The following is a 56,632-nucleotide window of genomic DNA, read 5'->3' as shown; positions in this document are numbered from 1 at the left end:
CGTGCGCCCGCGCCCGGTGGGCGATCTGGCGGACCGCGGCCGGCGTCTTGTCGACGGCGTGCGCGATCTCGTCGTACTCCAGGTCGAACACCTCGCGCAGCACGAACACCGCCCGCTCGGTCGGCGCGAGCGTCTCCAGCACCAGCAGCATCGCCATCGAGACGCTCTCGGCCAACTCGACGTCCTCGGCCACGTCCGGCGCGGTCAGCAGCGGCTCGGGCAGCCAGGGGCCGACGTAGGACTCCTTGCGGCGTCCGAGGGTCCGCAGCCGGCTCAGCGCCTGGCGGGTGGTGATCCGGACCAGGTACGCACGCTGGTTGTGCACCGTGTCGAGATCGACGTCCGTCCACCGCAGCCAGGTCTCCTGCAGGACGTCCTCGGCGTCGGCCGCCGATCCGAGCATCTCGTAGGCGACGGTGAAGAGCAGGTTGCGATGGGCGACGAAGGCCTCGGTGGCGGAGTCCATGCGCTCGTTCACGGGTGGCTCCTGTCTGTTCCGTCTCGACTGCGGTCATCCATCAGACGCCCGAGCTCGCGGCCGTGTGACATCGAAGGGCTCGGACACATGCTGTGACGCAGGGCACGCGACCGTGCTGTCACAGGAGCCCAGCGGCCGGCATCTCGTGGTCGTCCGATGCAGCACCACGACACACCACGAGTGAGGACGACCTGATGGAACCCCGTATCAACCTGATGGCCAACGGGACCGGCGTCAAGATCGCCAAGCGGTTCGCGGGTCTCGGCCACGCGATCCAGGAGACGTCGCTGCCGAAGGCCACGCAGGAGCTGGTGTCGCTGCGCGCCAGCCAGATCAACGGCTGCGGCCCGTGCCTCGACATGCACACCAAGGAGGCCGCGGCCGCCGGGGAGACCGCGGTCCGGCTGCACCTGGTCGCCGCGTGGCGCGAGTCGACCGTGTACACCGAGGCCGAGCGGGCCGCACTGGCGCTCGCCGAGGAGGGCACCCGGCTCGCCGACGCCCACCCCGGCGTGTCCGACGAGACCTGGGCCGAGGTGCGCAAGCACTACGACGACGACCAGATCGCCGCGCTGGTCTGCCTGGTCGCCATGATCAACGCCGCCAACCGGCTCAACGTGATCGTGCGCAACCAGGGGGGTTCCTACGAGCCCGGCATGTTCGCCCACGCGATGAGCTGATCGGGAGGACTCGCCGGCCACGTTCCCGGCTGCGATACGCGGTTAAGGCCAGGCTAGCCTCAGGTTCCCGCGATCACCTGGAGGCCCCGTGTCCGCCGCAGATCCCGTCGGATCCCTCAGCCGGCGCCGGCTGCTCGTCGGCGCGGGTGCGCTGGGGCTGCTCTCGGCGTGCGGTGGCGGTGGCGGTGGGTCCACCACCGCACCGCCCCCCGCGCCCGGTGCCCCGGGTGCGTTCCCGCTCACGGTCGAGCACAGCAAGGGCGCCACCGAGATCGCGAGCGCCCCGCAGCGTGTGGTCACCGTGGGCTTCAGCGACCAGGACCCGGTGCTCGCGATGGGCGTCCGTCCGGTGGCCGTCACCGACTGGTACGGCGACCACCCCCACGCCACCTGGCCGTGGGCGCAGGACGAGCTCGGGGACGCGCAGCCGGCGGTGCTGAACCGGGGCGCGTTCACCGGCACCCCCGACTACCGGTACGAGGAGATCGCCGCCCTCGCCCCGGACCTGATCGTCGGGCTCTACACCTCTATGGACGACACCCAGTTCCAGACGCTGTCGCGGATCGCGCCGACGGTCGGCCCGCCGGCCGGCTACCCCGAGTGGGGTGCGCCGTGGCAGGAGTACACGCGCCTCGCCGGTCGCGCGCTGGGTGCACCGGAGCGGGCCGAGGAACTGATCGCCGGCATCGACGCGCAGCTGGCCGCGACGCGGGCGGCCCACCCGGAGTTCGCGGGCCGCACCGCCGTCGTCGCGGAGCGGTTCGAGCCGGGTTCGTCGTTCGTCCGCTCCCCGGGTGACCCGCGCTCGCAGCTGGTCACCGCGCTCGGGTTCACGATCCCGCCGGAGATCGTCGAGGTCGCAGGCGAGCTGGACGGCGGGACCCTCAGCGACGAGCGGATGGCCCTGCTGGACCGCGACGTGCTGATCTGGAACACCGGCTTCAGCCCCGAGGTGCGCGCCCAGGTCGAGGCCGCGCCGCTGTACTCCCAGCTGCAGGTGGTGCGCGACGGCCGAGCGGTCTTCGTGGACGACCCGCTGGTCTCCGCCGCGTGGACCTGGGGCACCGTGCTGAGCCTGCCGACGGTGATCGACGCGCTGGCGGGGCAGCTCGCCGGCGCGCTGGCGTGACCGCACGCTATTCCCGCTGCCTCCTGTGATCTGAACCGTTCGGGGGAGCGGTCGACCGGGGCAGCTCGCCGACCTACTGTCAGCTCCATGGCCGATGTGCTCCCCGAGCCCGCACCGAGCGATGCCGCGCTGCGCCGGGCGCTGCGACGGGCCCGCGACGGCGTCACGCTGGATGTCACCGAGGCGTCCGTGCTGCTCGCCGCCCGCGGTGACGCACTGGACGAGTTGCTCACCGTGGCGTCCCGGGTGCGTGACGCCGGGCTGGTCGCCGAAGGGCGCCCGGGCGTCGTCACGTACTCGAAGAACGTGTTCATCCCGCTCACCCGGCTGTGTCGCGACCGCTGCCACTACTGCACGTTCGCCACGGTGCCGCACCGGCTGCCCGCCGCGTTCCTCGAGCGCGACGAGGTGCTGGAGATCGCCCGCGCCGGTGCCGACGCCGGGTGCAAGGAGGCGCTGTTCACCCTCGGGGACCGTCCGGAGGAGCGCTGGCCCGCGGCCCGGGAGTGGCTGGAGGCGCGCGGGTACGACTCCACGCTGGACTACGTGCGCGCGTCGGCGATCGCGGTGCTGGAGGAGACCGGCCTGCTGCCGCACCTCAACCCCGGCGTGCTGTCGTGGGCCGAGCTCACGCGGCTCAAGCCGGTGGCCGCGAGCATGGGGATGATGCTGGAGACCACGGCCGAGCGGCTGTGGAGCGAGCCCGGCGGGCCGCACTACGGCAGCCCGGACAAGGACCCCGCGGTGCGGCTGCGGGCGATCACGGACGCCGGGCGCGTGGGCGTCCCGTACACGACCGGGATCCTGATCGGGATCGGCGAGAACCGCACCGAGCGCGCGGAGTCGCTGTTCGCGATCCGGTCCGCCGCGCGGGCGCACGGGCACGTCCAGGAAGCGATCATCCAGAACTTCCGGGCCAAGCCGGACACGGCGATGGCGAACGACCCGGATGCCGATGTGCACGACCTGGCGGCCACGATCGCGGTCGCGCGGCTCGTGCTCGGGCCCAAGATGCGCATCCAGGCCCCGCCGAACCTGATCGGCGAGGAGTTCTCGCTCATGCTCCGGGCCGGCATCGACGACTGGGGCGGCGTCTCACCCGTCACGGCCGACCACGTCAGTCCGGAGCTGCCGTGGCCGGCGATCGACGAGCTGGCCACGCGCTCGGCGGCCGCCGGGTTCCGCATCCGCGAGCGGCTCGCGGCCTACCCGAAGTACGTCCTGGCCGGGTCGCCGTGGATCGACTCCCGGCTGCACGCCCACGTCGCGGCGCTCGCCGACCCGGAGACCGGGCTCGCCGACGAGAGCGCCGAGGTGATCGGGCGGCCGTGGCAGGAGCCGGACGGCGGTTTCGCCTCGTCCGGGCGCACCGACCTGCACACCGCGATCGACACCGAGGGGCGCACGGACGACCGCCGCGGCGACTTCGCCTCCGTGTACGGCGACTGGGACGCGGTCGCCGAGGAGCTGGCCGGCACGCAGCGCTCGGCCCCGCAGCGGTTGGACTCCGACGTCCGCGCCGGGCTGGACCTGGCCGCGTCCGACCCGGCGGCGCTGCTCGACCCGGCGCACGAGGCGGCCGCCATGGCGGCGCTGACCTGCTCCGGTGACGCCCTCGAGGAGCTCGCCCGCCTCGCCGACGCGGTGCGTGCCGACGTCGTGGGCGACGAGGTCACCTACGTCGTCAACCGCAACATCAACTTCTCGAACGTCTGCTACGTGGGGTGCCGGTTCTGCGCCTTCGCGCAGCGCGAGCGCGACACCGACGCGTTCCGGCTCTCGCTCGACGAGGTCGCGGCCCGCGCCGTCGAGGCGGCCGAGGCCGGCGCCACCGAGGTGTGCATGCAGGGCGGGATCGACCCGCAGCTGCCGGTCACCTTCTACGCCGACCTCGTGCGCGCGGTGAAGGCCGCCGTGCCCGGCATGCACGTCCACGCGTTCTCGCCGATGGAGATCGTCTCCGCGGCCGCGAAGGCGGGCGTGTCGATCGAGGAATGGCTCACCGAGCTGCGCGACGCCGGGCTCGGCTCGATCCCGGGCACCGCCGCGGAGATCCTCGACGACGAGGTGCGCTGGGTCCTCACCAAGGGCAAGCTGCCCGCCGCGCAGTGGCTGGAGGTCGTGGGCACCGCGCACCGGCTCGGCGTCCCGTCGTCGTCCACGATGATGTACGGGCACGTCGACGAGCCGCGGCACTGGCTGGGCCACCTGCGCACCCTCGCCGCGCTGCAGGACGAGACCGGCGGGTTCACCGAGTTCGTCCCGCTGCCGTTCGTGCACCACAACGCGCCGATCTACCTCGCGGGCATCGCCCGCCCCGGCCCCACGGCGCGGGACAACCGGGCCGTGCACGCCTTCGCCCGGCTCGCCCTGCACGGCCGGATCGACCACGTCCAGTGCTCGTGGGTGAAGCTCGGCGACGACCTCGCCGCCGACATCCTGCGCGGCGGCGCCGACGACATGGGCGGCACGCTGATGGAGGAGACGATCAGCCGGATGGCCGGGTCGGAGAACGGCTCGGCCCGCACGGTCACGGAGCTGGCGTCGATCGCGACGGCGGCAGGCCGCCCGGTGCGCCAGCGCAGCACCACCTACCGCGAGCCGGTGGAACGCCTCGTGCCGGCACAGCGTCCGGGCCCGCGGCTGCTGCCGCTCGCCCCCGCGTGATCGCTGCGAGCCGTACGCCACCGCGGTCCGGGCCGCGATCCTGTGCGTCTCGCGGCGATCACGCCGGCGTCGTCCGGGGCGGGCCGCGGCGCCGGAACGACGACCGTGACGTGCGGGTCGCAGCGATCATCGCCGTTCGTGGGCCGAGGAGCCTCTCCTGCCCGGGCCTCGATCCGCGCGGGGTGTGCTGAGTGCGCGCCGTCGTCTTCGACACCGTCGGCGGGCCGCTCGCCGTCCGGCAGCTGCCGGAGCCGGAGTGCCCGCCGGACGCCGTGGTGGTCGACGTGCGCGCGACCGGCGTCTGCCGGTCCGACTGGCACGCGTGGCGCGGGCACGACCCCGTGGCGCTGCCGCACGTGCCGGGGCACGAGTTCGCCGGCGTCGTCGCCCGGATCGGTGCCGACGTGCGCGCGTTCCGGCCCGGCGAGCGCGTCACGGCGCCCTTCGTCTGCGGATGTGGGGTGTGCGCCGTCTGCCGCGCCGGGGATCCGCAGGTCTGCCCGGACCAGACCCAGCCCGGCTTCACCCACCACGGGTCGTTCGCCGAGCAGACGCTGGTCCGGGCCGCGGACGTCAACCTCGTCCGCCTGCCGGACGCGCTGTCGTTCGTCGCGGCGGCGGGGTTGGGGTGCCGCGTGGGCACCGCCTACCGGGCCCTCACCGCCCACGGACGGGTCGCTGCCGGGGAGTGGCTCGCCGTGCACGGCTGCGGTGGTGTCGGGCTCTCGGCCGTGCTGCTCGCGACGGCGCTGGGCGCCCGGGTGGTGGCGGTCGACGTCTCCACCGAGGCGCTCGCGCTGGCCCGCGCACGCGGCGCGGAGGCCGTCGTCGACGCCACGACCGCGGACGTCGCCGCCGCCGTTCACGGGATCACCGGTGGCGGCGCCCACGTCTCGATCGACGCGCTGGGCTCACCCGCCACCGCCGCGAGTTCGGTGCTCTCGCTGCGCCGCCGCGGCCGGCACGTCCAGGTGGGCCTGCTACTCGGCGCGGATGCCGCCCCGCCGTTGCCGATGGACCGCGTGCTCGCGTGGGAGCTGTCGTTGCACGGTTCGCACGGCATCGCCGCGCACGAGTACCCCGCGCTGCTGGACCTCCTCGCGACGGCCGGGCTCGACCCGGCGGCGCTGGTGGGCCGGGTCGTTCCGCTGGAGGAGGCCGGCGCCGCCCTCGCGGCGATGGACGGCCCGACACACCCGGGGATGACGGTGGTGGCGCTCGACCGCTGACCGGCCACACCCTGGTGGCATTCAGCCGGGCCGGCAGCCGTGCAGCTCGGGCGCCTCCACGCCGTGCACGACCTCCTCGGCGACGAGCCGCCCTGCGACGGGCGCGAGCGTGACGCCCGAGTGCATGACCGCCAGGTACGCGCCGGGGACCAGCGGTCCGATCAGCGGATGCCCGCCCACCGGCATCGGGCGCGCCCCGACCCGCACGCTGCGCAGCCGCACATCCTCGCCGCTGTGGAACATCGCGGCGATCCGGCCGCGCGCCCGTTCCGCGGAACGGGCGAGGGCGGTCGCGGTCGTCTCCCCCGTGTGCGCGAGGGGGGCGAGCAGCTCGCCGTCACGTCCGGCGCGGATCTCCACCTCGGGTGTCGCGATCACCGTCCGGACCAGGTCGGGCGGCCCGGTGAGCCGCAGCAGCAGGGCGGGGGAGGACGCCACCGGCACGGCGACACCGAGCGGCGCGCACAGCACGGCGACGTCGGCGCCGGCGGCCAGCACCACCGCGTCGGCACCGACAGCACCCGCCGTGGTCTCGACGCCCACCACCTGACCGCCCGCGCGTCGCAGCCCGGTCACCACGGTGGCGAACAGCGTCCGAGCCCCCTGCGCGACGGCGGCGGCGACCAGGGCGTCGGTGGTGGCCACCGGATCCACCACGCCGTCTCCGGCGAGGTGGACCGCACGCTCCGGCGGGTGCCGCAGGTGCGGCTCCAGGGCGGCGACGGCGTCGGCGTCGAGCAGCCGGGCGCCCGCCTCGCGCACGTTCTCCGGCTCGGCCCCGCCCCACGACAGGGATCCGGTCCACCGCACCCGCACGTCCGGCACCTCGTCCGCGAGCCGCCGGTACTCCCGCAGGGCCGCCGCGCGCAGCGGCCCGCCAGGCCCGGGCACCCGGTCCGAAGCCCCGATCCACGCGAACGAGTCGCCCGTGGCGCCCGCGCCGGGCAGTGTCTTGTCCACGAGCGTGACCTCGGCGCCGAGCCGGGCGCAGTGGTACGCCACGGACGATCCGATGATCCCGGCACCCACCACGACGACGGTCCCCATCGGACGCGACCGTAGAGGCGGGCCCGGCCCGCGTCGACCGGGTCGCGCCGGTCCCGGCGTGCGACACGACGCGGCGCGTACCGTGGCGGGCATGGGCGTTCTGGGCGAGATGTTCCCCGGGCGGAAGATCCGCGACGAGTCGACCGAGGCGGGCGACGGCCGGCAGGAGTGGCAGCTCGGGCCGATCGACCTCGACAACCGCACGGTCGAGGTGCGCGCGGTGGAACCCGACCCGGAGCCGGACAGCGAGAGCTAGTGGATCGACCGCAAGCTCTGGTCACCCGCGGCGCGAGTCGCACGCCAGGGCCCTCGCGGTCGCGCTGACGTACGTCTCGCACCGCGACTCGCTGCCATGATCGCCAGGAGTGGTGTGAGGGCGCCAGATCTGTCGCTCTCACACCACTCTCGCTGATCATGGCCTCCCCGCGCTCCGGGAACGGACGGCGCGCCCACCGCGAACCGGGCTACGAGGCACGGCCACGGTGAGGTGCAGCTGCAACGCCTTGCGACGCCGGGTCGGGGTCGCTCACGTGCCCCGTGTCTGGTCCCCCCCCGGATTCGTGCCGCGCACCCCGTCGACGGGGCGCGTGGGAGGAGAAGGGGGCGTCAGCGGAGAAAGGAGTGCGGCCGCGGACCGGGCCGCGTGCCCGGTGGAGGCTCGTCTCCAACAGGTCAGGGCAGGTGCGTCACCGTGCCGAGGGTGCCGTCCACACGCACCTGCTCCCCGGTGCGCAGGGCCGTGGTCGCGTCCCCGCACCCGACCACCGCCGGGATCCCGAGCTCGCGCGCCACGATCGCGGCGTGGGACAACTGTGCACCCACGTCGGTGACGATCGCGGCGGCGCGCGGGAACAGCGGCGTCCACCCGACGTTCGTGACCGCGGTGACCAGCACCTCGCCCGCCCGGAGGGCCTCGGCCTCGGCGACGTCGGAAAGCACGCGCACCCGTCCGGTGACCACGCCCGCCGAGGCGCCGGTGCCCCGCACGCTGCCGGCAGGGCGGGCGCTCGCGGCCGTGGCGCCCCGCACGAGCGGCGGCGGGGCGGGTAGCGACCGGTAGTGCTCGTACGTCGCGCGCCGCGCCGCGAGGTCCACGCCGGCCGGCGAGCCCGCCAGCGCGCGGCGCAGCTCGTCGATCGACAGCAGGAACGCTTCCTCGCCCAGCCCGGTGAGCACCCCTGCGCGCAGGACGAACTCCCGCGCCACCCAGAACACGCGCATGCTCTCGGAGCGGATGCGCTCCCGCTGCCGGGCCGCGTCCGCCCAGCTCGCCAGGCCGCGGCGGGCCCCCTCCACCCGCCGCGGCCGCCGGTCGACGAGCCGCTGCCACGCCGCGCTCCTCGCCGACTCCCTGGAGGCGAGCAGCGCATGCGGGTCCGGGCCGCCGCGCAACTGTGCGAGGTGACGGTCCAGATCCTCGGCCGGGCGCGGCACTGAGAGCTCGAACTCGTGCGGGCCGCGGTGGCCGTACTCGCGCACGTAGGTGTCCCGGTCGATCTCGCCGCGCTCCAGCTGCGCCAACCCGATGAGCGGTCCCAGGCTCGCGAGGTGTTCGCCCCCGGACGTCAGAGTGGCCGCGTCGGCGGCCCCGACGAGCCGGGTCAGCCGCGATGGCACGCTCACGAGCGCCTTGCCGTCGCGCCGCACCACGTCCATCAGGTCGCCCACGGTGGCGAGCAGCGGCTCGACCTCGGCCGTCCAGATCGTGGAGAGCTGGTGGGGGTCCGTGGTGGCGGTGATCCTCGCGCGCAGGTCCGTGCACTGTTGCCCCAGCGTGGGCAGCACGGTGGCGAGGGCGCGGCGGGCGGCCCGTGCCCGCCGCGCCCCCGTGACCGACGAGCGCAGGAGCGCGAGCGCGGTGCGTGCCCTCGGCAGGGCGACGAGGGGGACCTCGACGTCCGGCGGCACCGTCCCGAAGATCGGCTCCATCGCCGCGAGCACGCGACGCGGGGGCACGCCGAAGGTCGCCGCGAGCGAGACGATCACGCTCAGGTCCAGGTAGAAGCGCCCCTGGAGGCGTCCGAAGGCACGCGCTCCCGGCACCGCCGAGGTGGTCATGGCCCGCGACATGAACAGCGAGACGACCGACCACGTCGCGGGCGTCATGACGTCGGGCACGGCCTCGCCGAGGTTGCCGTTGGTCCAGAGGTGGTCGACACCGACGCCGTCGTCCCACACTTCCAGCGCGGTGGTCCCGCTCGTCATGCCCGTTCCTCCTGCGCGATGCCGGCGGCGAGCCGGTAGGCGGCCGTGGCCTGCTCGACGGCCGCGTCGAGGTAGGCGGTGGTGATCCGGGCCGTGCGCGTGGCGTCGGCCGAGGTGGGCGCGGCGCCGCGGTCCAGGGTCCGCGCGACGGTGTCGGCCACGAGGTCGGGCAGCCGGTCGGGCGCAACCGGATCGGGCAGCAGGGCGCCGGTCGTGAGGAAGCCGATCAGGACCGCCGCGACGGCGGCCACCAGTTCGCCGGCGGGCAGGTCGGTGCGCACGAGGCCGGCTGCACGCAGCTCCCCGAGGTAGGCGGCGAACCCGCGGGCGGTGCCGGGCATGTCGGGGACCGGCTCGGCGTGGGCGAGCCGGCCGAGCACCTCGGCGTCGCGGCGCAGCACGGCGGCCAGCAGCGGTCGGCGCTGCAGCGCGCGGACGGAGGCGCCGACGACACCCTGTGGGGTGTCGGCCGCGCGGTCGGTGGCCACCGCGGAGATCAGGGCGAGGCGTTCCCGGCGAAGCACCGCCGCGAACAGGGCGTCGCGGCTGGGGAAGTGCAGGTAGATCGTGCCCTTGGCGACCCCGGCAGCCCGCGCGACCGCCTCGATCGTGGTGCCGGGGTACCCGGCTGCGAGGACGGATTCCGCCGCCCGGTCGAGGATCCGCTCGGTGCGTTCGGTCCACGCGCGGACGTCGCGACGGCCGGGCGGGCCGGGGGCGGTCGTGCGCATGACTCTGACTGTACACGGCTACATGGTCAAAGTTATGGGTCGGAGGTGTGCGGGGGACCGGAGTTGAGAGAATCGGGGCATGACCACCGCCGCCACCGACCGCCGTCCGCGGGTGCTGTCGGGCATCCAGCCGACCGCGGAGTCGTTCCACCTGGGCAACTACCTCGGTGCGGTGCGGCAGTGGGTGGCCATGCAGGAGTCCTACGACGCCTTCTACTTCGTCCCCGACCTGCACGCGATCACCGTCGAGCACGACCCGAAGGTGCTCGCGGCGCGCACCCGCAACGCGGTGGCCCAGCTGCTGGCGCTGGGGCTCGACCCGCAGCGGTGCACGCTCTTCGTGCAGTCCCACGTGCCCGAGCACGCGCAGCTGACCTGGGTGCTGGGCTGCCTCACCGGCTTCGGCGAGGCGAGCCGGATGACGCAGTTCAAGGACAAGTCGCTGCGCCACGGCGCCGACCGCGCCACCGTCGGCCTGTTCACCTACCCGATCCTGATGGCCGCCGACGTCCTGCTCTACCAGGCCGACGGCGTGCCGGTGGGCGAGGACCAGCGCCAGCACCTGGAGCTCACCCGCGACCTCGCGCAGCGGTTCAACAGCCGTTTCGGGCGGACGTTCACGGTGCCGGAGCCGTTCATCCCCACCGGTATCGCGAAGATCCAGGACCTGCAGGACCCGACGGCGAAGATGAGCAAGTCGGCGTCCGCCCCCGGCGGGATCATCGAGCTGCTCGACGACCCCAAGGTCAGCGCGAAGAAGATCCGCTCGGCCGTCACCGACACCGAGCGGGAGATCCGCTTCGACCCGGAGGCGAAGCCGGGCATCTCCAACCTGTTGACGATCTACTCGGCGCTCACCGACCGCAAGATCTCCGAACTGGAGGCCGATTACGCGGGCAAGGGCTACGGCGACCTGAAGAAGGAGCTGGCCGAGGTCGTCGCGGCGTTCACTGAACCGCTGCGCGAACGGGTACGGACCTACCAGGACGACCCGGCGGAGCTCGATCGGGTGCTCGCCCGCGGAGCCACCCGGGCGCGCGAGATCGCCGGCGCGACATTGAGCGCTGTCCACGAGAGGATCGGCTTCCTGCCGCCAACTCCGGAGGGGTGACGCCCGTGGCCGCACCGGCTGCCGAGCAGACGAAGGATGCGGCCGCAACGCCGTCGAAGCTCGAGCGGTTGCGGGCCCGGTACCCGTGGCTGGACCACCTCGTGCGGGCAGGCGCCCGCTACACCGAACGGCACGGTGACCACTACGCCGCCGCGATCACGTTCTTCAGCGTGCTGTCGCTCGTGCCGTTGCTGATGATCGCTTTCGCGGTAGCGGGCTACGTGCTGTTCTTCAACCCGCCGCTGCTGGACGAGCTGCGCACGTCGCTGACCGAGAACGTGCCGCCGCCGTTGGCCCCGACCATCACCGGGATCGTGGACCAGGCCATCGACCAGCGTGGGGCCGTCGGCGCCTTCGGTCTCCTCGGTGCCCTGTACTCCGGCATCGGGTGGATGTCCAACCTCCGCGAGGCGCTCTCGGCGCAGTGGGCGCAGGTGCCCGCCGTGCCGGCGCTGCCCAAGCGCCTGCTGTTCGACCTGCTCGCGCTGGTGGGTCTGGGCGCCGCACTCGTCGGCTCGTTCGCCGTGACGGGCATCGCCACCGCGTTCGCCACCACCGTGCTGGAGTGGGTGGGCCTCGGTGACGTGGGGTGGGCGCGGTTCCTGCTCGGCCTGCTCGGTATCGCGCTCGGGATCGTGGCCAACTGGCTGATCTTCCTCTGGGTCATCGCGCGGTTGCCCCGCGAGCACGCGACGCTGCGCAGCGCCGCGAAGGCCGCGCTGTTCGGCGCCGTCGGCTTCGAGGTCCTCAAGATCGTCATGCAGTACTACCTGGAGAGCGTCACCGGCTCGCCGAGCGGCGCGATCTTCGGGCCGTTCCTCGGTCTGCTCGTCTTCGCGTTCTTCGCCTCCCGGTTCGTGCTGTTCGTGACGGCGTGGGCGGCCACGGCGCGGGAGAACGAGCAGGAGGAGCCGGTGCCGGTGCCCGACCCGCCGGTGCTGCACTCCGAGGTGGTGGTGCGCAGCGGCCCGACCGGCCGCACCGCGCTGGGCCTGCTGAGCGCGGGGATGGTGACGGGCCTGCTGGGCGGCCGCCTGCTCCTGGGCCGCCACCACGACCGCACCTTGGAGCCGTAGCGCAGTTCTGAGGCTTCAAGAACAGCAGTACGGACCCAAGGTGCGTCAGTGGCGGCGGGCGAGGTGGGCGGCCAGGCCGTCCAGGTGGCGGGTCAGGGCGTGCTCGTACAGGGCGTCCAGGTCCTGCACGGCACCCTCGGGAATCGCTGCCAGGCGCGGGTAGCGGCCCGACGCCATCAGCCCGCTCACCTCGTCGTCGAGGGTGACCCACCACTGGTCGTTGGGTTGCCCGGTCTCCCGCTCGGCGCGGGTCTCCGCGGCGGCGCTCGCGGCGAGCCCGCGGACGAGGGAGGCCAGGGCGATGACTTCCCGGGCGCGTTCGGCGAGGGTGAGGTCGAGGCCGTCCAGGGCCCTGAGCGTCCATTCGGTGTGCGCCATCGCTTCCGGGAGGAGCAGCGGCCGCGTCAGCGACACCAGCTCGGGCAGCCACGGGTGGCGGCGGTAGGCCTGCCACTGCGTGCGACTGACCAGCTCCAGCTTCGCCCGCCATCCCTCCGGTCCGGGCTCCGGCAGTGGATGGGCCCGGAACACGGCGCGGACCAGCAGGTGCTCCAGCTCCTCGCGCCCGGCGAGGTGCCGGTAGAGCGACATGGGCGCGACGCCGAGCTCGGCCGCGAGCCGCCGCATCGACACGGCCTCCAGTCCCTCGCCGTCGGCCACCGACAGGCCGGTCGCCACGATCCGGCCCGTCGTCAGCTCGCGGTCCCGGGGCCGCGCGGCGCGCCGTGGCGGCGGGTCCGGGGAACGCACGACCGTGCCCGAGCCGGGCCGGCTGACCACCAGCCCCTCGTCGCGCAGCACGGCGAGCGCCCGGGTGGCGGTGGCCATCGCCACGCCGAAATCGCGGACCACCTGACGGGTGGACGGCACGCGCGCGCCGGGGCGCAGCGCGCCCGAGACGATTCGCTGCCGGATGACCCCAGCTACCCGCAGATAGGGGCGTGAACTGTCGTCGCCGTCGTCCACGGCACTACTGTACTAGTGCGGATGTGTCCGGACGTAGGGCGAGTTCGGGCTATCCCCCAAGCGCAAGGCCAGCAGACCCCCGCTTCGATGAAAGTGCACTGCTGTTGATCGACGCTGCACGTGGACGCTTTCTACGGTGTACGCATGTTCACTGTTGCTGCGGAGCCCGACACCGCGATCCGAGTGCTCACGGCAGCGTTCGCCGACGATCCCGTGTTCCGCTGGCTCCTGCCCGGCGACGGCCTCGACGCCGCGCGGGTTTTCCGCCCCGTCGTGGAGCAGGCCGCCGCGCAGGGTGAGCTCGTGGTCGATCCCGACGCGGCAGGCGCCGCGGTCTGGTTACGTCGGGGCGCCGAGGCTCCGGCCGGTGACGACACGCAGCTCCCGGACGAGCTCGCCCGGCTGACCGCTTTCATGATCCTCGCCGAGCAGCGGCACCCGGTCGGCCGCGAGCACGTCTACCTCGCGTTCCTCGGCGTCGTGCCGGGAGCGCAGGGCAGCGGCACCGGCGGGAGGCTGCTGCGGGAACGACTCGCCCGCGCCGACGCCGAACGCGTGCCCGCGTACCTGGAGGCGAGCACGTCGCGCAGCCGGCTCTTCTACGAGCGCCACGGGTTCCGCACCACGGGGGGCCCGATCGTTCTGCCCGACGGCCCGCGGTTGTGGCCGATGTGGCGCGAACCCCGTCCCTGAGACGCACCCCCACGAGGAGGACCCCCATGCCCGTCACCAGCCAGATCGCCGCCGGCGGCGACGCCGACTTCATGACCGTGCCACACCTCACCGCAACCGGGAGCCAGGTCGAGATCGGCCGTGCGTTCGCCGAGCAGGCCCGCCGCGTCTTCGGCTGGACGCCGGAGCCCGCCGATCGCGTCAAGGCGCGTGCCCGCCGCGCGTGGTTCGCCCGCCACTGGCCCCAGCACCTCGCCCGGATGCAGGGCGCCGCCGACGCGCTCGGCGTCGACCTCGAGGCCGACGAGGTGTACCTGGACGGTCTCACCGGCATCCCGGGCGGATCGGCCTGCTCGGCGAGCTACTACCCGCCCGCTGCCACCGTCGACGGGCGTGCCGTCCTCGGCCGCAACTACGACTTCTTCACGACGAGCGCCACGGCGCTGTTCGCCCTCATGAAGGGCGAGCCGGTGGCGGGGGACGACGAGCCGGCCATGTCGTCGCGCCCGCACGTGCTGACCAGCGTGCCGGACGACGGGGTCGCGACCACGCTGATCACGATGAACGAGCTGGACTCCTGCATGGAGGGGATCAACGAGCACGGCCTCGCGGTGGCCCTGCTGATCGCCGACGTCGAGTCGGTGTCCGAGCCCGTCGCCGCCGGACCGCAGGTCGGGCTGGCCAGTGCGCAGCTCCCGCGCTTCCTGCTCGACACGTGCAAGACCGCCGCCGAGGCGCTGGACGCGCTGCTCGGTGCGAAGCAGTACGACCTCGGGGCGCCGCTGCACTACCTCGTGGCCGACCCCTCCGGAGACGCGTTCGTGTGGGAGCGGGGCCCGGGCGGCGCCGAGCACGCCGTTCGCGCCGAAGCCGGCGCGCTGTGCGTGACCAACCACCTGGTGCACCGGCACGCCGACCCGGCCGACCTGCCCGCCGACAACGCCGAGACGTTGCTGACCTACGAGCGCTACCGCACGATGTCCGAGCGCTCGGCCGGCGCGGGCCTGTCGGGGGAGCGGATGCGCGAGGCGCTCGACGCGGTGCGCTGCGACGCCTCGAGCGATGTGCCCTACCCGGTCCGGACGTTGTGGCGCACGGTCTTCGACCTGGAGCGCGCGACGATGTCCACGCACTTCTACCTGGGCGACGCCCCGGACGCCGCGCCGCGCTACAGCCCCGAACTCGAGTTCGCGGTGCCCGCCCTGCTGCCGCACTGAGGCGCGACACCCGTGCATCCACCCCGCGACACGCGTGCACGGAGAGCCCGACTCGCGGAAGGGGCGGGCACCCCACCTCCGCGAGTCGGGGTCTCCGCCGCGCGAGTCGGGGTCTCGGTGCGCTCGTGTCGCGGCCGGGACAGGGCGGGTCAGCGGCGGCGGCGCAGGGCGAGGCCGCCGATCACGAGCCCGGCCACGGCGACGGCGCCGAGCCCCGCGGGGAGCACCATCGACGTCGCGGTGGCCGCGCCGATGGTCCCGCCCGCGGCCAGGGTCGTGGTGTCAGGGGCGACCGGTGCCGGCGGGGTGTAGTCCAGCGTGCCGACGGCAGGGGTGGTGGCGGGGAGGTCGAAGCCCCAGTCGAGCAGGTCGGCACCCTGCTCCCACATCGGCTCGGGCTTCTGCTCGCCCCGCACCAGCGCCACGACCAGCCGTCTGCCGTCGCGCTCCGCGGCCCCGACGAGCGTGTGCCGCGCTGCTTCGGTGTAGCCGGTCTTCCCGCCGATGGTGCCCTCGAAGCGCGCGAGCAGCTTGCTGCTGTTGTAGAGCTCGAACGGGGGGTGCTCGCCGTAGCCGGGGAAGTGGATCGAGCGCAGTGCGGTGGTCTCGGCGAAGAGCGGCTCGCGCAGCGCCGCGCGGAACAGCAGTGCGAGGTCGTAGGCCGAGGAGGCCATGCCGGGGCCGTCGAGGCCGGACGGGGTGGCCGGCCGGGTGTCGAAGGCACCGAGGTCGCGGGCCACGTCCGTCATCAGGGCGAGCGCGGCCGCGTCCCCACCCATCGCCCGGGCGAGGGCGTGTGCGGTGTCGTTGCCCGAGTTGAGCAGCAGCCCCGCGAGCAGTTGGCGCACCGTGTACTGCCCGCCAGCGCCGATGCCCGCCTTGCTGCCGTCGATCGCCTGGTCCTCGGCGGTGCCGGCGACGACGGCGTTCGGGTCCAGCGTGCGGATCGCGGTGATGGCGGTGAGCACCTTGAGCGTGGACGCCGGCCGGTGGCGGGCGTGCGGGGCCCGCGCGGCGAGCACGGCCCCGGTGTCGAGGTCGGCCAGCACCCAGGACTCGGCGGTCAGCTCGGGCGCACCCTCGGGGCCGATCCTCCCGCAGGTGCCCATGCCCGGCCCGCCCACCGGCTCGTCGGGCCAGGGGAGCGGCACGGGCGGGGGATCCACCAGCTCCTCTTCGGCCGCGGGCGGCGGCGGCACCTGCTGGCCGCGGCAGCCCATGGTCACGTTCGCCACCGGGACCGGCACCGTGGTGACCGGGCACGCCAGCGCGAGTACCAGCGTCAACGCCGCGGCCCACCGCACACGTCGACTGTAGATCGGTTCCGCGCCACTCCGCCGGGGAACGGCCACAATGATCACATGATCGGGCGACCCCGGTCGTGGCGCATGTGTCGTCACGCTCTGGAGTCGACGATTCGGTCACGCCCCGGCGTCCATCGTGTGAACCACAGCCTCCCTCGACTACGGTCCCTCCGGCGTGGCGGGGCGAGATCGGCCCGGCCGGAACAGGAGAGGTCTTCAGTGCGGATCAAACGAGGATTCGTGCTGGCAGCGGCCGTGCTGACCAGCGCGTTGGTGGTGGCGGGCTGTGCTCGCGACACCGGTTCCCCCCAACAGGGCGGGGATGCCGCGAGCACCGAGTGCACGCGCAACGCGCCTCCTGCGGCGGGTGGCGTCGCGGCGACCCCGGCTCCGGTCGCGCCCAACGCCGACGCCAGCGCGCTGAAGGTGGGCCTCGCCTACGACATCGGCGGCCGTGGCGACCTGTCGTTCAACGACTCGGCCGCCGCAGGCCTCGAGAAGTCGATCAGCGACCTCGGCCTGCAGCAGGCCAACACGCGTGAGCTCGCCGCCGCCGAGAACGAGAGCGAGGACGCGGCGGCCACCCGCCTGCGCCAGCTCGTCGCGGACGGCTTCAACCCGATCATCGCGGTGGGCTTCAAGTACGCCACGGCCACGCAGACCGTCGCCGCCGAGAACCCGACGGTGCAGTTCGCGATCGTCGACGACGACACGGTCGACCTGCCGAACGTCACGCCGCTCGTCTTCGCCGAGGAGCAGGGCTCGTTCCTGGTCGGTGCCGCGGCGGCGATGAAGACCCAGTCGTGCCACATCGGCTTCGTCGGAGGCGTCGAGACGCCGCTGATCCAGAAGTTCGAGGCGGGCTACGTGGCGGGCGCCCGCGCCGTCGCGCCGGACATCCAGGTCGACGTCGACTACATCAGCCCGGCCGGCGACTTCACCGGCTTCAACGACGCCGCGCGCGGCACCGAGGTGGCCCGCGGCCAGCTCGACTCGGGCGCGGACATCGTCTACCACGCGGCCGGCGCGTCGGGGCAGGGCGTGTTCGAGGCCGTCAACGGGGCGAACACCCCGGAGGCGCCGAAGTTCGCCATCGGCGTGGACTCCGACCAGTACAACACCGTCGCGCCGCCGGTCAACGAGGTGATCATGACTTCGATGGTCAAGTCCGTCGACGTCGCGGTGTTCAACTACATCAACGCGGTGGCCGCAGGCGACACCGGCGTACTGCCCGAGGCGTTCGACCTGTCCGTGGACGGCGTGAGCTACTCGACGTCCGGCGGCATGGTCGACGACATCGTCGGCGACCTGGAGGCCTACAAGGCCGCGATCATCAGCGGTGAGATCCAGGTGTCGAGCACGCCGTAACGGGCGCGTTCTCGCATGAGGCACCATCAGGGGCCGGGACCACGCATCCCGGCCCCTGTCGTCTCCCCGCACGCCCCAGAAGGGCTGGAGGAATGGTCGTAGCCGACAACCCACCGGCTGACGGCGAGCACGCCGTCGCGCTGGCCGGGATCACGAAGCGCTTTCCCGGCGTGGTGGCCAACCGCGACGTGTCGCTGCAGGTGCGCCGCGGCGAGGTGCACGCGCTGTGCGGTGAGAACGGGGCCGGCAAGTCGACCCTGATGAAGATCCTCTACGGGATGCAGCAGCCCGACGAGGGCACGATCTCGGTGAACGGCGAGGTGGTGCGCTTCCGCTCGCCCGCCGACGCGATCCGTGCCGGCATCGGCATGGTGCACCAGCACTTCATGCTGGCCGACAACTTCACCGTGGCCGAGAACATCCTGCTCGGCGCGGAGGCGATGCACGGCATGGGAGCCGCCGCCCGGCGCCGCATCGCCGAGCTGGCGAGCACGGTGGGGCTGCAGGCCCCGCCCGACGTGCTCGTCGAGCGGCTCGGTGTGGCCGACCGGCAGCGCGTCGAGATCCTCAAGGTGCTCTACCGCGGGGCGCGCACCGTCATCCTCGACGAGCCGACCGCCGTACTGGTGCCGCAGGAGGTGGACGAGCTGTTCGCGACCCTGCGCGCGATGCGGGCGGAGGGCTACACGTTCGTCTTCATCTCCCACAAGCTCGACGAGGTGCGCGCCATCGCCGACACCGTCACCGTGATCCGGCGCGGAGACAGCGTGGGCAGCGTCGACCCGAGGTCGGTGACCAGCCGCCAGCTCGCCGAGATGATGGTCGGCAGCGAGCTGCCCAGCCCCGAGACGCGGGATTCCACCGTCACCGACCGCGAGGTCCTGCGCGTCACCGGGCTGGCACTGGAGGCCGAGGGCGGCGGGCGGCCGGTGCTCGACGGCGTGGACCTCGTGGTGCGGGCGGGCGAGGTGCTCGGCATCGCAGGCGTCGAGGGCAACGGGCAGACCGAGCTCGTCGAGACGATCATGGGCATGCGGCGGGCGAGCGGCGGCACCGTCGTGCTGGCGGGCAGGGACATCACCCGGGCGCACACGTTGCAGCGGCGCGAGGCGGGCATCGGCTACGTGCCGGAGGACCGCACGCGCCACGGACTGCTCGGCACCCAGCCGCTGTGGGTGAACAGGATCCTGGGCTACCAGAGCCGCAAGCCGATCGCCTCGGGAGGCCCGCTCGGCCTGCTCGACCGGTGGGCGGCGCGCCACGACACCGAGCGCATCGTCCGCGAGTTCGACGTCCGCACACCCGGCGTCGACGTGCCCGCCGCCGCGCTGTCGGGCGGCAACCAGCAGAAGCTGGTGGTCGGTCGCGAACTCTCCGGCGACCCGGTGCTGCTGATCGCCGCCCACCCCACCCGCGGGGTGGATGTCGGTGCGCAGGCCGGGATCTGGGACGAGCTGCGCCGCGCCCGGGCGCGAGGGCTCGCCGTGCTGCTCGTCAGCGCCGACCTGGACGAGCTGATCGGGCTGTCGGACACGATCCAGGTGATGCTGCGCGGGCGGCTCGTGGCCGACGCCGACCCGGCCACCGTCACACCCGAGGAACTGGGGGTCGCGATGACCGGCGCCGGCGCGGAGGAGGATCGGTGACGCGCGTTCGCACGGTACTGCTGCCGCCCGCACTGGCGATCGTTTTCGCCGCGCTGCTGTGCGCGGTGGCCCTGCTGATCACCGGCGACTCGCCGCTGACCGCGCTGCGGGTGATGATCACCCAGGTCGGTGCGGGCACCACGGCGGTCGACATCGTCAACAGCGCGGCGATCTACTACATCGCCGGCCTCGCGGTGGCCATCGGCTTCCAGATGAAGCTGTTCAACATCGGCATCGAGGGCCAGTTCCGCGTGGCCGCCTGCGTGGCCGCGATCGTGGGCGGCGCTCTCGTGCTCCCGCCGGTCGTGCACGCACTCGTCATCATCGTGGTCGGCGCGCTGACCGGAGCGCTCTGGGCGGCCGTGCCCGCGCTGCTGAGGGCCTACCGCGGGGTCAGCGAGGTCATCTCCACGATCATGCTGAACGCCGCGGCAGGCGGCCTGATCGCCTACCTGATCAGCACCGACTCGTTCGGCGTCCTGCAGGGCAACAACATCTCCACCGACCCGATCGAGCCCAGCGGCCACGTCCCGGGAGTGTCGTTCGGCGACGCCGGCACGATCTTCGGGATGGTGTTCGTCGCGGCCGCGCTCGGGCTCGCGTACGGGTTCATGCTCAACCGCACCCGGTTCGGCTTCGAGCTGAAGGCGTCGGGCGAGTCCCCCACCGCGGCGACCGCGGGCGGGGTCGACGCGCGGCGGATGGTTCTCGTGGCGCTGCTGCTCTCCGGGGCGATGGCCGGGCTGGTCGGGTTGCCCGAGCTGCTCGGCCGCGATTTCGCCTACACGCTCACCTCGCCCCAGGGCTACGGGTTCACCGGGATCGCGGTGGCCCTGCTCGGGCGCAACCACCCGGTCGGCATCGCCCTCGGCGCATTGCTCTGGGCGTTCCTGGACAAGTCCGCGCTGGCCCTGGACAACGTCGGGGTGCCGCGCGAGATCGTGCTGATCATGCAGGGGTCGGTGGTGCTGTCCGTGATCGTGGCCTACGAGATCGTGCGCCGCTACGAGCTCGCGGCGGAGCAGCGGCGCGTGGCCGCGCAGCTGCGGACGATCCCCGCCACGCCGGCGGAGGTCTCGTCATGACCGCCCTCGGTTCTTCGCCGGTGTCCGCGCCCGAGGCCGGGACCCGCCGACGGCTGCCGGGCTGGGCGCGCGCCGCGCTCGTCGTCGCGATCGGGGTCGGGATCCTGGCGATCACCACCACGCTGACCGGCCAGGTCCAGCTCACCTCCAGCGGCACCACCCAGGCCGCGGTGCGGCTGTTGCTGCCCATCCTCTTCGCGGCGCTCGGCGGGCTCTGGGCCGAGCGCTCGGGCATCATCAACATCGGCCTCGAGGGCATGATGATCCTCGGCACGTGGGGCGCGGCCTGGGCCGGTTTCTACGGTGGGCCGTGGGCGGCCGTGGTCGGTGGCCTGGTGTTCGGGGCGCTGGGCGGCGTGCTGCACGCGGTGGCCACGGTGACGTTCGGCGTCAACCACATCGTCTCCGGCGTCGCGATCACGCTGCTCGGCTTGGGCGTCACCCAGTACCTGTCCACCCTGATCTTCCTGCCGCTGTCGCAGAACCCGCGGCAGTCGCCGCGCATCGAGGGCTTCGAGGAGTTCTCGATCGAGCCACTGGCCGGCTGGCTCGCGTCACTGGAGGACGAGCAGCGCGTGCTGCTGTCCGACGCGGCCGGGCTGCTCGGGGGACTGGTCACCGGCCTCAACCCGCTGGTGATCCTCGGGTTCCTGCTCGTACCGGTCAGCTATCTGGTGCTGTGGCGTTCGCGCTTCGGGCTGCGGCTGCGCTCCTGCGGGGAGAACCCGGTGGCGGCCGAGTCGCTGGGCGTGCAGGTGTTCCTCTACAAGTACACCGCGGTGATCATCTCCGGTGCGCTCGCCGGGCTGGGCGGCGCCGCGCTCACGCTCAACCCGGGCCAGCTCGGCTACCTCGAGGGCCAGACCGGGGGCCGCGGCTACATCGGCCTGGCGGCCATGATCTTCGGCAACTGGCGGCCCGGCGGGCTGCTGGCCGGCTCGGCCCTCTTCGGCTACGTCGACGGTGTGCAGCTGCGCGCCGGCGGGGAGGCCGTGCACGCGCTGCTCTACGCCACCACGATCGTCGCCGTCGTCGTCGCCGTGTACTGGGCGATGCGGCGCAGCTGGCGCTCGGCCGTGATCGCGCTCGCCGCGGGCGCCGTCGTCTACGGGGTGTACATGGTGATCCCCGAGGTGCCGCGCGAGTTCGCCGCGTACGCACCGCAGCTGGTCACGCTGCTCGTGCTCGCGGTGGCCTCGCAACGGTTGCGGCCACCCGCTTCCATCGGCTCCGAGTACCGGAGGGGGCAAGGTGGCTGATCCGGACTGGCCGTCCCTGCGCGACGCCGCCGTCGCGGCCGCCGGGGCGGCGTACGCGCCGTACTCGCGGCTGCAGGTGGGCGCGGCCGCCGTGTGCGACGACGGCCGTGTCGTCATCGGATGCAACGTCGAGAACGCCTCGTACGGGCTCGGCCTCTGCGCCGAGTGCACGATGGCCGGCCAGCTGCGCCTCACCGGCGGCGGCCGGTTCACCGCCGTGGCCTGCCGTTCGGGCACCGGTGAGCTGCTGATGCCGTGCGGACGCTGCCGCCAGGTCCTCTACGAGTTCGGCGGCCCCGACTGCCTCCTGGACACTCCCCGCGGCATCCTGCCGCTGCGCGAGGTACTACCCGACGCGTTCGGCCCCGAGGACCTTCCGGCCTGACCCGACCCGGTGCGCATGGGGTGGGCCGACCCCTTCGGAATAGGGTCGGCCCGTGAACGCGATCGACGTCATCCAGGCCAAGCGGGACGGGCACCGGCTCAGTGACGAGCAGGTCGACTGGGTGGTCGCGGCCTACACGCGCGGGGACGTCGCCGACGAGCAGATGTCCGCGCTCGCCATGGCGATCCTGCTCAACGGCATGGATGCCGCCGAGATCTCCCGCTGGACCCAGGCGATGATCGACTCCGGCGAGGTGCTGGCACTGGGCGACGTCGGCCGGCCGCTGGTGGACAAGCACTCCACCGGCGGCGTCGGCGACAAGATCACGCTGCCGTTGGCGCCGCTCGTCGCCGCGTGCGGCGCGGCGGTGCCGCAGCTGTCCGGGCGCGGACTCGGGCACACCGGCGGCACGCTGGACAAGCTTGAGTCGATCCCGGGCTGGCGCGTATCGCTGTCGGAGACCGAGATCGCGGCCCAGCTCGCGGACGTCGGCGCGGTGATCTGCGCGACGACCCCGACCCTCGCCCCCGCCGACCGCAAGCTGTACGCGCTGCGCGACGTCACCGGCACCGTCGAGTCGATCCCGCTCATTGCCAGCTCGATCATGAGCAAGAAGATCGCGGAGGCGACGGGCGGGCTGGTCCTGGACGTCAAGGCCGGCTCCGGCGCATTCATGAAGACGCCGGAGCGCGCCCGGGAGCTCGCCGAGACGATGGTCGCGATCGGCGCCGCCCACGGCCTCCCGACCACCGCGCTGCTCACCGACATGTCGGTGCCGCTCGGGCGGGCCGTCGGCAACGCGCTGGAAGTGGCCGAGTCGGTCGAGGTGCTGCGCGGGGGCGGGCCGCCCGACGTCGTCGAGCTGACGGTGGCGCTGGCCCGCGAGATGGTGGCGCTGGCCGGGATCACCGGTGTCGATCCCGCCGAGGTGCTCGCCTCCGGTGCCGCGTACCCGGTCTGGGAACGCATGATCGCGGCCCAGTCCGGCGACCCGGACGCGCCGCTGCCGGTGGCCTCGCACGTGGAGCAGGTGGTGGCCGACCGGTCCGGCGTGCTCACCCGCCTCGATGCGCTCGCCGTCGGCGTGGCCGCGTGGCGGCTCGGCGCCGGGCGCGCGCGCAAGGAGGACACCGTCCAGGCCGCCGCCGGCGTGCGGCTGCTGGTGGACGCCGGCGACGCCGTCGATGCCGGGCAGCCGCTGCTGGAACTGCACACCGACACCCCCGACAGGGTCGCCGGCGCCCGTGCGGCGCTGGACGGCGGCGTGCTGGTGTCCGACGAGCCCGCGGCGCGCCCCGCGCTGATCACGGACACGATCCGCTCCTGACGCTCGGCGCACCGGTGCTGACCTCGCGCCCGGTTGTCGCCATGATCATCGGTCTGGCGCAGTAGCGGCGACATGTCGCCGCGGGTGCACCCATTTGGTGATCACGGCCCCGCGCTCGCACCGGCTGCGAGGGTGATCGTCGTTCCGGTGCGGAGGCGGCAGCATCTCGCCGCTCGTGCGCCCGTCCGCCGATCACGGCGTTCAGCCTCAGCCGGTCCTTGTCGTGCTCTGGGTCACCGGGCCGCCGGACAGGACGCCGCCCACCTGGACCTGGGGGCTCACCTCCGCGTCCACGGCCACGAGCGGGCCGTCGACCACGCCTCCGACGAGCCCCGCGAGGAGGCCGTCCCCGCCGAGGAGGCCGGTCGGACCGACGAGCCCGTCGACGAGGGCGGTCAGCGGACCGCGGGGCCGCTCGGCCTCGGTCCGACGGGCCTGCCCGGGCACGGTCCCTTCGGGCGCGCGGGAGACGGCCGAGGACGGGGCGGCGTGGGTCGAGACCGCGGGTTCGCCCGCGCCCCCACCCGCGTGCGGCCTTCCTGCGTCCGGTACGTGATCGCGGCTGGTCGTTCCCGGGAGGCCACCGCTCGCGTCGTCGGCCGCATCACCGCCGAGGGTGTCCCCGCGCCTGGTCCCGTCGGGGCGGGCACCGGTGCCCGTGTCGCCACGGAGGTCGCTGTCGACGCCGCCCGAACCCGCGAGCGGGGCTTGCGCGGCCCCGTCGGCGCGGGCCTCGGTGTGGTCGCCGTCGGTGTCGTCGAGCCCCGTGCGGTCACGGGGGTCGGTGGGGGCGAGGGTGCCGGCGACGAGGTCGTCGGCGCGGAAGGTGTCCTGCCCGGCATCCATGGCCGGCGCCTCGGAGAGCTGGTCCGGATCCGGACCGCGCTCGTCGGCCGTGGTGGTCTCGTGGGCGTGCGCCGTGGTGCCCGCGGCGGCGGTGAGGGGCAGCGCCGCGAGTCCGGCGACCCCCACGCGGACGAGAAGTCGTGCGTGCCGCATCTCGATCCTCCTGGTCGGGAACGGGCGGCGGCCCCGGGCTCCGGGGCCGCCGCCCGGGGGGATTTCAGTCCTGCACGATCCCGGAGTTCGAGCTGTCGTGGTCGGAGCTGCCCTGCTGGACCGGGCCACCGGAGAGGATCCCGCCGAGGTTGAGCTGCGGGTCGGCCTCGAGGGTGCCCTCGACGAGGTCGCCCGCCTGGGACGCCTCGTGGTCGCCGCACCCGGACTGCAGGATCCCCGAGTTCGACGCGTCGCTGCGGCTGTTGTGCTGGGCGACGGGGCCGCCGCTCAGGATGCCGCCGAGGTTGAGGGCCGGGGACGACTCGATCCCCAGGTCGGCCAGGCCTCCGTCCTGCGCGGCGCTGTGGCCGTCGCAGTCGTGGCTGCGCTCGTGCTCGCCGGCGTTCGCGAGGCCGGCCGCGCCGAGGCTCAGCGGCAGCACGAGCGCCCCGACGGCGACGGCACGACGCACGGTGACGGAGAGGGTGTTCGGCTTGCGGTACATGGGGAGTCCTCCTGCGAGTGAACGATTCCCGGTCGAGTGGCTGTCTGTGATCAACCGGCGACAGCAAGTTAGCGAACGCGCCCTCGCGCTACCCGAACGGGATCTCCGAGAGCGCTCTCGGCTGTCGCGATAGACGCTCTCCGTGCTCGAGTCGGCACGCTGAGTTATACGGAGAGAGACCGACGCGCCGAGATTCTGTCGCTCTGCGTGATCAGTCGACTGCGTTACGTGTCCGTTACCCGGACCGGGAAACAGCGGAGATCGTCACTTCGGCGCAACCGCCCGTGCGGTCGGCACGTCCAGTGGAGGTCGACGCATGCCGTCGGCCGGGCGCGGCCACGTGGCGCTCACACGACGAGACCCCCGGTACCTGCGGGTACCGGGGGTCTCGAGGAGGCTGTGTGCGGTGTCAGTCGTCCGGGTCGTCGGTGACGGTGTCGTGGGACGACGCGCCGTTCGGGCTCTTCACCGTGACCTTGCTGCGCGACCGGCGGGGGGTCTGGCGCGGCGGGGGCGGCGGCATCTGGTGCGTCGACGGCCCGCGGCCCAGGATCAGCTCCGCGAACGTGGCCATGGCCTCGTCGAGCTGGCCGGCGTTGCGCCGCTCCGACTCCGAGTTGGCGTTCTCGACGAGCGAGCGCAGCGCCGTGGCGTCAGGACGGTCGACGAGGGCGGCGTCGAGCTTGCCGAGCCGCTCGTCGAGGGTGCCGCCGAGGGTGCCGAGACGCCCGGCCATGCCCTCCTCGAGCGACTCCAGCCGGCCGGCAAGGGCCTCGAGCCGCTGCTCGAGGCCGTTGAGCGGCTCGGTCGGGTCGACGGCCGGGCGGGCGGCGAGGTCCTCGAGCCTGCGGTGCAGGCCGATGCTGGTGTCGCCGAGCAGGTTGCGCAGGCCCTCACCGGACTCGTCGACCGAGCGGACGGCGTTGTCGAGGTACTCGCGGACGCTGCGGTCGATCCCGTCGATGCGCTCCTTGATCGGCGCTCCGACCGAGGAGGGCATCGCGTCGAGGCGCATCTCGTGCCGGTCGAGGCGGCCGTCGAGGTCGTCGAGGCGCTTGTGCAGGCCGCCGAGACGGTCGTCGAGCCCGTCCATGCGGCCCGAGACGCCCTCCAGGCGACCGGCCATGCCGTCGAGGCGGCCGTCGAGCTGAGCGATCGGCTTCGCCATCTTGTCCGGCATCGCCTCCACGGCCCGCAGCACGGACGCGATGGCGGCGTCCTGGGCGTCGAGCTTGGCGACCGTCTCGTCGAGCCGCTCGGCCAGGACGCTGACCTCGGTGCGATCGGGGAGCTCGGTGAGGCGCTTGCGCACCGTGCCGAGGGCGTCCAGCGCCGCGAGGCGGGCGTGGATCTCGTCGAGCGAGTCGAAGATCTGCTGCTGCTCGCTGTCGCGGATCTCCGCAGCGCGCACCAGCATGCCGCGCATGCGGTCGAACGAGAGGGTGGAGTCATTGCTCATGGCGGCGGGGAGCTTCCTCTGAGCCGGACATCGGGCCGTGCATCGTGCGGATTGAGGGTAGCGACCGCAATGTGTCACCCGTCCGCGGCTCCCCGTTCGGAGGCGTTTACCCCGATCGGAGCAGTGCACACGGGCCGAAAGCTTCGCGTGACGGTGCGTGTTCTAGCGTGACCTCGTGCCTGCGCCGCTGACCGTCGAGACCATCCGCGACGCGCCCAAGGTGCTGTTGCACGACCACCTCGACGGCGGGCTGCGCCCCGCCACCGTGATCGAGCTCGCCGAGGCGTCGGGCTACGCGGACCTGCCCAGCTCGGACGCGCGCGAGCTCGGCGCGTGGTTCCTCGCCGCGGCGCACTCGGGCTCGCTCGTGCGGTACCTCGAGACGTTCGGGCACACGGTCGGGGTGATGCAGACGCACGACGCGCTGGTCCGGGTCGCCGCGGAGTGCGCGGAGGACCTGGCGGACGACGGGGTCGTCTACGCGGAGGTGCGATTCGCGCCGGAGCTGCACGTGGAGGGCGGGCTGGCACTCGACGCCGTGATCGAGGCGGTGCTGGAGGGCTTCCGGGTCGGTGCGGCCCGTGCGGCGGAGCGCGGCCGGCGGATCCGGGTGGGCTGCCTGCTCACCGCGATGCGGCACGCCGCGCGGTCGCGGGAGATCGCGGAGCTGGCCGTGCGCTACCGCGACCTCGGCGTGGTGGGCTTCGACATCGCAGGCGCCGAGGCCGGGTTCCCGCCCACCCGCCACCTCGACGCGTTCGAGTACGTCCGCCAGCAGAACGCGCACTTCACGATCCACGCCGGTGAGGCCTTCGGGTTGCCCTCGATCTGGGAGGCGCTGCAGTGGTGCGGTGCCGACCGGCTGGGCCACGGGGTGCGCATCGTCGACGACATCACGCTGGGCGCCGATGGCACTCCCCGGCTGGGGCTGCTCGCCGCCTACGTGCGGGACAAGCGGATCCCGTTGGAGATGTGCCCGACGTCCAACGTGCACACGGGTGCCGCCACGTCGCTGGCCGACCACCCCATCGGCCTGCTGACGTCGCTGCGCTTCCGGGTCACGGTGAACACCGACAACCGCCTGATGTCCGACGTGTCCATGACCAGCGAGCTCACCGCGCTCGTCGACACCTTCGGGTACGGCTGGGCCGACCTGCAGTGGTTCACCGTCAACGCGATGAAGTCGGCCTTCCTCGGCTTCGACGAGCGCCTGGCGCTGATCAACGACGTCATCAAGCCGGGGTACGCCGCGCTGACCGCCCCGTGAGCCGCCCGGGTCAGCCGACGGTCAGGCTGCGCAGCCGGGGCCAGATCGCGGCCCACGGCTCCTGCCGCCCGGTGCACAGCCACACGCTGGACTCCCGTGCGTCCGGCCCGCCCTCGTCGATCCTGCGCACCTCGTCGAAGTAGGGCCGCACGTCGTCGGGGGTGCGGCCGACGAAGATGGCAGAGGTCGCCGCCTCGGGTGGCGGGGGGAACCAGCCGTAGCCCCGGTTGCCGCTGTAGGCCTCGGGCAGCCCGTACTCCGTGGAGTAGCCGTCGAGGTAGGCGGCCACGATGTAGGACTGCGCCATCAGCGCGGTGGTCTCGCGCTCACCGGGCGGCAGGGACCGGTACGCGGCCGCCGCGCTCTGCGCGATGCGCGTGCCGGCGTCGTCGGACTCCGCCACGGCGTCCCACGACGCCGACAGCATGACCCCGGCCGCCGCGGCGCTGAGGGCGAAGGCGGGCCAGACGACCCACCGCCACCGCCGCGCGCCGGACTCCCGGCGCCGCTGCAGGCCCACCGCGCCCGCGGCGGCGAGGGCCGCGTAGAACCCGCCCAGGTAGTAGGGACGTCCGACGCTCACGACGAAGAAGACGTAGAGGGCGAGGAACGTGACGGCGAGGAAGCGGTAGGGACGCATCTCGTCGGCGCGCAGCAGGCGCCACACGCCGTAGACCGCCAGCGCGGTGCCGGCGATGCCCGCGCAGGCGACCAGCAGGACGGCGACGCCGGTCCGCCCGCCGTAGAGCGCGTCGGCCTCCGCCGTGACCACGGCGCCCATCTGCAACTGCGGCCACTCGTTGAGGGCCTGCCAGACCAGGGTCGGCAGCGCGATCAGCACCCCGATGCCGGCGCCGGCCCACAGCAGCGGGCGGCGCAGCAGCTCGCGCGGCCCGCAGACCAGCACGGCGAGCAGCAGCACCGCGCACAGGAGCAGGACCTGGAACTTGGTCTGGGCGGCGATCCCGGCCACGGCGCCGAGGGCGAGCAGCAGCCGGTCGTCGCGAAGCCGGACCCAGCGGACCACCAGCCAGATCAGCAGCAGCCACTGCACCGGCTCGAGCGTGTACGGGGTGAGCCAGTGGCCCGCGAGCGTGATCCAGAGGGTGGTGGCCTGCGCAGCAGCGGTGATCGTCTGCGCGCGCCGGTCGCCGCCGAGCTCGCGTGCGATCAGCGCCGCGACGAGCACCGCCGCGGCGGTGGCGAGGACGGCCGGTAGGCGCAGAGCGACGATCGAGCCTGGGGCGACGGCGTCGGCCAGCGCGGCGAGCAGGGGTGTGAGCGGGGGCTGGTCGGCCGAACCCCAGTCGAGGTGGTTGCGGCCGATGGCCAGCATGTACACCTCGTCGAACCAGTATCCGCTGCCGAAGCTCGCGGCGAGGTGCGCCACCGCGACGACCGCGGTGACCGCGAGGACAGGGCCGCGGGCGAACGGGGCGATCGGCGGAGCGTGCCGGGCCCGCGTCGCCGCGCCGGTGCTGTCCATGGTGGTCATGGTGGTCATGGTGGTCATGGTGGTCATGGTGGTCATGGAACCGGGGCGGCGCCCTCGCCCACCAGCGCCGGGGGACGGTCGAGGATCCGACGAAAGTCGGTGCCCGCCCCCACCCGGAGACGGTGATCCGCAGGCCGGGGGCCGGATACCGTGTCCGGGTGCGCCCGCAGGCGGAGGCGGGACCCGCCTCCACAGTTCACCGGAAAGCGGGGATCGCCATCCTCGTGGGCGGGGTGCTCCTCTTCGTCTCCCTCGACGTGCTCGTGTTCGCGCTCGGATCCCGCACCACCGGTCCGGCCGGTCCGTGGGCCGGCCTCGCGTTGCGGCTCGTGCTCGACCTGGCCGCGCTCGCGATCCTGCGCGCCCCGGTCCTGGTGACGGGCCTGACCATCGCCGGCGCCGCCGCCCTGCAGCTGAGCGAGCTCGTCAGCCCGGGCCTGCTCGTCGCCACCCCCGTGCTCACCGGCGACCCGCTCACCCTGTCCGTGACCCCCCTCGTGGTGACCACCGCCGTCCAGGCCCACAACCGGCGCTCCACCTGGGTGCTCATCGGGATCCTCACGCTGCTCGCCACGCGCCCGTGGGACCCGTCACTGCTGACGATCTCGCTCGGCCTGCTCGTCACCGCGTTTCCCGCATTGCTGGGCCGCTACCTGGTGGCCCGGCGCACCCTGATGGCGAACCTGCGCGAACGCGCGGAGCGCACCGACCGGGAGCAGCACCTGCTCGCCGAGCAGGCCCGTGCCGAGGAGCGGCGGCGGCTCGCGTCCGAGATGCACGACGTCGTCACCCACCGGGTGAGCCTCATGGTGCTGCAGGCAGGCGCCCTCGAGGTCACCGCACGCGACGACGCCGCCCGCCGGGCCGCGGCGGGCCTGCGCGAGGCGGGCATGCAGGCACTGGACGAGCTGCGCGACCTGGTCGGGGTGTTCGGCGGGCAACGGTCCGGGCAGTCGCCCCCGGTCGGTCCGCAGGCACCGCGTACCGACCTGGGCGAGCTCGTCGACGCCTCGGTCGCCGCGGGTGTCGCCGTGCAGCTGCACCGCACCGGGGACGCCGACACCGTTCCGGTCGCCGTCCTGCGCACCGCCCACCGCGTGGTGCAGGAGGCGCTCACGAACGTGCACAAGCACGCGCCCGGCGGCCGGGTCCGCGTGGAGGTGCGCTACGGCGCCGACCTCGTCACGGTGGCGGTGTCCAACACCGCGGCGACCGCCGATCCCGTGCTGGTCGCCAGCGGCTCGGGGAGCGGCCTGCGCGGGTTGCGGGAGCGCGTCGAGATCATCGGTGGCACGCTGCGGGCGGGCGCGCTTCCCGACGGCGGGTTCGCGGTCCGTGCGGAGATCCCGGTGGTGGCGTCGTGACGGTGCGGGTGTTGGTGGTCGACGACGAGCCCATGGTCGGCGCCCACCTGCGCACGATCCTCGGCGCGGCCGACGGGATGGAGGTCGTCGCGACGGCCGCCGACGGCGCCGAGGCCGTGGAGGCCGTCGTGCTGCACGCGCCCGACGTCGTGCTGATGGACCTGCGCATGCCCGGCGTCGACGGGATCGCCGCCACGACCCGGATCGTGGCCCTGCCCGACCCGCCGCCCGTCGTCGCGCTCACGACCTTCGACGGTGACGAGCACGTGCAACGCGCGCTGCGCGCCGGAGCGGCGGGATACCTGCTGAAGTCCACGCCGCCAGAGGACCTCGTCGCCCTCGTGCGGGTGGCGGCGCTGGGACACACCGTGTTGTCGCGATCGGCGGCTCGTCGGCTGGTCGACCGCTCGAGCGACGCGCACGCCTCCCGACGCCGGGCCGTGGCGCGCCTCGCGCCGCTGACGGAGCGGGAGCGCGAGGTCGTCGCGCTGCTGGGAGAGGGCTGTTCCAACGCCGAGGTCGCGCGCAGGCTGCACCTCACCGAGGCCACGGTGAAGGGCTACGTCTCGAACGCGCTGGACAAGTTGGGCTGCAGCAACCGCACGCAACTGGGCCTGCTGGCCCGCGAGGCGGGCCTGTAGAACGGCCCCGAATGCACCTTGGAGCCTTACTGCTGATTTTTGGCGCCCACGACAGCAGTAAGGCTCCAAGGTGCTTGCGTGGAATCTCCTGGGGGCGCGCCGCGCTGGTCAGTGACTGCGGAAGCGTGCCACCAGCTCGTCCACCAGCTCGCGGAACCGGGCGGCCTCGGCGCCGAACGGCGGGCTCGGGGCCAGGCGGGTCGGGTCGGGCCGGGTGACGAAGGAGACCAACCAGCCCAGTGCCTGGGACTCGGCGAGCGCGCGGCGCGGCTCGTCGTCGCCTGCCCAGTCGCCGACGTCGAGCAGCAGCTCCGCGGCGAGCTCCAGCTGCGAGCCGTCGACGGCGGAGGGGCCCTCGGCGAGGTCGTCGGCCAGGCCGGTGAGGGTGTAGGCGTTGAGGTCGTCGACCTCGACCTCCAGCTCGCCCACACCGGCGCGCTCGACGATCTCCGACCACGTCGAGGCCGTCACGAGGTCATGGCCCTCGGCGCCGTCCTCGCCGAGCCAACGGGCGAGGGCCCGCTCCGAGCGGAACACGTCGATCCGCCCGTCGGAGCCGAGGAACACCGGCTTGTCGTCGAGGTAGCAGCGCAGCGTGTAGTGATCGCCGTCGCGCGTGGTGATGCGGACGGGGTCGATGCCGACCTCCTCCCAGAAGCCGGGCTCGTCCGCGTCGTCGGCGCCGTCCTCGTCGGCCCCGGTGACGGTCGGCTCGTCGGCCTCCTCGACGACCTCGACCTCCTTCTCCGCGGCCGCCAACGCCGACGCGTCGACGTCGGGTGTGGAGACGAGGTCGTCGAGCGCGTCGATCACGTCGTCCCAGCGCTGCGCGATCGTCTCGACGAGCTGCGTCCACAGCCGCATGCCCTCGCGGCCGGCGAACGGGAGCGTGCCCTGGCGCAGCAGGGCGAACGCCGGGGCGGCGTCGAGCACGTCGGTGACGGTGTCGAGCTCGCAGACGTCGGCGATGGAGCGGACGATCTCGGTGATCTCGGAGAGTTCCCCGACGGTCCAGGTGTCCGGGTCCTCCGCGACGATCTCGGGGACGCCCACGATGTCGTAGCGCTGGGTGTCCTCGGGCGTCAGCTCGGCCACGGTGAGGTCGGGCACCACGGACCACGCCGGATGGTCGACGAGGTCGTGCTCGGTGACGGTGCGGACGAACGCCGCGAGTTGGGCGACCTCCGGAAAGGCGAACAACGCGTCGTCGTCGCCGAGGAAGGCCTCCCACTCCTCGCCGTCCTCCCGCCACCGCGGTGCCCACAGCGTGACGAGGTCGCCGTCGGTGAGCGAGAGCTGGATCGGGACGATGTCGCTGGCCACGGGGGGAAGCCTAGGAGAGGGTGAGCTCAGCGGCCCACGGGGTGCCACACCGTCTTGAGCTCGGTCCAGGCGCGCAGCCGTGTGAGGTCCGGTGTGCGGGCCGGGTCCGGCTCGGCGGCCGGGCGCGGCAGCACCCGCTTGACGCCGTCGGCCGCGGCCCGCTCGAGGTCGGCGGCGATCTCGGTGGGCGCCCCCACCAGGTCCAGCGCCTGCACCTCGCCGTGCGCGGCGAGCCACGGCGCGAGCTCCGCGGTGCGCCCGGTGAGCACGTTGGCCACGCCGCCGGGCAGGTCGGACGTGGCGAGCACCTCGGCCAGCTCGACCGCCGGAAGCGGGCGCTCCTGCGAGGCGACGACCACGGCCGTGCACCCGGTGGCGAGCACCGGCGCGAGCACGTCGACGAGCCCGAGCAGCGACGACTCCTGCGGCGCCAGCACCCCGACCACGCCCGTTGGCTCGGGCGTGGACCAGTTCACCATCGGCCCGGCAACGGGGTTGACCGACCCGAGCACCGAGGTGATCTTGTCTGTCCAGCCCGCGTACCAGACCCACCGGTCGATCGCGGCGTCCACGAGCGCGGCGGCCCGCTGCGGGCGCACGCCCTCCGCCGCCACGACCTCGTCGACGAACTGCGCGCGGCGTCCCTGCAACATCTCGGCGACGCGGTAGAGCACCTGGCCGCGGTTGTAGGCCGTGGCGCCGGACCAGCCGGAGAACGCGGCCCGCGCCGCGGACACCGCGTCACGCACATCCTTGCGCGAGGCCAGCGCGGCGTGGGCGCGCAGCGTGGCATCGGCGCCGGTGACGGGGTAGCTGCGGCCCGACTCCGAGCGCGGGAACGCGCCGCCGACGTAGAGCTTGTAGGTCTTGGCGACGGCGAGCCGGTCGGTGGTCACAGGGGCAGGCTACGACAGGGCGAACCGACCGGAGGGCCCGCGAGCCGCCGGAGCTGTGCGGCGGGCGAGGCCGTCGCCCGCCAGGCCGCGACCGTCGCACACACCTCCGCGGCGCCGCACACACGTCCGGACATGTGTGCGAGGTCCCGGAGGTGTGTGCGAGGGCCGAGACTGTCCGCGGGTTCGGGGAAACGCGCCTGCCCGCGGTCCCTTCCGGCGCATGCTCGGGCCGTGGAGCTGCCTGACATCTACCGGCGGAAGGCCTTGCGCCTCGAGGGTTCCGGTGACGACGAGGTGCAGCGGATGCTGCGGGCCGGCGACCTCACGCCGGTCCGTCGCGGCTCCTACATCCGCGAGGCGGTGCCCGAGGACCTGGACAGCAGGCACGCGCTGCGGGTGCGCGCCCAGCTCGGGCACCTCCACACCGCACCGCTGCAACCCGACGACATCGACCTCGTCGACGGCCTCCCGGTCACCTCCGTCGCGCGCACGGTCGTGGACCTGGCGCGCACGCTGCCGTTCGAGGCCGCCGTCGCCGTCGCCGACGCAGCCCTCCACGCCCTGATCAGCGAACCGGGGCACCTGGCTGCCCTCCGGGCCGCGCTCGACGATGCCCTCGCGCGCTCGGCCGGCTGGCCGGGATGTCCTGCCGCCCGCCGGGTGCTCGCGTTCGCCGACGGTCGCAGCGCAAGCGTCGGTGAGTCGCGCAGCCGGGTCGCGATGGCGCGGGCCGGGTTGCCGGTTCCCGTGCTGCAGTGGGAGGTGTTCGGCAGCGGGGGCTGGATCGGCACCGTCGACTTCGGCTGGCCGGAGAAGCGCACGATCGGTGAGTTCGACGGCCCTCGCACACACGTCCGATCGTGTGTGCGGGGCCGCGAAGGTGTGTGCGACCGCTCGAGCCCGGCCGGACCACCGCGACCGGGGTCAGCGGAGGTGCCGGCGCGTCCGCGCAGCCTTCATCAGCAGGTAGCGCCGTTCCGGCTCGCTGGTGGTCCGTTCCGCGGCACGGCGGAAGTGCGTGGCCGCGGTTGCGGTGTCGCCGAGCATCTCGTGCAGGTGGCCGCGCACGGCGTCGATCCGGTGGTGGCCGGGCAGGCGCCGATCGAGGGGTTCGAGCCGTTCCAGGCCCGCGGCCGGACCGTGGACCATCGCCGCGGCGACCGCGGCGCTCAGCCCGACCACCGGGTTGTCGGTGAGGCGTTGCAGCAGCTCGTAGAGGCCGAGGATCTGGGCCCAGTCGGTGTCCTCGGCGCGCGCCGCACCGTCGTGGAGGGCGGCGACGGCGGCCTGCAGCTGGTACTCGCCGACGGCGCCGCGGGACATCGCGACGGCGTTCAGCCGCATCCCTTCGGCGATCGCCCGCCGGTCCCAGAGCGAGCGGTCCTGCTCGGCGAGCGGCACGAGTTCGCCGACGCGCCCGGTGCGGGCGGGCCGGCGGGCGTCGGTGAGCAGCATCAGCGCGAGCAGCCCGGCGACCTCCCCGTCGCCGGGCAGCAGTGCGTGCAGGGCGCGGGCGAGCCGGATCGCCTCCCCGGACAGGTCCACCCGGTGCAGGTCGGTCCCGGCGCTGCTCGCGTACCCCTCGTTGAAGAGCAGGTACAGCACGTGCAGCACGGAGCGCAGCCGGTCGCCCCGCTCGTCGGCCGTCGGCATCCGGAACGTGCCCCCGGACGCGGCGATCCGCTGCTTGGCGCGGCTGATCCGCTGCGCCATCGTCGCCTCCGGCACGAGGAACGCCGTCGCGATCTGGGCCGTGGTGAGGCCGCCGACGGCGCGCAGCGTCAGCGCGATCGCGGACGCCGGCGTGAGCGTGGGGTGGCAGCACAGGAACAGCAGCGCGAGGGTGTCGTCGTGCTCCGCAGGCTCCGCGCCCGGCACCTCCCGGCGGGCGACGGCCTCCTCGCGACGCCGCCGGGACTGCTCCGCGCGGTAGGAGTCGGTGAGGCGGCGGACGGCCGCCTGGATCAGCCAGCCCCGCGGGTTGTCGGGCACGCCCTCGACGGGCCAGTGCCGCGTGGCGACGAGCAGGGCCTCCTGGACGGCGTCCTCGGCCGCCTCGAAATCGCGGTAGCGCCGCACGACGACCCCGAGGACCTGCGGCGCCAACGTGCGCACCAGGTCCCCGAGGGCCGCCGGCGTCGTCACAGGTCGGCGCCCGGCAGCGGACCCATCACCCGCCGCACCTCGATCCGCTGTCCCATGGGGATCCCGCCGGGCCCGGGGGCGGCGGAGACCTCCGCCGCGATCTCGACCGCCCGCTCCTCGGACTCGACGTCGATCATCTGGTAGCCGGCGAGGGCCTCCTTGACCTCGGCGAACGGTCCGTCCGTGATCACCGGCGGGTCGCTGCCGTCGGACACCACGACCTTCGCGAGCTCCGGTCCGGTCAGCGCCTGCGCCTCCACCAGCTCGCCGCTGTCGATCAACCGTTGGTTCACCGCCCGCAGGTAGTCGAGCAGCGCGGTGAGGTCGTCGGGGTCCCACTCCTGCATCGGCGGGGCCGACAGCCCCTCGTCGTACTTCGTCAGTACGAGGTAGCGCGCCATCGTCGTCACCCCTGTCCGCTCTTCTCCCGGGCCAGGTCCTCGACGGCCTGCGGGATCGTGGTCTCGAAGTCCAGCAGCTTGGCCCACTCCGGCACCACCCGGATCCGCACCATCTCGTCGTACAGCGCGCGGACGCCGGTCTCCCACTCCGGGAAGACCTCGGCCGGGGTGATCTTGCGTGACCCCGCGACGTACTCGTCCGGTATCCCGTCCACGTGCTCGATCCGCGCCGTCCCGCGGACGAGCAGCACCCGCGGCGGCCACTCGCCCTGGGTGTCGATCGTGATCGCGACGCGCGGGTCGCGCCGCAGCGCCGCCACCTTCGCCATGGTCGGCAGGGAGCACACCACGATCTCCGCGCCGGTCCACCAGAACGCGACCGGCACCACGCGCGGGCCACCGTCCAGGCCCGTGTAGGCGAACCTCGCCGGGATGCCCGACCCCAGCAACCGCTGCGCGATCGGCTTCTCCAACACCTCGATGACGTCGTCGCGGTCCATGGGTCCTCCTCGTGTCGGGGCTTGCAGGAATCGGACGGAGCCGACCCCGCGTCCTCGACATGCAGCGGGTCCTAAGTTCGGGGTGTGGAGTCCCTCCCCGGTGCGCAGACCCGGCCCGGCGTGCGGGTGGCCGCGCGCGTCCTGCTCGTCGACGCGCAGCAGCGGCTCCTGCTGTTCCACGGCGTCGACCCGCACGTCCCCGACGCGTCGTTCTGGTTCACCGCCGGCGGAGGCCTGGAGCCGGGGGAGGAGCTGCTCGACGGCGCCCTTCGCGAGCTGCGCGAGGAGACGGGCATGCAGGTGCCGCCGGACCGGATGGCCGGACCGGTGTGGTTGCGCCGCGTCCGGTTCTCCTTCGAGGGCGTGGAGTACGACAGCGACGAGTGGTTCTACCTCACCACCCTCACCGACGCGGCCGTGGTCGACACGGGCGGCTTCACGGAGCTGGAGAACCGCACCGTGCGCGGGCACCGGTGGTGGAGCGCGGACGACCTGCGCGGCACGACGGAGACGCTCTACCCGCTGCAGCTCGCCGAGCTGCTACCCGGCCTGCTCGCCGACGGGTGGGACGGGCAGCTCCGGCTGATCGACTGACCGGGTCCGCGCAGCCCACGTCTCGCTGTGGCCCTGGCCGGATCCAAGAGCGGTGGGCGCCCCGACTCGCGCGGTGGACGCCCCGACTCGCGCGGTGGACGCCCCGACTCGCGGAGGGTGGCGCGCTACCAACTCCGCGAGTCGGGGTTTCGTACGCGCGAGTCGCGGCGCTGCAGGCCGCGAGCGGTCACCGACTGCCGCTGCGACCCGGCCCGCGCGGTCGATGCCTACGGCGCGAGCCGCGGCACCCGGATCCCCTTGGCCTCCAACCGCGGGATGACCTCCGCCGCGAACTGCTCCAGCTCGCCGACGTAGTCGACGAACGACAGCGTCATGCCGGCCAGGCCCGCGGCCGCGTACTGCTCGATCTCGTCGGCGATGTCGTCCGGGGTGCCGATCAGGGGGCAGGTGCCGTGCCCCGCGGCGAACCGGGAGCGGAACGTCGCCAGCATCTCCGGGGTGAACGACTGCGCGTGCATGCCCTGCAGCCGCATCAGGTTGTCCACCGCGTCCCAGTCCGCGTTCTCCTCGGCGTAGTAGTGCAGGTACTCCTGCGCCTCGGCGCGGGTGGGGCGGCACACGACGTGCGCCGGGGACATCACGCCGACGGTGCGGCCGTACCCGGTGCGGGCGGAGGAGGTCAGTTCCGAGACGACCCGCGCGCCGTCGGCGGGATCGCCGATGATGGTGAACACGAAGTCGGCGTTGCGGGCGGCGAACGCCCGGCCCTGTCTGCTGGACCCGGCGTTCAGTACCGGCAGCGTGCCGTGCACCGGCTTCGGCTTCGACTCCACGCCCTTCAGCGCGAAGAACCGGCCCTCCAGGTCGAAGCGCCCCTCGCGGGTCCACAGGGTGCGGACGTGGTCCCACCACTCCTGCGCCATGGCGTAGCGGTCGTCGTGCTCGGTCGGCAGCGGCACGCCCATCGCCTCGTACTCGGGCTGGTTCCAGCCCGCGACGATGTTCACACCGGCCCGCCCGTCGGCGACCTGGTCGATGGTGGCCAGCTGCTTCGCGCTGACCACGGGATGGTTGAACGCGGTGTGCACGGTGGCGAAGACGACCACCCGGCGGGTGCTCGCCAGTAGCGCGGAGGCCCAGGGAACGGGCTCGAGCACGCCGTCGTGGAAGTTCGTCTCGCCGCCGTAGCCGATCCAGCGCGCGATCGGCAGGATGAAGTCGATGCCCACCTCGTCGGCGAGCCGTGCGAGGCGCAGGTTGTCCGACCAGGTGGCGCGCCACCGCTCCGGGATCTTCGTGACGGCCAGCCCGCCGGCGCAGTTCGGGGAGAACAGCCCCAGCTTGAAGTCTCGACCGTCGACGAGCGTGTTGCTCATGGTGGTGCCCTCCTCGGCCGCCGGCGCAGCTCGCCACGCGCCGTGCTCTGGTCGCCGCACTGTAGGGCAGCGCCCCCGGTATTGACCTTCCCCCAGGGGCAGGGCCCACGGTCGGGTCGACCGGGCGATCGCCTGGTGTCGAGGGAGGATCGATGGCGTGGGTCTGCTGACGATCGGAGCGTTCGCGAGAGCATCGGGGCTCACGCCGAAGGCTCTGCGCCTCTACGACGACCTCGGCCTGCTCGCGCCGGCGATGGTCGACCCGCAGACCGGCTACCGCCACTACCGGCGCGACCAGCTGGACCAGGCGCGTCTCGTCGCCTGGCTACGCCGGATCGGGATGCCGCTGGCCCGGATCACGTCCATCACGCGGTTGAGCTCCGAGGCCGCCGCGCGTGAGGTGGCGGAGTTCTGGGATCAGGTCGAGGCGGAGGTTGCCGAGCGCCGCGCCGTCGCCTCCTTCCTCGTCGAGCACCTCTCCCGGAAGGACCATGCCGTGCCGACCGAGCTGCTGTTGCGCTGCGCTGCCGTTGACGACCGCGGTCTCGTGCGCCCTCTCCACCAGGACGTCGCGTACGCCGACGACCACCTCCTCGCGGTCGCCGACGGGTTCGGGCCGCGGGGCGAACAGGCCAGCGCCGTGGCCGTCGAGGCGCTGACCCGCCACCGCCTCGGCGCCGGCGACGTCCTGGTCGCCCTCCGAGAGGCGGCCGGGCACGCCGACGAGTCGGTGCGCACCGCCGTCGCGTCCGAGTCCGAGACGGGCACGACACTGACCGCACTGGTCTGGTCCGGCTCGCAGCTCGCACTGATCCACATCGGGGACTCCCGTGCCTACCTGCTGCGCGACGGCGAGTTGCTACGCCTCACCCACGACCACACCGTGGTCCAGGAGATGGTCGACGACGGGCGGCTCACCGCCGCGGAGGCCGAGTCGCACCCGCACCGCGCGATGCTGGTCCGTGCGTTGCACGGCGGCAGGCCTGCTCCGCACGACTCGTTGCTCCAGGAGCCACGCCACGGGGACCGGTACCTGCTCTGCTCCGACGGGGTGCACGCGGTGTTGCCCGAGGAGGTCCTCCGGGAGGTGCTCGTCGGCACCACCGGGCCGGAGGAGGTGCTGGCCGAGCTGGTCCGTCGCGTCCACGAGGCGGGCGCTCCGGACAACATGGCGTGCGCGCTCGCGGACGTGGTGACTCGCTAGATGCGTCTCACGACGTCAGGTACGCCTCCAGCCCGGCTCGTCCGCCCTCGCGCCCGAAGCCGCTCTCGCGGTAGCCGCCGAACGGCGCCGTCGGGTCGAAGCGGTTGAACGTGTTGGTCCAGACGACCCCGGCCCGCACCCGCTGCGCCGTCCACATGGCCTTGGAGCCCTTCTCCGTCCAGATCCCCGCCGACAGGCCGTAAGGCGTGTTGTTCGCCTTCGCCACGGCCTCGTCCGGGGTGCGGAAGGTGAGCACCGACAGCACCGGCCCGAAGATCTCCTCGCGGGCCACCCGCATCGTCTGCTCGACGCCGGAGAACACCGTGGGAGGGAAGAACAGGCCGCGCTCGGGCAGCGGGCACGAGCTCGTCCAGCGGCGCGCGCCCTCGGCGTCGCCCGCAGCGGCGAGCTCGGTGATCCGGTCCAGCTGGGGCCGCGAGTTGATGGCCCCGACGTCGGTGTTCTTGTCCAGCGGGTCGCCCACGCGCAGCGTCTCGATCCGGGCGCGAAGCAGCTCCGTGAACTCTTCCTCGATCGACTCCTGCACGAGCAGCCGGGAGCCTGCGCAGCAGACGTGGCCCTGGTTGAAGAAGATCCCCTCGACGACGCCGTCGACGGCCTGGTCCAACGGCGCGTCGTCGTAGACGATGTTGGCCGCCTTGCCGCCCAGCTCCAGCGTGAGCCGCCGGCCGGTGCCCGCGAGGCGCCGCTGGATCTCCTTGCCCACATCCGTGGACCCGGTGAACGCCACCTTGTCCAGGCCGCCGTGACCCACGAGCCCGGCGCCGACCTCGCCCGCGCCGGGCAGCACGTTGAGCACGCCCGGCGGGAGCCCCGCGTCGGCGGCGATCTCGGCGAGGACGAGCGCGGTGAGCGGGGTGGTCTCGGCGGGCTTGAGCACGACCGTGTTGCCGCACGCCAGCGCGGGCGCGATCTTCCAGACGGCCATCAGCAGCGGGAAGTTCCACGGGATCACCGCCCCGACCACGCCGACCGGGCGCGGGTCGGGACCCAGCCCCGCGTAGCCGAGCTTGTCGGCCCAGCCCGCGTGGTGGAACAGGTGCGCCGACGCCGTGGGCACGTCGACGTCGCGCGCCTCGCGGATCGGCTTGCCGTTGTCGAGCGTCTCCAGCACCGCGAGCTCGCGGGCCCGCTCGGCCACCACCCGCGCGATCCGGAAGAGGTACTTCGCGCGCTCCGCGCCGGGCATCGGGCCCCAGACCTGCTCGTACGCCCGGCGAGCCGCGGCGACCGCCCGGTCGACGTCCTCGACGCTCGCCGTGCCGACCTCCGCGAGCACCTCCTCCGTGGCCGGGTTGAGCGTCTTCAGCGGCTCACCACCCCCGTCGACGAACTCCCCGTCGACGAACGGGCGGTAGGCCGGCTTGAGGTTCGCGAGCGCGGCCGACTCGGGCGCGGGCGCGTAGGTCCAGTCCGGCATCAGGCCCCTCCGATGTGGTCGCGGTCGGTGTAGTGGCCTTCGAGCTGGGTGCGCCGCTGCCGCAGCAGGTCCCCGAGCAGCGACGACGCCCCGAACCGGAACAGCTCGGGCGTGAGCCAGGCGGGCCCGGCCACCTCGTTGACGGCCACGAGGTGCCGGATCGCGTCCTTGGCGCTGCGGATCCCGCCCGCCGCCTTGACGCCGCGGTGCTCGCCGGTGGCGCGGTGCCAGTCACGGACGGCCTGCAGCATCACCTGCACCACGGGCAGCGTCGCGGCGGGGGAGACCTTGCCGGTGGAGGTCTTGACGACGTCGGCCCCGGCGAGCAGCGCCAGCCAGGACGCGCGGCGCACGTCGTCGTAGCCGGCCAGCTCCCCGGTCTCGAGGATGACCTTGAGGTGGGCGCTCCCGCAGGCCTGCTTCACGGCGACGATCTCGTCGAACACCGCGCCGTAGCGGCCGGTGAGGAACGCGCCGCGGTCGATCACCATGTCGATCTCGGAGGCGCCCGCCTCGACGGCCAGCGCCGTGTCGGCGAGCTTGACCGCCCGCGACGAGCGACCCGACGGGAACGCCGTGGCCACCGCCGCGACCACGACCCCGGAGCCGCGCAGGGCCTCGACGGCGACACCGGCCAGGTCCGGGTAGACGCAGACCGCCGCGACCGACGGCACCTCCGGGTGGTCGGGATCGGGCACGCGGGCCTGGGCGCACAGCGACCGCACCTTGCCCGGGGTGTCGGCGCCCTCCAGCGTGGTCAGGTCGATCATCGAGATCGCCATGTCCAGGGCCTGGAGCTTCGACTCCTTCTTGATGGATCGGGTGGCGAGAGTGGCCGCACGCCGCTCGACGCCCACGTGGTCGACGCCGGGCAGGCCGTGCAGGAAACGCCGCAGCGAGGCGTCGTCGCGCACCGCGTCCGCGAAGGGCCCGTCGCGGCCTGTGGTGCGCGGGGCGGGAACGGTCGTCGTCACGCGGGCGAGTCTAGGTGCGGACGAGCCGGCTGGAGGGCCCGCGAACCGCCGCAGCGAAGCGGAGGCCATCCGACACTGTGAGCGGGCCGGCGCCGTTCTGCGGGGGAGGAGCGCAGGGAGCGAGGTACGAGCGACCGAGCACCGGAGGAGCGGGGCGGTGCCTGGAGGGCCTGCGAGCCGCCGGAGCGAAGCGGAGGCCATCCGACACAGCACACCGCCCGCCGCACCACAGGGGCGGCGGGCGGGGATGAATGCAGGGGGAGCGGGGGGTAATGCTGTCGTGCAGCCTTGCGGACGTGCTGAAGCGCGAACTGTCGTGCGTACTGCCGTGCGCGCGGTCGTCAGCTCAGGTGGAGCTGTGCAACCGCACGACGCCCACGGTCACGTCCTCGAGCCCGCCGCGGTCGAAGTCGCGGCGCAGCTGGTCGGCCTTCAGGGTTGCCGTCAGCCCGTCGAACGGGCCGTGTGCGTCGACCTCCCCGGTCTGGGGGTCGACGGCGAGTACGACGTACCCGTCGCACTGCGTGAGTTTCTCCGCCGCTGCGACCAGTGTCGCCTCGTCGGAAGTCGTGTTCTCCGGCACCGGATCACCTCCTAGTCATCTAGTACAGCGTCGGTGGGGGCTCCTATGTGACAGGGTTCGTGGCATACCACCCGTTCGGGTCAGGGTGAAAGTTCGAGTTGATCACTCACGGTGCCGCTCACCGCACGCTGGGCACGTCCACGGGACGTGTAGGCAGTATGCGTGACCTAATCGGCACGGACGGTGATCATTGCAGGCGATCGTGGCCCCCTCGTGCTGCCCGCGGTGTGAGGGGTACCGCCGGCGGGGTGCGGCTGCATCCGGACGGGCGAGAAATGCGCCGCATGGGGTGCCGCGGTGGTTGCGGAAGGTGACCGCAACCACCGTTACGCGAGCTGTCAGGATCCCGGTATGCGTACCCTCCGCACCCCGGACGAGCGGTTCGCCGGACTCCCCGGATTTCCCCTGCCGCCCCGATACGCCGACGTGCCCGATCCCGACGGTGGCTCACTGCGCGTGGCGTGGGTCGCCGACGGGCCCGCCGACGGCCCGGTCGTGCTGCTCCTGCACGGCGAGCCGAGCTGGTCGTTCCTGTACCGGACGACGATCCCGGTCCTCGCCGCCGCCGGGCTGCGCGTCGTGGCGCCGGACCTGGTCGGGTTCGGCCGCTCCGACAAACCCGCCGAGATCGGCGACCACAGCTACGCGCGGCACGTCGAGTGGCTGCGCGCACTGCTGTTCGACGTGCTGGACCTGCGCGGTGTCACCCTCCTCGGGCAGGACTGGGGCGGCCTGCTCGGCCTGCGGTTGGCGGCCGAGCACCCCGAGCGCTTCGCCGCCGTCGTCGCCGCGAACACCGGGCTGCCGACCGGCGACCGCGACATGCCCGAGGTGTGGTGGCAGTTCCGCCGGGCCGTGGAGAAGGCGGAGCGCCTCGACGTCGGCCGGCTCGTGCAGTCGGGGTGTCGGAGGACCCTGACGCCGCAGGAGCGCGCCGCCTACGACGCCCCGTTCCCGGACGAGTCGTTCAAGGCCGGGCCGCGGGCCATGCCGCTGCTGGTGCCCACGCGCCCGGACGACCCGGCCACCGAGGCCAACAGGGCGGCGTGGGCCACGCTGACCCACAGCGACCTGCCGTTCCTGTGCGCGTTCAGCGACGGCGACCCGATCACGGCGGCGATGGAGCCGGTCCTGCGCCGCAGCATGCCGGGCGCGGCGGGCCGGACGCACCCGACGATCACCGGCGCGGGCCACTTCCTGCAGGAGGACGCGGGTGAGGAGCTCGGAGAGGTGGTCGCGGCGTTCGTGCGGGAGGTCCGGCGGTGACGTGTCCCGGAGTTCAGGAAAGCCACATTCCTGAACCTGCAGGACAGGAATGTGGCTTTCCTGAACCGCCGGGGCCGCCGGGGCCGCCCGGGCCGCCCGCTCCCGCACCCTCGCGCACCTCCACCGGCGGCGCCGGGTGGGGGTGTCGGGAGCGCGGGATCGGGGCCGGGCTCGCGCCTGCCGGCAGCCGGTTCTCCTGGCTGCGGCTGGCGCCGCTGATCGCGTCGCGCAACGACGTGCTGGTGCGGTGGTTCGGCGACCCCACCGACGCGCAGCGCCGCGAGTGGCTGCGCCGCCTCGACGGGTACGCGGCCGCCGCCGGTGTCGCCCCACCGCGGCGCGACCGGCTCGTCACCCGCCACGCCGGCCCGGAGCGCGTCTCCGTCGCGGTGCTCGGCGATCCGGGCGAGGGCGACGCCTCGCAGTACGTCGTGGTCCCGGTGTTGGAGCGGGTCGCCAACGACACCGACTTCGCGGTGCTGTGCAGCGACGTCGTGTACCCGGCGGGCGGGGTGCGCGCCTACGCCGACCGCTTCTACCGGCCCTACGCCGACTACCCGCGCCCGATCTACGCCCTGCCCGGCAACCACGACTGGTACGACGGGCTGTCGGGGTTCATGACCGCGTTCTGCGACGCCCCACCGGACGCGGGCGCCCCCTCGCCCGCAGCCACCGGGCCGTGGTGGCGGCGGCTGCTACGCACGCTGCTGTGGCGGCGGGCCCCGCGGGCGGGCGTCGAGGACGTCGCCGACATGCGCTGGTACCGCGACGCCGAGTCGCAGCAGGGCGGCCAGCCCGGGCCGTACTGCGCCATCGACGCCGGGCCGGTCCGCCTGGTGCTGATCGACACCGGGCTGGACGGCCACATCGACCGCGACCAGGCGGCGTGGCTGCGGGAGGTCTCGGCGGGCGACCGCCCGAAGATCCTGCTCACCGGGCGTCCGATCTACACCTATGCGAACCGGCAGGAAAGCCCGATCGAGGGGGGCGGCGACGTCGACGAGATCGTCACCGACCCGGCCTGCAACTACGTGGCCTGCATCGGGGGTGACGACCACAACTACCAGCGCTACCCCGTGCGGCAGCGGGACGGCAGGACCATCCAGTACCTGGTGGCGGGCGGGTCGGGCGCCTACCTCTCGGCCACGCACCAGATCCCGAACGTCGACCGGCTCGCCCCGGCCGTGCACGAGGAGGACTTCCGCTGTTACCCGCTGCGCGGTGACTCCCTCGCGTACTTCAGCCGGCGCTACGACAAGCTGCTCGGCCTCGGGCGGGGCGGGCTGGTGATCTCGCCCGACGACGCCACCACGTTGATGGCGGAGCGGGTGGCCATCACCCCGCCGCGACCGGGCTCCTCGACGGTGGACGCGCGCACCCGTCGGGCGGCCGAGCGCGTCTTCCCGCTGCCCGCGCGGGGTTCGGCGCCCGCGCACAACATGATGTCGTTGCTCTTCGACTCGAACGCCGTGCCCCAGTTCAAGAGCTTCCTGCGGCTCGACGCCGGCCCCGACGAGATCGTGCTCTCCTGTTGGGCGGCCACCGGCTGCCGCGAGCACGAGATCGACCCGGTGCTCGAGGACCGCGTCCGGGCGCTCCGGACCCAGGACGGCGGCTGGGAGTGGCACAGCGAAACTCCCGGAAGGGCAACTCCCTGACGAACGAACGGCACTCTCGTTGCTCCCTGGCGGATTCCAGTGGCCGCCGAGAGTGCCGTTCGTTGCATCAGGCGGCCGCCACCGCCACGCGCGTCCGACGGCGCAGGCCGCTCGCCGTCAGCGCCGTGCCGAGTACCGCGGCCACCAGCGGCACCACGAGGCCGGCGCGGTAGCCCGCCAGGACCGCCTCCGGGGACGCGTCCGCGGTCGCCGCGACGATGACGGCCGACACCGCCGCGAGCCCGAGCGCGGCGCCGAACTGGAACGAGGTGGTCAGCAAGCCGCTGGCGAGGCCCTGCTCGTGGTCGTCGACGCCGTCGGTGCCCGCGATCGTGAGCGGTCCGTAGGCCAGCGCGAACGCGACGCCGAGCACGGCGAGGGAGGGCAGCATCGCCAGGAACCCCCAGTCCGCCCCGACCGGCAGGAACAGCAGGTAGGCGAGTGCGGTGAGCGCGAGCCCGGCGACCACGACGCGCGCGTTCCCGAAGCGCGCGACCAGCCACGGCGTCAGCGTCGGGGCGAGCACCGCGTCGATCCCGGCGACGGCGAGCGCCAGCCCGGTCTCCACCTCCGACCAGCCCCGCAGCTCCTGCAGGTAGAGCACCACCGTGAACTGGAAGGCCATGAACGAGCCGATCAGCAGCATCGCGCCCGCGTTCGCCCGCAGCAGGGGGCCGGAGCGCAGGATCCCGAGCCGCACGAGCGGGGCCGGCGAGCGGCGCTCGATCCGGACGAACGCCGCGAGCAGTGCGACCGCGCCGGCCAGCGTGGCCAGCGTCGTCACGATCGCGACCTCGGGCGCGTGGACCACGGTGACGACCAGGAGCATCATCGCGCCGGTCAGCGTCGCCGTGCCTGCGACGTCGAAGCCGCCTGCGGTGCGCGCGGGCCGCTGCTCGCGGGGGATCAGCGCGGCGGCCGCCACGAGGAGCGCGGCCGCCACGACCACGGGTGCGAAGAACACCCAGCGCCAGTGCACGGCGGTGAGCAGCCCGCCCACGACCATGCCGAGTGAGAAGCCGCCCGCGCCCGCACCGGCGTAGACGAGCACGGCCCGGTGGCGGGTCGGGCCCGCGGCGTACGTGGTGGTGATGATCGAGAGACCTGCCGGAGCGAGGAACGCGGCGGCCACGCCCGTCGCGAAGCGGGCGAGCACGAGCACCCAGCCCTCGCCGGCGAAGCCGCCGAGGCCGGAGAACGCCACGAACACGACCAGCCAGAGCAGGAACATCCGGCGCCGGCCCAGCAGGTCGGCGGCCCGCCCGCCGAGCAGGACGAACCCGCCGTAACCCAGGACGTAGGCGCTCACCACCCATTGCAGAGAGCCGGTCGACATGCCGAGCTCAGCGCGGATGGACGGTAGCGCCACACCCATCATCGAGACGTCGATGCCCTCGAGGAAGATCGCCCCGGACAGGACGAGCAGCAGCCCCCAGGCGCGGGCGTTCATGCGTTCCTCGCGCGGCGGGGCGGGTTGTGCGGACACGGCGTCTTCTCCGTTCGTCGGTTCTCTCTTGTAACCGACCGCATCGTGCGTCACCATTGCTTACTGTGGAAGAAGGCACTTCGAAGTCACCGACGCACTCCATGGGCACCGCCGAGGACTGCAGGGACGCCTACCAGTGGGACAGGCGCGAGGACTGCGAGGTCCGCCAGATCCTCGACCGGGTCGCCGACAAGTGGTCGCTGCTGGTGATCGCCCTGCTCGACCGGCGCGTCCTGCGGTTCACCGAGCTGCGCCGCGAGATCGACGGCATCAGCCAGCGCATGCTCACCGTCACCTTGCGCCAGCTCGAACGCGACGGGCTCGTGCGGCGAACCGTGCACCCGGTCGTGCCGCCGCGCGTCGACTACGAGCTCACCCCGCTGGGCGCCTCGCTCCACGAGACCATCCAGGCCTTGGTGTCCTGGACCGAGTCGCACCAGCAGGAGATCGCCACCGCCCGCAGCGCCTACGACGTCCGTGCCGCCCTCTAACCTCAGGCCCATGGACGTGCAGGTCGTCGACCACCCACTGGCCAAGGCCCGCCTCTCGGAACTGCGCGATGCGCGCACGGAGAACGCGGCCTTCCGCGCTGCCCTGCGCGACCTCACCCTGATGCTCATCTACGAGGCCACCCGCGACGCCCCGCTGGCCACAGCGCCGCTGCACACCCCGGTGGCCCGCACCACCGGATACCGGCTCGCGACGCCGCCGCTGCTCGTGCCGGTGCTGCGCGCCGGGTTGGGCATGGCCGACTCCGCGCTCGGCCTCATGCCGGAGGCGCAGATGGGTTTCGTCGGGCTCGCCCGCGACGAGGAGACCCTCCGGCCGGTGCCGTACATGGAGTCGTTGCCGGCCACCCTGGAAGGCCGCCCGGTGTTCGTGCTCGACCCGATGCTGGCCACCGGGGGCTCGATGGCGCACACGATCCGGCTGCTCACCGAGCGCGGCGCCTCGGACGTCACGGCGATCTGCGTGCTGGCCGCCCCGGAGGGGGTGGCCCACCTGCGCGACAGCGGCCTGCCCGTACGCGTGGTCACCGCCAGCGTCGACGAGCGGCTCAACGACTCCGCGTTCATCGTCCCCGGCCTGGGCGATGCGGGCGACCGGCAGTTCGGGGCCGTCTGACACAGCCGGTACGGGCCCACCACGAGCGACCACGGGAGCACGACATGACCGATCCGCTCCTGTTCGATCACGAGATCGACAGGCTCCTCCAGGGGATCGCCGAGGGCTTCCGGACCCCGCTGCGCGCGCCGGTCCTGCACACGCCCGACGAGGTGGGCCTCGAGTTCGAGGACGTCACCTTCCCGTCGTCGGACGGGGTCCCGCTGGAGGGCTGGTTCATCCCCGCCCCCGGAGCGGATCGCGTGGTCGTGGCCAACCATCCGAGCGGGTTCAGCCGCTCCGGCCTCCCGACCCACCTCGAACCGTGGCGGTCGCGGTGGGAACCCAGCGGCAACGGGAGCGAGGTGGACTTCGTCCCGGACTACCGGATCCTGCACGACGCCGGCTACCACGTGCTGGCCTACGACCTGCGCAACCACGGTCTCAGCGGCGCCGCCAACGGGGGCATCGGGACCAGCGGGATCTTCGAGGCTCGGGACGTCGTCGGGTCGCTGCGCTACGTGCGGTCCCGGCCGGACACCCGGGAGCTGCCGGTCGGGCTGTTCAGCCGCTGCCTCGGCGCCAACGCCACCTTCGCGGCGATGACGCAGTTCCGCGAGGCGTTCGCGCAGGTGCGGAGCCTCGTCGCGGTGCAGCCCCTCACCACCCGGGTGATCATCGAGCACCAGCTCGCCCTCGCCGGGGTTCCGGAGCCGCGCATCGACGACGCGTTGATGGCCGACCTCAGCCGTCGCATGGTCGTCACCACCAGCATCGGGCTCCCGCGGCGCGCCCCGGTCGAGTGGGCGCGCAACGTCACGGTGCCGGCGTTCCTCGCTCAGGTGCACGACGACGTCCTCACCGACCCGAGCGACGTCCAGGCGATGTTCGACGCCGTTGCGGGCAACCGCAAGAAGCTGCACTGGATCCGCGGGACCACGCGCCGCTGGGACGGCTACCTGGAGTTCCAGCGCCGGCCCGAGCCCGTGTTGGACTGGCTGGACGCCACCATGGCCACGGCGGCCGAACCCGGCGCACGGGCCCCACTGGCACCGGGCGCCGAACTCACGGAGCCGCTCGTCCAGGGCGGTGGGCCCGGGGCATGCAGCGCCCGGTCCGCCACTGCGTCCACGCCCTAGGCCGGCTGCCACCCGGCCAGCACTGCGCGCACGGCGTCCTCCATGCGATCGCGCCCCTCGGGCAGCAGGTGGCGGCGCTGCAGCGAGACCCAGCCGTGCACGGTGGCCCAGAGGGTGAGCGCGGCGGTGGCCGGGTCGAGGTCGGAGCGCAGGGAGCCGAGGGTCACACCCCGTTGCACCAGCTCCCGCAGCGGGCCGAGGGCCGTGTGCGCGGTGGCCGGCGGTAGCGCGCCGCCGAACATCGCGTCGAACAGCTGCGGCGCGGCCAGCGCGGCATGCCGGTAGGCCCCGGCCAGCCGGACGAGCGCGGTGACCGGGTCGTCCCGCGCGCGTGCCGCGTCCACGTGCGCGGTGAACCGCCGCAGCGCCTCGTCCAGCAGCTCGGCGAGCAGCTCCGGCTTGCCACCGAAGAGCGAGTAGACGGCGGTAGTGGACGTGCCGCAGTCCCGCGCGAGCACCCGCAGACTGACCCCGTCCGTCCCGTCGGACGAGAGCAGCTCACGGGCGCGCGCCAGCAGGCGCGCACGGAGCGCTGCGTCATGGACCTTGGGCCGGGCCACGCGAGCAGGCTAATCAATCCCCGTCCGCGATGCCCGCGGCGAGGACGGCGCCGAGCTCCCAGCACGCCTCCAGCGCGGCCTTGTCGGGCGCGCCGGTCACCTCCACCGGCGCGGCGGCGCGCGTCCACCCCATGCCCTCGGTGACGGACCCGACAGCCCGGACGGCGCCCTCCACGCCGAGGTTGCCGTGCACGTAGAGGCCGTAGGGCAGGCCACGGGTGTCGTCGCCGCAGACGTAGTAGACGGTGTCGAAGAAGTGCTTGAGCGCCCCGGACATGTAACCGATGTTGGCCGGTGTGCCGAGCACGACCGCATCGGCGGCGAGCAGGTCAGGGGCCGTGGCGGCCAGCGCGGCGCGGCGCACCACCTCGACACCGGTGATCTCGGGATCGGACGCGCCCCGCACCACGGCGTCGAGCAGCTCCGCCGTGGCGGGTGAGGGTGTGTGGTGGACGATCAGCAACCGGGCCACATCCGAATGCTGCCACCCCGGCCCGTGCTCCGGATACGCTCGAAGCGCTGGACGACGTGATGCGGGACGGGCGGGCAACGGTGGGGCGGATCTGGTTCGGGCGCGCCGTGCTGGTGCTTGCCTGCCTGGCCACGGTGCTCGCGGGCGTGCGGTCCGGCACCGTCACCGTGCAGCGCAGCGCCGACGCGGTGCCCGGCACGGTGCGGATCATGCCGCTCGGCGCGTCCAGCACGGTCGGGAAGGGGAGCCCGCGCACGGCGGGCTACCGGGGTCCGCTGCAGGAGCTACTGGCGCGGGACGGGCTGTCGGTCGACCTGGTCGGATCGCGGCGCGACGGCCCGGCCTCGGTGCCCGACCGCGACCACGAGGGCCGCAGCGGAACCACGTTGGCGCAGATGCTGCCGCGGGTCGCCGAGTGGGTCGTCCGGGCGCGCCCGGACGTCGTGCTGCTGCACAGCGGCACCAACGATTTGCAGAAGGGGGCATCGGCCGCGGAGGCCGCGCGGCGCCTCGAGGACGTCCTCGAGACGATCGTGTCGGTGTCCGACGCGCACGTCGTGGTGGCGGGGGTGTGGGCGCCACTGCCCGGTGACGGCCGGGACCGCGAGGAGTTCGAGCGCTTGAGCGCTCTCGTCGTCGCCGGGTTCCGGGAGCGCGGCCACCAGATGCGGTTCGTCGACGCCACCGGCCTGCTGACGCCCCAGGACATCGCCGACGGGCTGCACCCGAACGCCGCGGGCTACCGCCGGATCGCCGGGATGTGGGAGCGGGAGATCCTCGGCGTCCTGGACCCCCGCCCGTGAGGCGTCAGCCGGTCAGCAGGGTCGTGACCTCGGTGCGCAGGTCGGCCAGCCGGGCCTCGGCGGCCGCCCGTGCGGTGGCGAGGCCCGCCGCGTCGGGCACCGGCTCCACCACCTCGAGGTAGGCCTTGAGCTTGGGCTCCGTGCCGGAGGGGCGGACCACCAGGCGCTCGCCGGCGCGGCGCAGCACCAGCACATCGGGGGCGGGCAGTTCGCTGGTCCAACCCTCGGGCGGTGCGGCCCGCAGGCGGGCGGCCGCGGCGTCGCGGGCCTGCGGCTCCATGCGCAGCGACACCCCTTCGGTGAGGTGCACCCCGTGCGCGACGGCCAGCTCGTCGAGCCGGTCCGGCAGGCCTCGCCCCGCGGCGGCCATGGTGGCGGCGAGGTCGCAGGCCAGCACGGCGGCCGCGATCCCGTCCTTGTCCCGCACGGTGTCCGGGTCCACGCAGTAGCCCAGCGCCTCCTCGTACCCGTACACCAGACCGGGCCCGCCACGCACGATCCACTTGAAGCCGGTGAGCGTCTCGGCATAGCGCACCCCGTACGCGGCGGCGACGGCACGCAGCATCGACGACGACACCACTGTGGTGGCCACCAGCGGATCCGGGTAGCCACCGGAGCGCAGCAGGTGGTCACCGAGCAGCACACCGGTCTCGTCCCCGCTCAACACCCGCCATCCCCCCGCGTCCGCCCGCGAGTCGGGCTCCGGGTGTACGCGTGTCGCGGTGGGAACGGCGAGCGCGCAGCGGTCGGCGTCCGGATCGAGGGCGATCGCCAGGTCCGCGTCGACCTCGGCGGCCAGCGCGAGCAGCGCGTCCATGGCGCCCGGTTCCTCCGGGTTCGGGAACGCGACGGTCGGGAAGTCCGGGTCCGGCGCCGCCTGCGCCGCGACGACGTGCACGTCGGTGAACCCGGCACGGTGCAGTGCGTGCACCGCGGTGGCGCCCCCGACGCCGTGCATCGGGGTGAGCGCCACCCGCAGCTGCCGCACCGGTCCCCGGGGGAACCGCGCGACGCGCTCGAGGTAGGCGTCGGTGACGTCGACCTCGGTGGCCGCGGCGTTCGTCGGGATGCTGACGGCCGCGGTCGTCGCGGCGATCGCGGCCTCGATCTCGGCGTCCGCCGGCGGGGCGAGCTGCGCGCCGTCGGCGAGGTAGACCTTGTAGCCGTTGTCGGCAGGCGGGTTGTGCGAGGCCGTGATCTGGACGCCCGCCACGGCGCCCAGGTGCCGGACGGCGAAGGCGAGCACCGGCGTCGGGAGCGGGGCGGGCAGGACGTGCACGCTGAACCCGGCCCCGGCGAGCACCTCGGCGGCCGCGGTGGCGAACGCGGCCGAACCGTGGCGGGCGTCCCGGCCCACGACGACGCTGCCGCGTGCGCCGTCGCGGCCCAGCCACGCTGCGAGCCCTGCCGTCGCCCGGCGGACGACGGCCACGTTCATCCCGGCCGGTCCTGCGCGCACCGGCCCGCGCAGGCCCGCCGTGCCGAAGCGGAGCATCCCCGACATCCGGTCCGCGAGGTCGTCGACCGCACCGGCGGAACCCGCCATCGCCGACGCGAGCACCCGCTGCAGCTCCTCGCGCGCAGCCGGGTCGGGGTCGTCGGCGATCCAGCGCAGCGCCGCGTCGCGGGGCGCGGGGCGGAGCGTCATGCCCGGCTGATCAGATCGCGCAGCAGCTCGCCCATCCGCCCCGCCGAGGCGGCGCCCGCGGCCAGCACCTCGTGGTGGTCGAGCGGCTCGCCGGTGATCCCGGCGGCGAGGTTCGTGACGAGCGACAGGCCGAACGCCTCGACGCCCTCCGCGCGCGCCGCGATCGCCTCGAGCACCGTGGACATGCCGACGAGGTCGGCGCCCATGCCCCGGAACATGCGGATCTCGGCCGGTGTCTCGAAATGCGGGCCGGGCAGCCCTACGTAGACGCCCTCGGACAGCTGCGGGTCGATCTCGCGGGCGAGCGCGCGCAGCCGCGGGGAGTAGAGGTCGGTGAGGTCGGTGAACCGCGGCCCCACCAGCGGCGACAGGCTGGTGAGGTTGAGGTGGTCGGAGATCAGCACGGGCTCGCCGACCCGCATCCCGTCCCGGATCCCGCCGGCCGCGTTGGTGAGCACGATCGTGCGGCAGCCCGCCGCGGCGGCGGTGCGCACGCCGTGCACCACGGGCTCGACGCCGTGGCCCTCGTACAGGTGGGTGCGGCCCAGCAGCACCAGCGCCCGGCGCTCGCCCACGCGGACCGAGCGCACGGTGCCCTTGTGCCCGGCCACACCCGGAGGGCGGAACCCGGGGAGATCGGCCATGGCGAGCTCGTGCTCCGGCACACCGAGCACGTCGGCGGCAGGCCGCCAACCCGATCCCAACACCACGGCGACGTCGTGGGTGTCGATGCCGGTGGCTTCGGCGATGGCCGCTGCGGCCGCTGCGGGCTCGTTCATGCCCGGCAGCCTACGGGTGGCCCCGATCAGGTCGTCGTCGGCGCGAAGCCGTCCACCAGCAGCTCGAACAGCGCGGCCGAGGTGGCGCCGGCCGCGCGTTGGGGCACGGTCAGCGTGACGGTCCAGGCGCCTTCGTCGGCGGGCAGGACGTGCCGCCAGGAGGCGCGCTCCTCGTCGTTGTAGCGCAGCTGGACGGCGCCCTCCGGCTCCGACGCCGACTCCTCCAGCGTCGTGCCCGGCACGGACCGCGCGTCCTCCGTGGACGCGGCCCGCTGCACCATGAGCTCCTCGCTGCCGTCCGGGCTCACGAAGCTCACCGACGGCTCGCCGTCCACGGGCTGGTGCGGGTAGGGCGTCCAGTTCTGCGGCACCGGGATCGTGAAGCCGAGCTCGTCGCTGTGCTGCTGCAGCTGGGTGCTCGTCGACGTGACGTTCAGCGTGGTGGCCGGGGACTGCCCGCCCAGCAGGCGCGTGGCGCTCCAGCCACTGGCCACACCCGCCAGCACCACGACGGCGCCGGCGACGACGAGGCCGACGGCGGCGGCTCCGGTGACCGTCTGCCTCGGGGCCGGTCGGGCCGCGACCCGGCTCGACCGGGTGGCGGACGCGCCGCGCGGCGGCACCGGCAACGCGCCGGGTGAGGTGGCGAGCGGCGACGCGCCCACCGGCGCCCGGGTGCCCGTCGGGCTGGGCGCCAGGGGCGCGGCGCGACCCGCGTGCTCGGCCCGCGGTGGGCTGGGCACGGTGATGCCCGCACCGATCGTCGGCGCGTCCGGTGAGCCGGGGTAGACCGGGTCGTCCGGGTCGTCGATCAGCGGTCGCAGGCGCTGGCGCACCTCCTCCAGCGGCATCCGGGCGTCCGGTTCCTTGCGCATCAGCGCCGCGATCACGTCCACGACCGGGCCGGACCCGCGCGGGCGCGGGACCTCGCCGTCCACGACCTCGGTGATCGTGGCGACCGGATCGCCGTTGACGTCGTAGGGCGGGCGGCCCTCGACCGCCGCGTACAGCGTGGCGCCCAGGCCCCACAGGTCAGCGGCCGGTGTGACGAGCTGGCCCATCGCCACCTCGGGCGCGATGTAGGCGGGCGAGCCGAGCACGAGGCCGGCGCTCGTCATGGGTGCGTCGGCGACGTTGCGGGCGATCCCGAAGTCGGTGAGCTTGACGCGGCCGTCGTCGGCGATGAGGACGTTGCCGGGCTTGACGTCGCGGTGGGTGATCCCGCTGCGGTGCGCGGCGCGCAGGCCGCCCGCCGTGGCGAAACCGACCACCGCGACCTGCGACATGCTGAGGGTGCCGTGCTCCCCGATCATCGTGGCGAGGTTGCGCGACGGCACGAGCTCCATCACGACCATCGGCTCGCCGTCGACGTCCACCACGTCGAAGACGGTGATGATGTTCGGGTGCGACAGGCCACCGAGGGCCCGCGCCTCCCGCATCATGCGCTCCCGCGCCTCCTCGGCCTCGTGGGCCGGCACCCCGGGCGGGACCTTCAACTCCTTGACCGCGACGCGGCGCTGCAGCACCTCGTCGAAACCGGACCAGACGGTGCCCATGGCGCCGGCGCCCAGCAGACCGGACAGGGTGTACCTGCCACCGATCTGCCGCGCCTGCTCGACGTCCGAGCCCTCCTGCGTCACCTGCCCATTCTGACGAGCCGGACCCCACCGTGCCGCCTCGCCCCCCGGATCACCGCTCCGGGTGGCCTCGCGTGACGCGCGCGTCGGGGCCGGGGCAACGGGTAGCACTGGGGGATGCGACCACCCGCCGCGTTCGCGAAGCTGCGACGAGCGGCGCCATTCCCCGTTCGGCGCACGTCTTCGCGACCGTTCGTCACGACCCGTGCGCCCGCCTGCCTCAGATCGGCAACACCTCGGCGCCGAAACCGCCACGAGGGCCGATTCCGGTTGGTACACCGCCGTCCGGGTGAGCACCATTGGGAGATGCACGCCAGAGCAGCCTCGATGCGCGGTCCGGTGCCGCACCGCGCCGTCGCGGATCGACCGGCGGTGAGTGGGCGCGGTGATGCCCGGTGACCTTGCTGGAGGCGCACACCGACCTCGTGCCGTCCGCTGACCTCGCCGTTGCCGACCTCGGCGCCGGCAGCGGGCCCGCATGGCTGGATTCGTGGCTCGCCGCCCACGGCACCGATGTCGTGGGCTGGCGCCGTCGCCTGCATTCGGTACCGGAGCTCGGCCGCGCCGAACTCCTCTCCACGCAGCTCGTCGCGCAGCAGCTGATGGACGCCGGCCTCGAGCCCCGCACCCTCCCCGGTGGCACCGGGCTGGTCTGCGACGTCGGTTACGGCGACCGCTGCGTCGCGCTGCGGGCCGACCTCGACGCGCTGCCCCTCCAGGAGGCCACCGGCCTGCCGTTCGCGTCCACCGTCGACGGCGTGATGCACGCCTGCGGTCATGACGCCCACACGGCGATGCTGCTCGGCACCGGGCTCGCGCTCGCGTCGGCGCCGTCGCTGCCCGGTCGCGTGCGGCTGATCTTCCAGCCCGCCGAGGAGGTGCAGCCCGGCGGCGCCATGGACATGGTCGCCGACGGCGCCATGGAGGGCGTGGAGCGCATCTTCGCACTGCACTGCGACCCGCGGCTGGAGGTCGGGAAGCTCGGCACCCGCGTCGGGCCGATCACGTCCGCCTGCGACGTGGTCGAGATCCGGCTCACCTCGCCGGGCGGGCACACCTCGCGCCCCCACCTCACCGCCGACCTCGTGGAGGCCATCGGCCTGCTGATCACGCAGGTCCCGCTGCTGCTCACCCGCCATGTCGACCCGCGCTCGGGCACCGTCCTGGTCTGGGGCGCCGTGCAGGCGGGTGAGGCGGCCAACGCGATCCCGCAGAACGGCGTACTGCGCGGCACGCTGCGCACCGCCGACCACGCCACCTGGGGCGAGCTGGAGGGCACGATGCAGCGGCTGATCGCGTCCGTGCTGGCCCCCACCGGTGTCACCTACGAGGTCGATCACATCCGCGGTGTGCCGCCCGTCGTCAACGAA

The 56,632-nt window shown here is 73.7% G+C and carries 52 protein-coding genes (2 of these 52 running past the window's edge); 27 read left to right on the top strand and 25 right to left on the bottom strand.

Features of this window, described 5'->3' with window-relative positions:
* Positions 1-466: the 5' portion of an RNA polymerase sigma-70 factor gene (locus tag CFP66_RS35000; protein WP_094929675.1), read on the bottom strand. 413 nt of this gene lie to the left of the window's left edge; only the first 466 of its 879 coding nucleotides appear in the window; its start codon is at positions 464-466; the stop codon falls past the left edge of the window.
* Positions 467-672: 206 nt separating this feature from the next.
* Between CFP66_RS35000 and CFP66_RS34995 the strand changes: the two genes are divergently transcribed.
* The 4 genes from CFP66_RS34995 (at position 673) to CFP66_RS34980 (ending at position 6,183) form a co-directional block, all read left to right on the top strand.
* On the top strand, positions 673-1,158 hold the full coding sequence (locus CFP66_RS34995) for a carboxymuconolactone decarboxylase family protein (protein ID WP_094929618.1): 486 nt from the start codon (positions 673-675) through the stop codon (positions 1,156-1,158).
* A gap of 88 nt (positions 1,159-1,246) precedes the next feature.
* Positions 1,247-2,287, top strand: coding sequence for an iron-siderophore ABC transporter substrate-binding protein (locus tag CFP66_RS34990; protein WP_094929617.1), 1,041 nt, complete (start codon positions 1,247-1,249; stop codon positions 2,285-2,287).
* Between the two features lie 87 nt (positions 2,288-2,374).
* On the top strand, positions 2,375-4,954 hold the full coding sequence (locus CFP66_RS34985; protein ID WP_094929616.1) for a bifunctional FO biosynthesis protein CofGH: 2,580 nt from the start codon (positions 2,375-2,377) through the stop codon (positions 4,952-4,954).
* A 191-nt stretch (positions 4,955-5,145) separates the two neighbouring features.
* A complete protein-coding gene (locus CFP66_RS34980; RefSeq protein WP_094929615.1) occupies positions 5,146-6,183 on the top strand; it encodes an alcohol dehydrogenase catalytic domain-containing protein in 1,038 nt (345 codons plus the stop codon).
* Positions 6,184-6,204: 21 nt separating this feature from the next.
* Here the strand turns inward: CFP66_RS34980 and CFP66_RS34975 are convergent, their stop codons facing one another.
* Positions 6,205-7,230, bottom strand: coding sequence for an FAD-binding oxidoreductase (locus CFP66_RS34975; protein WP_094929614.1), 1,026 nt, complete (start codon positions 7,228-7,230; stop codon positions 6,205-6,207).
* A 91-nt stretch (positions 7,231-7,321) separates the two neighbouring features.
* On the opposite strand from CFP66_RS34975, the gene CFP66_RS48160 reads away from it, so the two are divergent.
* Positions 7,322-7,486: a hypothetical protein gene (locus tag CFP66_RS48160; RefSeq protein ID WP_158228324.1), complete on the top strand. Its 165-nt coding sequence runs from the start codon at positions 7,322-7,324 to the stop codon at positions 7,484-7,486.
* Positions 7,487-7,902: 416 nt separating this feature from the next.
* On the opposite strand, the gene CFP66_RS34970 is transcribed toward CFP66_RS48160, so the two are convergent.
* Positions 7,903-9,435 (bottom strand): PEP-utilizing enzyme, encoded by a 1,533-nt coding sequence (locus CFP66_RS34970; RefSeq protein ID WP_094929613.1) that lies wholly within the window; start codon positions 9,433-9,435, stop codon positions 7,903-7,905.
* Positions 9,432-10,166, bottom strand: coding sequence for a TetR/AcrR family transcriptional regulator (locus CFP66_RS34965; RefSeq protein ID WP_094929612.1), 735 nt, complete (start codon positions 10,164-10,166; stop codon positions 9,432-9,434). The genes CFP66_RS34970 and CFP66_RS34965 overlap by 4 nt, the downstream gene beginning before the upstream one ends.
* A gap of 79 nt (positions 10,167-10,245) precedes the next feature.
* Here CFP66_RS34965 and trpS point away from each other — a divergent pair, with 79 nt between their 5' ends.
* Positions 10,246-11,277 carry a tryptophan--tRNA ligase gene (trpS, locus tag CFP66_RS34960; protein ID WP_094929611.1) on the top strand — a complete coding sequence of 344 codons (1,032 nt, stop codon included), beginning with the start codon at positions 10,246-10,248 and terminating at the stop codon, positions 11,275-11,277.
* A gap of 5 nt (positions 11,278-11,282) precedes the next feature.
* On the top strand, positions 11,283-12,353 hold the full coding sequence (gene yhjD / locus CFP66_RS34955) for an inner membrane protein YhjD (RefSeq protein ID WP_094929674.1): 1,071 nt from the start codon (positions 11,283-11,285) through the stop codon (positions 12,351-12,353).
* A 45-nt stretch (positions 12,354-12,398) separates the two neighbouring features.
* On the opposite strand, the gene CFP66_RS34950 is transcribed toward yhjD, so the two are convergent.
* The gene (locus tag CFP66_RS34950; RefSeq protein WP_094929610.1) at positions 12,399-13,319 is read right to left on the bottom strand and encodes a GntR family transcriptional regulator; all 921 of its coding nucleotides are present in this window, start codon (positions 13,317-13,319) and stop codon (positions 12,399-12,401) included.
* Positions 13,320-13,463: 144 nt separating this feature from the next.
* Between CFP66_RS34950 and CFP66_RS34945 the strand changes: the two genes are divergently transcribed.
* Positions 13,464-14,012 (top strand): N-acetyltransferase, encoded by a 549-nt coding sequence (locus CFP66_RS34945; RefSeq protein ID WP_143517463.1) that lies wholly within the window; start codon positions 13,464-13,466, stop codon positions 14,010-14,012.
* 26 nt (positions 14,013-14,038) lie between these two features.
* Positions 14,039-15,208, top strand: coding sequence for a C45 family peptidase (locus CFP66_RS34940; RefSeq protein WP_094929608.1), 1,170 nt, complete (start codon positions 14,039-14,041; stop codon positions 15,206-15,208).
* A 149-nt stretch (positions 15,209-15,357) separates the two neighbouring features.
* Here the strand turns inward: CFP66_RS34940 and CFP66_RS34935 are convergent, their stop codons facing one another.
* Complete coding sequence (locus CFP66_RS34935) at positions 15,358-16,512, bottom strand: D-alanyl-D-alanine carboxypeptidase family protein (protein ID WP_094929607.1); 1,155 nt, start codon at positions 16,510-16,512, stop codon at positions 15,358-15,360.
* A gap of 240 nt (positions 16,513-16,752) precedes the next feature.
* Here CFP66_RS34935 and CFP66_RS34930 point away from each other — a divergent pair, with 240 nt between their 5' ends.
* The 6 genes from CFP66_RS34930 (at position 16,753) to CFP66_RS34905 (ending at position 23,582) form a co-directional block, all read left to right on the top strand.
* The gene (locus CFP66_RS34930; RefSeq protein WP_233159964.1) at positions 16,753-17,880 is read left to right on the top strand and encodes a BMP family protein; all 1,128 of its coding nucleotides are present in this window, start codon (positions 16,753-16,755) and stop codon (positions 17,878-17,880) included.
* A gap of 92 nt (positions 17,881-17,972) precedes the next feature.
* A complete protein-coding gene (locus CFP66_RS34925) occupies positions 17,973-19,526 on the top strand; it encodes an ABC transporter ATP-binding protein (RefSeq protein WP_094929605.1) in 1,554 nt (517 codons plus the stop codon).
* Entirely contained in the window at positions 19,523-20,611 is a 1,089-nt protein-coding gene (locus CFP66_RS34920) for an ABC transporter permease (RefSeq protein WP_094929604.1), read from the top strand. The genes CFP66_RS34925 and CFP66_RS34920 overlap by 4 nt, the downstream gene beginning before the upstream one ends.
* Positions 20,608-21,870 carry an ABC transporter permease gene (locus CFP66_RS34915; protein WP_094929603.1) on the top strand — a complete coding sequence of 421 codons (1,263 nt, stop codon included), beginning with the start codon at positions 20,608-20,610 and terminating at the stop codon, positions 21,868-21,870. The genes CFP66_RS34920 and CFP66_RS34915 overlap by 4 nt, the downstream gene beginning before the upstream one ends.
* Positions 21,863-22,255, top strand: a complete 393-nt coding sequence (locus tag CFP66_RS34910; protein ID WP_094929602.1) for a cytidine deaminase — start codon at positions 21,863-21,865, stop codon at positions 22,253-22,255. The genes CFP66_RS34915 and CFP66_RS34910 overlap by 8 nt, the downstream gene beginning before the upstream one ends.
* A gap of 52 nt (positions 22,256-22,307) precedes the next feature.
* Complete coding sequence (locus tag CFP66_RS34905) at positions 22,308-23,582, top strand: thymidine phosphorylase (RefSeq protein WP_094929601.1); 1,275 nt, start codon at positions 22,308-22,310, stop codon at positions 23,580-23,582.
* A gap of 207 nt (positions 23,583-23,789) precedes the next feature.
* Here the strand turns inward: CFP66_RS34905 and CFP66_RS34900 are convergent, their stop codons facing one another.
* From CFP66_RS34900 to CFP66_RS34890, 3 genes are all read right to left on the bottom strand, one after another.
* Complete coding sequence (locus tag CFP66_RS34900) at positions 23,790-24,581, bottom strand: hypothetical protein (RefSeq protein WP_143517462.1); 792 nt, start codon at positions 24,579-24,581, stop codon at positions 23,790-23,792.
* A 64-nt stretch (positions 24,582-24,645) separates the two neighbouring features.
* Complete coding sequence (locus tag CFP66_RS34895; RefSeq protein ID WP_094929599.1) at positions 24,646-25,086, bottom strand: hypothetical protein; 441 nt, start codon at positions 25,084-25,086, stop codon at positions 24,646-24,648.
* Positions 25,087-25,495: 409 nt separating this feature from the next.
* Entirely contained in the window at positions 25,496-26,545 is a 1,050-nt protein-coding gene (locus CFP66_RS34890) for a PA containing protein (protein WP_094929598.1), read from the bottom strand.
* A gap of 175 nt (positions 26,546-26,720) precedes the next feature.
* Between CFP66_RS34890 and CFP66_RS34885 the strand changes: the two genes are divergently transcribed.
* Positions 26,721-27,812 (top strand): adenosine deaminase, encoded by a 1,092-nt coding sequence (locus CFP66_RS34885; protein ID WP_094929597.1) that lies wholly within the window; start codon positions 26,721-26,723, stop codon positions 27,810-27,812.
* Positions 27,813-27,822: 10 nt separating this feature from the next.
* Here the strand turns inward: CFP66_RS34885 and CFP66_RS34880 are convergent, their stop codons facing one another.
* A complete protein-coding gene (locus tag CFP66_RS34880; RefSeq protein WP_233159963.1) occupies positions 27,823-29,334 on the bottom strand; it encodes a glycosyltransferase family 39 protein in 1,512 nt (503 codons plus the stop codon).
* A gap of 131 nt (positions 29,335-29,465) precedes the next feature.
* Here CFP66_RS34880 and CFP66_RS48695 point away from each other — a divergent pair, with 131 nt between their 5' ends.
* Both CFP66_RS48695 and CFP66_RS48690 read left to right on the top strand, forming a co-directional pair.
* Entirely contained in the window at positions 29,466-30,671 is a 1,206-nt protein-coding gene (locus CFP66_RS48695; protein WP_198961868.1) for a sensor histidine kinase, read from the top strand.
* A complete protein-coding gene (locus tag CFP66_RS48690; RefSeq protein ID WP_198961867.1) occupies positions 30,668-31,312 on the top strand; it encodes a response regulator transcription factor in 645 nt (214 codons plus the stop codon). The genes CFP66_RS48695 and CFP66_RS48690 overlap by 4 nt, the downstream gene beginning before the upstream one ends.
* Positions 31,313-31,420: 108 nt before the next feature.
* On the opposite strand, the gene CFP66_RS34870 is transcribed toward CFP66_RS48690, so the two are convergent.
* The 5 genes from CFP66_RS34870 to CFP66_RS34850 form a co-directional block, all read right to left on the bottom strand.
* Positions 31,421-32,635, bottom strand: a complete 1,215-nt coding sequence (locus CFP66_RS34870; protein WP_094929596.1) for a primosomal protein — start codon at positions 32,633-32,635, stop codon at positions 31,421-31,423.
* 26 nt (positions 32,636-32,661) lie between these two features.
* Positions 32,662-33,531: an aldehyde dehydrogenase family protein gene (locus tag CFP66_RS34865; protein ID WP_094929595.1), complete on the bottom strand. Its 870-nt coding sequence runs from the start codon at positions 33,529-33,531 to the stop codon at positions 32,662-32,664.
* Between the two features lie 924 nt (positions 33,532-34,455).
* Positions 34,456-35,676, bottom strand: a complete 1,221-nt coding sequence (locus tag CFP66_RS34860; RefSeq protein ID WP_094929594.1) for an RNA polymerase sigma factor — start codon at positions 35,674-35,676, stop codon at positions 34,456-34,458.
* Positions 35,673-36,077: a YciI family protein gene (locus CFP66_RS34855; RefSeq protein ID WP_094929671.1), complete on the bottom strand. Its 405-nt coding sequence runs from the start codon at positions 36,075-36,077 to the stop codon at positions 35,673-35,675. Before CFP66_RS34855 ends, CFP66_RS34860 begins: the two co-directional genes overlap by 4 nt.
* A gap of 5 nt (positions 36,078-36,082) precedes the next feature.
* Positions 36,083-36,577: a pyridoxamine 5'-phosphate oxidase family protein gene (locus tag CFP66_RS34850; protein WP_094929593.1), complete on the bottom strand. Its 495-nt coding sequence runs from the start codon at positions 36,575-36,577 to the stop codon at positions 36,083-36,085.
* Between the two features lie 84 nt (positions 36,578-36,661).
* Between CFP66_RS34850 and CFP66_RS34845 the strand changes: the two genes are divergently transcribed.
* Complete coding sequence (locus CFP66_RS34845) at positions 36,662-37,171, top strand: NUDIX hydrolase (RefSeq protein ID WP_094929592.1); 510 nt, start codon at positions 36,662-36,664, stop codon at positions 37,169-37,171.
* Between the two features lie 227 nt (positions 37,172-37,398).
* Here the strand turns inward: CFP66_RS34845 and CFP66_RS34840 are convergent, their stop codons facing one another.
* Positions 37,399-38,508, bottom strand: a complete 1,110-nt coding sequence (locus CFP66_RS34840) for an LLM class flavin-dependent oxidoreductase (RefSeq protein WP_094929591.1) — start codon at positions 38,506-38,508, stop codon at positions 37,399-37,401.
* Positions 38,509-38,665: 157 nt separating this feature from the next.
* Between CFP66_RS34840 and CFP66_RS34835 the strand changes: the two genes are divergently transcribed.
* A complete protein-coding gene (locus tag CFP66_RS34835; protein WP_094929590.1) occupies positions 38,666-39,712 on the top strand; it encodes a MerR family transcriptional regulator in 1,047 nt (348 codons plus the stop codon).
* A gap of 7 nt (positions 39,713-39,719) precedes the next feature.
* Here the strand turns inward: CFP66_RS34835 and CFP66_RS34830 are convergent, their stop codons facing one another.
* From CFP66_RS34830 to CFP66_RS34820, 3 genes are all read right to left on the bottom strand, one after another.
* Positions 39,720-41,153, bottom strand: coding sequence for an aldehyde dehydrogenase family protein (locus tag CFP66_RS34830; RefSeq protein WP_094929589.1), 1,434 nt, complete (start codon positions 41,151-41,153; stop codon positions 39,720-39,722).
* Positions 41,153-42,127 carry a deoxyribose-phosphate aldolase gene (deoC, locus tag CFP66_RS34825; RefSeq protein WP_233159962.1) on the bottom strand — a complete coding sequence of 325 codons (975 nt, stop codon included), beginning with the start codon at positions 42,125-42,127 and terminating at the stop codon, positions 41,153-41,155. Before deoC ends, CFP66_RS34830 begins: the two co-directional genes overlap by 1 nt.
* A 346-nt stretch (positions 42,128-42,473) precedes the next feature.
* The gene (locus CFP66_RS34820; RefSeq protein ID WP_094929587.1) at positions 42,474-42,710 is read right to left on the bottom strand and encodes a hypothetical protein; all 237 of its coding nucleotides are present in this window, start codon (positions 42,708-42,710) and stop codon (positions 42,474-42,476) included.
* Between the two features lie 351 nt (positions 42,711-43,061).
* Here CFP66_RS34820 and CFP66_RS34815 point away from each other — a divergent pair, with 351 nt between their 5' ends.
* The gene (locus CFP66_RS34815; protein ID WP_094929586.1) at positions 43,062-43,976 is read left to right on the top strand and encodes a haloalkane dehalogenase; all 915 of its coding nucleotides are present in this window, start codon (positions 43,062-43,064) and stop codon (positions 43,974-43,976) included.
* On the top strand, positions 43,973-45,634 hold the full coding sequence (locus tag CFP66_RS34810; protein WP_198961866.1) for a metallophosphoesterase: 1,662 nt from the start codon (positions 43,973-43,975) through the stop codon (positions 45,632-45,634). Before CFP66_RS34815 ends, CFP66_RS34810 begins: the two co-directional genes overlap by 4 nt.
* Before the next feature lie 67 nt (positions 45,635-45,701).
* Here CFP66_RS34810 and CFP66_RS34805 read toward each other — a convergent pair whose 3' ends face one another.
* Complete coding sequence (locus CFP66_RS34805) at positions 45,702-47,084, bottom strand: MFS transporter (RefSeq protein ID WP_198961875.1); 1,383 nt, start codon at positions 47,082-47,084, stop codon at positions 45,702-45,704.
* Positions 47,085-47,221: 137 nt separating this feature from the next.
* Here CFP66_RS34805 and CFP66_RS34800 point away from each other — a divergent pair, with 137 nt between their 5' ends.
* From CFP66_RS34800 to CFP66_RS34790, 3 genes are read left to right on the top strand one after another with little or no spacing between them, the layout of a single operon-like run.
* Complete coding sequence (locus CFP66_RS34800; protein WP_198961865.1) at positions 47,222-47,611, top strand: helix-turn-helix domain-containing protein; 390 nt, start codon at positions 47,222-47,224, stop codon at positions 47,609-47,611.
* 10 nt (positions 47,612-47,621) lie between these two features.
* A complete protein-coding gene (gene upp / locus CFP66_RS34795; RefSeq protein ID WP_094929583.1) occupies positions 47,622-48,245 on the top strand; it encodes a uracil phosphoribosyltransferase in 624 nt (207 codons plus the stop codon).
* A gap of 44 nt (positions 48,246-48,289) precedes the next feature.
* A complete protein-coding gene (locus tag CFP66_RS34790) occupies positions 48,290-49,363 on the top strand; it encodes a S9 family peptidase (protein WP_198961864.1) in 1,074 nt (357 codons plus the stop codon).
* Here the strand turns inward: CFP66_RS34790 and CFP66_RS34785 are convergent.
* Together CFP66_RS34785 and CFP66_RS34780 are read right to left on the bottom strand one after the other, a co-directional pair.
* The gene (locus CFP66_RS34785) at positions 49,360-49,923 is read right to left on the bottom strand and encodes a TetR/AcrR family transcriptional regulator (RefSeq protein WP_094929582.1); all 564 of its coding nucleotides are present in this window, start codon (positions 49,921-49,923) and stop codon (positions 49,360-49,362) included. The genes CFP66_RS34790 and CFP66_RS34785 overlap by 4 nt on opposite strands.
* A gap of 13 nt (positions 49,924-49,936) precedes the next feature.
* Positions 49,937-50,395 (bottom strand): flavodoxin family protein, encoded by a 459-nt coding sequence (locus tag CFP66_RS34780; protein ID WP_094929581.1) that lies wholly within the window; start codon positions 50,393-50,395, stop codon positions 49,937-49,939.
* Positions 50,396-50,454: 59 nt separating this feature from the next.
* Between CFP66_RS34780 and CFP66_RS34775 the strand changes: the two genes are divergently transcribed.
* Positions 50,455-51,198: a GDSL-type esterase/lipase family protein gene (locus CFP66_RS34775; RefSeq protein ID WP_094929580.1), complete on the top strand. Its 744-nt coding sequence runs from the start codon at positions 50,455-50,457 to the stop codon at positions 51,196-51,198.
* Positions 51,199-51,202: 4 nt separating this feature from the next.
* Here the strand turns inward: CFP66_RS34775 and CFP66_RS34770 are convergent, their stop codons facing one another.
* Genes CFP66_RS34770 through CFP66_RS34760 form a run of 3 tightly spaced genes read right to left on the bottom strand, consistent with a single transcriptional unit; the run spans position 51,203 to position 55,265 of the window.
* Positions 51,203-52,846, bottom strand: coding sequence for a phospho-sugar mutase (locus CFP66_RS34770; RefSeq protein ID WP_094929579.1), 1,644 nt, complete (start codon positions 52,844-52,846; stop codon positions 51,203-51,205).
* Positions 52,843-53,625: a purine-nucleoside phosphorylase gene (locus CFP66_RS34765; RefSeq protein ID WP_094929578.1), complete on the bottom strand. Its 783-nt coding sequence runs from the start codon at positions 53,623-53,625 to the stop codon at positions 52,843-52,845. Before CFP66_RS34765 ends, CFP66_RS34770 begins: the two co-directional genes overlap by 4 nt.
* 26 nt (positions 53,626-53,651) lie before the next feature.
* Complete coding sequence (locus tag CFP66_RS34760) at positions 53,652-55,265, bottom strand: serine/threonine-protein kinase (RefSeq protein ID WP_158228323.1); 1,614 nt, start codon at positions 55,263-55,265, stop codon at positions 53,652-53,654.
* A 392-nt stretch (positions 55,266-55,657) separates the two neighbouring features.
* On the opposite strand from CFP66_RS34760, the gene CFP66_RS34755 reads away from it, so the two are divergent.
* On the top strand, positions 55,658-56,632 hold the 5' portion of the coding sequence (locus CFP66_RS34755) for an amidohydrolase (protein WP_094929577.1). It continues 264 nt past the right edge of the window; only the first 975 of its 1,239 coding nucleotides appear in the window; it begins with the start codon at positions 55,658-55,660; its stop codon lies beyond the right edge, outside the window.

The sequence above is a fragment of the Pseudonocardia sp. MH-G8 genome, assembly GCF_002262885.1.
Taxonomy (GTDB): domain Bacteria; phylum Actinomycetota; class Actinomycetes; order Mycobacteriales; family Pseudonocardiaceae; genus Pseudonocardia.
The sequence above is the reverse complement of the archived record's forward strand: the minus strand, read 5'-3'. Positions and strand labels throughout refer to the sequence as shown.

Coding starts and splice junctions, on each gene's coding strand:
- CFP66_RS34995 (WP_094929618.1), top strand. CDS start 673: ATGGAACCCCGTATCAACCTGATGGCCAACGGGACCGGCGTCAAGATC.
- CFP66_RS34985 (WP_094929616.1), top strand. CDS start 2,375: ATGGCCGATGTGCTCCCCGAGCCCGCACCGAGCGATGCCGCGCTGCGC.
- CFP66_RS34975 (WP_094929614.1), bottom strand. CDS start 7,230: ATGGGGACCGTCGTCGTGGTGGGTGCCGGGATCATCGGATCGTCCGTG.
- CFP66_RS48160 (WP_158228324.1), top strand. CDS start 7,322: ATGGGCGTTCTGGGCGAGATGTTCCCCGGGCGGAAGATCCGCGACGAG.
- CFP66_RS34970 (WP_094929613.1), bottom strand. CDS start 9,435: ATGACGAGCGGGACCACCGCGCTGGAAGTGTGGGACGACGGCGTCGGT.
- CFP66_RS34965 (WP_094929612.1), bottom strand. CDS start 10,166: ATGCGCACGACCGCCCCCGGCCCGCCCGGCCGTCGCGACGTCCGCGCG.
- trpS (WP_094929611.1), top strand. CDS start 10,246: ATGACCACCGCCGCCACCGACCGCCGTCCGCGGGTGCTGTCGGGCATC.
- CFP66_RS34945 (WP_143517463.1), top strand. CDS start 13,464: ATGTTCACTGTTGCTGCGGAGCCCGACACCGCGATCCGAGTGCTCACG.
- CFP66_RS34940 (WP_094929608.1), top strand. CDS start 14,039: ATGCCCGTCACCAGCCAGATCGCCGCCGGCGGCGACGCCGACTTCATG.
- CFP66_RS34925 (WP_094929605.1), top strand. CDS start 17,973: ATGGTCGTAGCCGACAACCCACCGGCTGACGGCGAGCACGCCGTCGCG.
- CFP66_RS34915 (WP_094929603.1), top strand. CDS start 20,608: ATGACCGCCCTCGGTTCTTCGCCGGTGTCCGCGCCCGAGGCCGGGACC.
- CFP66_RS34900 (WP_143517462.1), bottom strand. CDS start 24,581: ATGCGGCACGCACGACTTCTCGTCCGCGTGGGGGTCGCCGGACTCGCG.
- CFP66_RS34895 (WP_094929599.1), bottom strand. CDS start 25,086: ATGTACCGCAAGCCGAACACCCTCTCCGTCACCGTGCGTCGTGCCGTC.
- CFP66_RS34890 (WP_094929598.1), bottom strand. CDS start 26,545: ATGAGCAATGACTCCACCCTCTCGTTCGACCGCATGCGCGGCATGCTG.
- CFP66_RS34880 (WP_233159963.1), bottom strand. CDS start 29,334: ATGACCACCATGACCACCATGACCACCATGACCACCATGGACAGCACC.
- CFP66_RS34855 (WP_094929671.1), bottom strand. CDS start 36,077: ATGGCGCGCTACCTCGTACTGACGAAGTACGACGAGGGGCTGTCGGCC.
- CFP66_RS34850 (WP_094929593.1), bottom strand. CDS start 36,577: ATGGACCGCGACGACGTCATCGAGGTGTTGGAGAAGCCGATCGCGCAG.
- CFP66_RS34840 (WP_094929591.1), bottom strand. CDS start 38,508: ATGAGCAACACGCTCGTCGACGGTCGAGACTTCAAGCTGGGGCTGTTC.
- CFP66_RS34830 (WP_094929589.1), bottom strand. CDS start 41,153: ATGCCGGACTGGACCTACGCGCCCGCGCCCGAGTCGGCCGCGCTCGCG.
- CFP66_RS34815 (WP_094929586.1), top strand. CDS start 43,062: ATGCGTACCCTCCGCACCCCGGACGAGCGGTTCGCCGGACTCCCCGGA.
- CFP66_RS34805 (WP_198961875.1), bottom strand. CDS start 47,084: ATGAACGCCCGCGCCTGGGGGCTGCTGCTCGTCCTGTCCGGGGCGATC.
- CFP66_RS34800 (WP_198961865.1), top strand. CDS start 47,222: ATGGGCACCGCCGAGGACTGCAGGGACGCCTACCAGTGGGACAGGCGC.
- upp (WP_094929583.1), top strand. CDS start 47,622: ATGGACGTGCAGGTCGTCGACCACCCACTGGCCAAGGCCCGCCTCTCG.
- CFP66_RS34790 (WP_198961864.1), top strand. CDS start 48,290: ATGACCGATCCGCTCCTGTTCGATCACGAGATCGACAGGCTCCTCCAG.
- CFP66_RS34775 (WP_094929580.1), top strand. CDS start 50,455: ATGCGGGACGGGCGGGCAACGGTGGGGCGGATCTGGTTCGGGCGCGCC.
- CFP66_RS34770 (WP_094929579.1), bottom strand. CDS start 52,846: ATGACGCTCCGCCCCGCGCCCCGCGACGCGGCGCTGCGCTGGATCGCC.
- CFP66_RS34765 (WP_094929578.1), bottom strand. CDS start 53,625: ATGAACGAGCCCGCAGCGGCCGCAGCGGCCATCGCCGAAGCCACCGGC.